Source organism: Pseudomonas syringae KCTC 12500 (assembly GCF_000507185.2).
Classification (GTDB): Bacteria; Pseudomonadota; Gammaproteobacteria; order Pseudomonadales; family Pseudomonadaceae; genus Aquipseudomonas; species Aquipseudomonas syringae.
The window spans coordinates 5694823-5751622 of the sequence record NZ_AYTM02000002.1 but is presented as its reverse complement, the minus strand read 5'-3'; the positions used below and the strand labels follow the sequence as shown (position 1 = coordinate 5751622).

53 protein-coding genes and 3 pseudogenes (2 of these 56 running past the window's edge) are annotated in these 56800 nt (G+C 59.8%); 39 read left to right on the top strand and 17 right to left on the bottom strand.

What is annotated here, in order from left to right; all coding sequences use genetic code 11:
* Positions 1-541: the 5' portion of a transcriptional regulator FtrA gene (gene ftrA, locus V476_RS25010; protein ID WP_003314848.1), read on the bottom strand. Its footprint begins 413 nt before the window's first position; only the first 541 of its 954 coding nucleotides appear in the window; it begins with the start codon at positions 539-541; its stop codon lies off the left edge, out of view.
* A 142-nt stretch (positions 542-683) separates the two neighbouring features.
* Between ftrA and V476_RS25005 the strand changes: the two genes are divergently transcribed.
* From V476_RS25005 to treS, 4 genes are all read left to right on the top strand, one after another.
* On the top strand, positions 684-1289 hold the full coding sequence (locus V476_RS25005) for a DJ-1/PfpI family protein (protein WP_003314850.1): 606 nt from the start codon (positions 684-686) through the stop codon (positions 1287-1289).
* A 229-nt stretch (positions 1290-1518) separates the two neighbouring features.
* A complete protein-coding gene (locus V476_RS25000) occupies positions 1519-1818 on the top strand; it encodes a helix-turn-helix domain-containing protein (protein ID WP_003319346.1) in 300 nt (99 codons plus the stop codon).
* A complete protein-coding gene (locus V476_RS24995; protein WP_235810970.1) occupies positions 1815-2384 on the top strand; it encodes a substrate-binding domain-containing protein in 570 nt (189 codons plus the stop codon). The genes V476_RS25000 and V476_RS24995 overlap by 4 nt, the downstream gene beginning before the upstream one ends.
* A gap of 164 nt (positions 2385-2548) precedes the next feature.
* Complete coding sequence (treS, locus tag V476_RS24990) at positions 2549-4612, top strand: maltose alpha-D-glucosyltransferase (protein WP_024960976.1); 2064 nt, start codon at positions 2549-2551, stop codon at positions 4610-4612.
* A gap of 50 nt (positions 4613-4662) precedes the next feature.
* Here treS and V476_RS24985 read toward each other — a convergent pair whose 3' ends face one another.
* A complete protein-coding gene (locus V476_RS24985) occupies positions 4663-6426 on the bottom strand; it encodes a sigma-54-dependent Fis family transcriptional regulator (RefSeq protein WP_024960975.1) in 1764 nt (587 codons plus the stop codon).
* A 279-nt stretch (positions 6427-6705) separates the two neighbouring features.
* Between V476_RS24985 and V476_RS24980 the strand changes: the two genes are divergently transcribed.
* From V476_RS24980 to V476_RS24970, 3 genes are all read left to right on the top strand, one after another.
* On the top strand, positions 6706-8187 hold the full coding sequence (locus V476_RS24980; protein ID WP_024960974.1) for a benzaldehyde dehydrogenase: 1482 nt from the start codon (positions 6706-6708) through the stop codon (positions 8185-8187).
* Positions 8188-8273: 86 nt separating this feature from the next.
* A complete protein-coding gene (locus V476_RS24975) occupies positions 8274-9041 on the top strand; it encodes a coniferyl-alcohol dehydrogenase (RefSeq protein ID WP_003426464.1) in 768 nt (255 codons plus the stop codon).
* Between the two features lie 84 nt (positions 9042-9125).
* Positions 9126-10073 carry a SphA family protein gene (locus tag V476_RS24970; RefSeq protein ID WP_003314856.1) on the top strand — a complete coding sequence of 316 codons (948 nt, stop codon included), beginning with the start codon at positions 9126-9128 and terminating at the stop codon, positions 10071-10073.
* 655 nt (positions 10074-10728) lie between these two features.
* On the opposite strand, the gene mhpT is transcribed toward V476_RS24970, so the two are convergent.
* Positions 10729-11949 carry a 3-(3-hydroxy-phenyl)propionate transporter MhpT gene (gene mhpT, locus V476_RS24965; RefSeq protein ID WP_024960973.1) on the bottom strand — a complete coding sequence of 407 codons (1221 nt, stop codon included), beginning with the start codon at positions 11947-11949 and terminating at the stop codon, positions 10729-10731.
* A 328-nt stretch (positions 11950-12277) separates the two neighbouring features.
* Here mhpT and V476_RS24960 point away from each other — a divergent pair, with 328 nt between their 5' ends.
* Positions 12278-13600 carry an OprD family porin gene (locus V476_RS24960; RefSeq protein ID WP_004417619.1) on the top strand — a complete coding sequence of 441 codons (1323 nt, stop codon included), beginning with the start codon at positions 12278-12280 and terminating at the stop codon, positions 13598-13600.
* 30 nt (positions 13601-13630) lie between these two features.
* Here the strand turns inward: V476_RS24960 and V476_RS24955 are convergent, their stop codons facing one another.
* The gene (locus V476_RS24955; protein ID WP_003314860.1) at positions 13631-14119 is read right to left on the bottom strand and encodes a MarR family winged helix-turn-helix transcriptional regulator; all 489 of its coding nucleotides are present in this window, start codon (positions 14117-14119) and stop codon (positions 13631-13633) included.
* Between the two features lie 212 nt (positions 14120-14331).
* Between V476_RS24955 and V476_RS24950 the strand changes: the two genes are divergently transcribed.
* From V476_RS24950 to V476_RS24930, 5 genes are all read left to right on the top strand, one after another.
* Positions 14332-15162 (top strand): p-hydroxycinnamoyl CoA hydratase/lyase, encoded by an 831-nt coding sequence (locus tag V476_RS24950; protein ID WP_003401024.1) that lies wholly within the window; start codon positions 14332-14334, stop codon positions 15160-15162.
* Positions 15163-15228: 66 nt separating this feature from the next.
* Positions 15229-16677: an aldehyde dehydrogenase gene (locus V476_RS24945; protein WP_024960972.1), complete on the top strand. Its 1449-nt coding sequence runs from the start codon at positions 15229-15231 to the stop codon at positions 16675-16677.
* 169 nt (positions 16678-16846) lie between these two features.
* The gene (locus tag V476_RS24940) at positions 16847-18733 is read left to right on the top strand and encodes a feruloyl-CoA synthase (protein WP_024960971.1); all 1887 of its coding nucleotides are present in this window, start codon (positions 16847-16849) and stop codon (positions 18731-18733) included.
* Complete coding sequence (locus V476_RS24935; protein WP_024960970.1) at positions 18730-19980, top strand: thiolase family protein; 1251 nt, start codon at positions 18730-18732, stop codon at positions 19978-19980. The genes V476_RS24940 and V476_RS24935 overlap by 4 nt, the downstream gene beginning before the upstream one ends.
* Positions 19981-20112: 132 nt before the next feature.
* Positions 20113-20454, top strand: a complete 342-nt coding sequence (locus tag V476_RS24930; protein WP_003394154.1) for a hypothetical protein — start codon at positions 20113-20115, stop codon at positions 20452-20454.
* Positions 20455-20473: 19 nt separating this feature from the next.
* Here the strand turns inward: V476_RS24930 and V476_RS24925 are convergent, their stop codons facing one another.
* Positions 20474-20878, bottom strand: a complete 405-nt coding sequence (locus tag V476_RS24925; RefSeq protein ID WP_003394156.1) for a RidA family protein — start codon at positions 20876-20878, stop codon at positions 20474-20476.
* 157 nt (positions 20879-21035) lie between these two features.
* On the opposite strand from V476_RS24925, the gene V476_RS24920 reads away from it, so the two are divergent.
* A complete protein-coding gene (locus V476_RS24920; RefSeq protein WP_024960969.1) occupies positions 21036-21971 on the top strand; it encodes a LysR family transcriptional regulator in 936 nt (311 codons plus the stop codon).
* Between the two features lie 12 nt (positions 21972-21983).
* Here the strand turns inward: V476_RS24920 and V476_RS24915 are convergent, their stop codons facing one another.
* A complete protein-coding gene (locus tag V476_RS24915; protein ID WP_024960968.1) occupies positions 21984-22901 on the bottom strand; it encodes a LysR family transcriptional regulator in 918 nt (305 codons plus the stop codon).
* 155 nt (positions 22902-23056) lie between these two features.
* Between V476_RS24915 and V476_RS24910 the strand changes: the two genes are divergently transcribed.
* The 3 genes from V476_RS24910 (at position 23057) to V476_RS24900 (ending at position 25743) form a co-directional block, all read left to right on the top strand.
* A complete protein-coding gene (locus V476_RS24910; RefSeq protein WP_003426487.1) occupies positions 23057-23812 on the top strand; it encodes a 5-oxoprolinase subunit PxpA in 756 nt (251 codons plus the stop codon).
* 87 nt (positions 23813-23899) lie between these two features.
* Positions 23900-24772, top strand: coding sequence for a 5-oxoprolinase subunit B family protein (locus V476_RS24905; RefSeq protein ID WP_003344902.1), 873 nt, complete (start codon positions 23900-23902; stop codon positions 24770-24772).
* The gene (locus V476_RS24900) at positions 24769-25743 is read left to right on the top strand and encodes a 5-oxoprolinase subunit C family protein (RefSeq protein ID WP_016568240.1); all 975 of its coding nucleotides are present in this window, start codon (positions 24769-24771) and stop codon (positions 25741-25743) included. Before V476_RS24905 ends, V476_RS24900 begins: the two co-directional genes overlap by 4 nt.
* A 5-nt stretch (positions 25744-25748) precedes the next feature.
* Here the strand turns inward: V476_RS24900 and V476_RS24895 are convergent, their stop codons facing one another.
* Positions 25749-26330 carry a TetR/AcrR family transcriptional regulator gene (locus V476_RS24895; RefSeq protein ID WP_024960967.1) on the bottom strand — a complete coding sequence of 194 codons (582 nt, stop codon included), beginning with the start codon at positions 26328-26330 and terminating at the stop codon, positions 25749-25751.
* Positions 26331-26608: 278 nt separating this feature from the next.
* Between V476_RS24895 and V476_RS24890 the strand changes: the two genes are divergently transcribed.
* Together V476_RS24890 and V476_RS24885 are read left to right on the top strand one after the other, a co-directional pair.
* Entirely contained in the window at positions 26609-27793 is a 1185-nt protein-coding gene (locus tag V476_RS24890) for an L-dopachrome tautomerase-related protein (protein WP_024960966.1), read from the top strand.
* Positions 27794-27819: 26 nt separating this feature from the next.
* A complete protein-coding gene (locus V476_RS24885) occupies positions 27820-28128 on the top strand; it encodes a putative quinol monooxygenase (RefSeq protein WP_024960965.1) in 309 nt (102 codons plus the stop codon).
* Between the two features lie 51 nt (positions 28129-28179).
* Here V476_RS24885 and V476_RS24880 read toward each other — a convergent pair whose 3' ends face one another.
* The 3 genes from V476_RS24880 to V476_RS24870 are packed head-to-tail and all read right to left on the bottom strand — an operon-like array spanning position 28180 to position 32380.
* Positions 28180-29511 carry an OprD family porin gene (locus V476_RS24880; protein WP_024960964.1) on the bottom strand — a complete coding sequence of 444 codons (1332 nt, stop codon included), beginning with the start codon at positions 29509-29511 and terminating at the stop codon, positions 28180-28182.
* A 57-nt stretch (positions 29512-29568) separates the two neighbouring features.
* The gene (locus V476_RS24875; RefSeq protein WP_024960963.1) at positions 29569-31161 is read right to left on the bottom strand and encodes an MFS transporter; all 1593 of its coding nucleotides are present in this window, start codon (positions 31159-31161) and stop codon (positions 29569-29571) included.
* 10 nt (positions 31162-31171) lie between these two features.
* On the bottom strand, positions 31172-32380 hold the full coding sequence (locus V476_RS24870; RefSeq protein WP_024960962.1) for an aspartate transaminase: 1209 nt from the start codon (positions 32378-32380) through the stop codon (positions 31172-31174).
* A 275-nt stretch (positions 32381-32655) separates the two neighbouring features.
* On the opposite strand from V476_RS24870, the gene nac reads away from it, so the two are divergent.
* The 15 genes and pseudogenes from nac (at position 32656) to V476_RS24795 (ending at position 43715) form a co-directional block, all read left to right on the top strand.
* A complete protein-coding gene (nac, locus tag V476_RS24865; RefSeq protein WP_024960961.1) occupies positions 32656-33567 on the top strand; it encodes a nitrogen assimilation transcriptional regulator NAC in 912 nt (303 codons plus the stop codon).
* Between the two features lie 115 nt (positions 33568-33682).
* Positions 33683-34129 carry an acetyl-CoA carboxylase biotin carboxyl carrier protein gene (locus V476_RS24860; protein ID WP_024960960.1) on the top strand — a complete coding sequence of 149 codons (447 nt, stop codon included), beginning with the start codon at positions 33683-33685 and terminating at the stop codon, positions 34127-34129.
* Positions 34130-34184: 55 nt separating this feature from the next.
* The gene (gene accC, locus V476_RS24855) at positions 34185-35537 is read left to right on the top strand and encodes an acetyl-CoA carboxylase biotin carboxylase subunit (RefSeq protein WP_024960959.1); all 1353 of its coding nucleotides are present in this window, start codon (positions 34185-34187) and stop codon (positions 35535-35537) included.
* The gene (pxpB, locus tag V476_RS24850) at positions 35534-36205 is read left to right on the top strand and encodes a 5-oxoprolinase subunit PxpB (protein WP_024960958.1); all 672 of its coding nucleotides are present in this window, start codon (positions 35534-35536) and stop codon (positions 36203-36205) included. The genes accC and pxpB overlap by 4 nt, the downstream gene beginning before the upstream one ends.
* Entirely contained in the window at positions 36202-37173 is a 972-nt protein-coding gene (locus V476_RS24845; protein WP_024960957.1) for a 5-oxoprolinase subunit C family protein, read from the top strand. Before pxpB ends, V476_RS24845 begins: the two co-directional genes overlap by 4 nt.
* Positions 37173-37595: an acetyl-CoA carboxylase biotin carboxyl carrier protein gene (locus tag V476_RS24840; RefSeq protein WP_024960956.1), complete on the top strand. Its 423-nt coding sequence runs from the start codon at positions 37173-37175 to the stop codon at positions 37593-37595. Before V476_RS24845 ends, V476_RS24840 begins: the two co-directional genes overlap by 1 nt.
* Positions 37585-38355 (top strand): LamB/YcsF family protein, encoded by a 771-nt coding sequence (locus V476_RS24835; protein WP_024960955.1) that lies wholly within the window; start codon positions 37585-37587, stop codon positions 38353-38355. Before V476_RS24840 ends, V476_RS24835 begins: the two co-directional genes overlap by 11 nt.
* Positions 38356-38481: 126 nt before the next feature.
* Entirely contained in the window at positions 38482-39234 is a 753-nt protein-coding gene (locus V476_RS24830) for an SDR family oxidoreductase (protein ID WP_003370854.1), read from the top strand.
* A 117-nt stretch (positions 39235-39351) separates the two neighbouring features.
* Entirely contained in the window at positions 39352-40053 is a 702-nt protein-coding gene (locus V476_RS24825) for an amino acid ABC transporter permease (RefSeq protein WP_024960954.1), read from the top strand.
* 6 nt (positions 40054-40059) lie between these two features.
* Positions 40060-40800, top strand: a complete 741-nt coding sequence (locus tag V476_RS24820) for an amino acid ABC transporter permease (RefSeq protein ID WP_024960953.1) — start codon at positions 40060-40062, stop codon at positions 40798-40800.
* Positions 40801-40819: 19 nt separating this feature from the next.
* Positions 40820-41548, top strand: a complete 729-nt coding sequence (locus V476_RS24815) for an amino acid ABC transporter ATP-binding protein (protein ID WP_024960952.1) — start codon at positions 40820-40822, stop codon at positions 41546-41548.
* Positions 41549-41600: 52 nt separating this feature from the next.
* Positions 41601-42422: an ABC transporter substrate-binding protein gene (locus V476_RS24810; protein WP_024960951.1), complete on the top strand. Its 822-nt coding sequence runs from the start codon at positions 41601-41603 to the stop codon at positions 42420-42422.
* A 127-nt stretch (positions 42423-42549) separates the two neighbouring features.
* Positions 42550-42765 carry a transposase gene (locus tag V476_RS24805; RefSeq protein ID WP_010404756.1) on the top strand — a complete coding sequence of 72 codons (216 nt, stop codon included), beginning with the start codon at positions 42550-42552 and terminating at the stop codon, positions 42763-42765.
* A pseudogene (locus V476_RS24800) lies at positions 42729-43046 on the top strand (IS66 family transposase); the annotation flags it as partial. The gene V476_RS24805 and the pseudogene V476_RS24800, both read left to right, overlap by 37 nt.
* 51 nt (positions 43047-43097) lie before the next feature.
* Complete coding sequence (locus V476_RS24795; RefSeq protein WP_010404748.1) at positions 43098-43715, top strand: hypothetical protein; 618 nt, start codon at positions 43098-43100, stop codon at positions 43713-43715.
* Positions 43716-44077: 362 nt separating this feature from the next.
* On the opposite strand, the pseudogene V476_RS27765 reads toward V476_RS24795, so the two are convergent.
* The 3 genes and pseudogenes from V476_RS27765 to V476_RS24785 all read right to left on the bottom strand — a co-directional run.
* Positions 44078-44568, bottom strand: a pseudogene (locus tag V476_RS27765) (Tn3 family transposase); the annotation flags it as partial.
* Between the two features lie 67 nt (positions 44569-44635).
* On the bottom strand, positions 44636-45667 hold the full coding sequence (locus tag V476_RS24790; protein WP_024960950.1) for a hypothetical protein: 1032 nt from the start codon (positions 45665-45667) through the stop codon (positions 44636-44638).
* A 3-nt stretch (positions 45668-45670) separates the two neighbouring features.
* The gene (locus tag V476_RS24785; RefSeq protein ID WP_024683474.1) at positions 45671-46666 is read right to left on the bottom strand and encodes a hypothetical protein; all 996 of its coding nucleotides are present in this window, start codon (positions 46664-46666) and stop codon (positions 45671-45673) included.
* A gap of 493 nt (positions 46667-47159) precedes the next feature.
* Between V476_RS24785 and V476_RS24780 the strand changes: the two are divergent.
* Positions 47160-47804: pseudogene (locus tag V476_RS24780) on the top strand (MlaD/PqiB family protein); the annotation flags it as partial.
* 16 nt (positions 47805-47820) lie between these two features.
* Here the strand turns inward: V476_RS24780 and V476_RS24775 are convergent.
* On the bottom strand, positions 47821-49095 hold the full coding sequence (locus V476_RS24775) for a glucarate dehydratase family protein (RefSeq protein WP_024960948.1): 1275 nt from the start codon (positions 49093-49095) through the stop codon (positions 47821-47823).
* A gap of 18 nt (positions 49096-49113) precedes the next feature.
* Complete coding sequence (locus V476_RS24770) at positions 49114-50457, bottom strand: MFS transporter (RefSeq protein ID WP_024960947.1); 1344 nt, start codon at positions 50455-50457, stop codon at positions 49114-49116.
* Between the two features lie 140 nt (positions 50458-50597).
* Between V476_RS24770 and V476_RS24765 the strand changes: the two genes are divergently transcribed.
* The gene (locus tag V476_RS24765; RefSeq protein WP_024960946.1) at positions 50598-51497 is read left to right on the top strand and encodes a LysR family transcriptional regulator; all 900 of its coding nucleotides are present in this window, start codon (positions 50598-50600) and stop codon (positions 51495-51497) included.
* Positions 51498-51635: 138 nt separating this feature from the next.
* Positions 51636-52319, top strand: a complete 684-nt coding sequence (locus V476_RS24760) for a hypothetical protein (RefSeq protein WP_024960945.1) — start codon at positions 51636-51638, stop codon at positions 52317-52319.
* Between the two features lie 52 nt (positions 52320-52371).
* On the opposite strand, the gene V476_RS24755 is transcribed toward V476_RS24760, so the two are convergent.
* Entirely contained in the window at positions 52372-53364 is a 993-nt protein-coding gene (locus V476_RS24755; RefSeq protein WP_024960944.1) for a nucleoside hydrolase, read from the bottom strand.
* Between the two features lie 250 nt (positions 53365-53614).
* On the opposite strand from V476_RS24755, the gene V476_RS24750 reads away from it, so the two are divergent.
* Both V476_RS24750 and V476_RS24745 read left to right on the top strand, forming a co-directional pair.
* Positions 53615-55585, top strand: coding sequence for a putative bifunctional diguanylate cyclase/phosphodiesterase (locus V476_RS24750; protein WP_024960943.1), 1971 nt, complete (start codon positions 53615-53617; stop codon positions 55583-55585).
* Positions 55586-55660: 75 nt separating this feature from the next.
* Positions 55661-56371 carry a GntR family transcriptional regulator gene (locus V476_RS24745; protein WP_003426510.1) on the top strand — a complete coding sequence of 237 codons (711 nt, stop codon included), beginning with the start codon at positions 55661-55663 and terminating at the stop codon, positions 56369-56371.
* On the opposite strand, the gene V476_RS24740 is transcribed toward V476_RS24745, so the two are convergent.
* Positions 56372-56800 carry the 3' end of a PDR/VanB family oxidoreductase gene (locus V476_RS24740; RefSeq protein WP_016568232.1) on the bottom strand. The gene runs 522 nt beyond the window's last position, so only the last 429 of its 951 coding nucleotides appear in the window; the start codon falls outside the window, past its right edge — the gene reads right to left on this strand; its stop codon occupies positions 56372-56374.

Sequence of the window (56800 nt, the reverse complement as noted above, 5' to 3'; positions counted from 1 at the left end):
CGACGCGCGAGCCGTGATCGTTGCGCACCAGGTGCAGCATCATGTCCAGCCCTGCGGCCGAGCCTGCTGCGGTCACGATGCTGCCCTGATCCACATACAGTTCGTTGGGCTGAATGGTCAGGCCCGGGTACATGGTGGCCAGCAGGTCGGTATAGCGCCAGTGGGTCGTTACCTTGTGCCCGTCGAGCAGACCTGCCGCCGCCAGAACGAAGGCCCCGGTACAGATCGAGCAGATTCGCGCGCCGCGTGCGTGAGCCGCCTGGAGCTGTTCGATGAGCCGTTGCGGGACCTCGGATTCCACCCCGCGCCAGCCCGGCACGATGATCGTGTCGGCGTTTTCCAGCAGCACCTCGCCGGGTGTCGGCACGATGGTGATGCCCCCGGCAGCGGTGATCGGGCCGTCGTCGACCGGGAAGGTCGCGAACTCGTACCAGCTGACGCCCAACTCTGGTCTTTTCAGCGCAAAGACTTCAACCGTGCAGCCAAATTCGAAGGTGCACAGCTGGTTGTAGATGAGTGCGACAACGAGATGATTTTTCATGGCGCGATGTTACCGGATATTGGCATTTCAGCCAGTAGTTTGGCGTGATGCTACTGAGTAATCTGCTCTGTGTCACCGCTGAAACCCGCTTAACCCTCAATATGATGCAAGTGGTCTGCCATGCAGGCCCTGGAGCCAACTCGTGCCACTCAATATCGGTATCTACGTTTATGACGACGTCGAGGTTCTCGACTTCGCTGGCCCCTATGAAGTGTTCACCACCGCAACCCGCATGCACGCCCGCAATAGCCGTGATGACCGGCAGTTGTTCAACGTGTTCACCATCGGCCGCAGCACGGCGCCGGTGCGTGCCCGCGCCGGGCTCAAGGTCGATCCGGATTTCTCGATCAACGACCATCCGCCCGTCGACTGCCTGATCGTCCCGGGTGGCGTGGTGACCGCCGAACTGGAAAAACCCGACGTGATCCACTGGATCAGTGATCAATCGGAGCCTGGCCGCGTGGTCGCTGCCGTGTGCACCGGCGCCTTCCTGCTGGCCAGGACCGGCAAGCTGGCCGGCAAGCAGGTGACCACGCACTGGGAAGACATCGACGACCTCAAGGAAATGTTCCCGTCGGTGGACGTGCTCAGCACGCTGCGCTGGGTCGATGAAGGCTCGTTCGTGACCTCGGCAGGCATTTCTGCCGGCATCGACATGAGCCTGCACCTGGTCGAGCGCCTGCACAGCCGTGAACTGGCCGAACGCACCGCGCTGCAGATGGATTTCGACTGGACCGAGAACGACTGAGTCATCCAGTCGCGCTGCGGATACCCCTGAAGAGGCTATGTGCGCGAAATGTGCATAGCCAGCGCTTCAACGCTATAGCCAGCGTCCGCCTTACCCCCGCTTGAGACACTCATTCGAACGACCGATAACCCGGCCAACTCGGTGTTTCGGCGGGGGTTTCCTGTATTCCCGAGCCTTTGGCTCAGCGGCAGGACCGCACCCACCTTTGCAAAACCAGAGTGCAGGACACATGAAAACCCACTTCTTCAAAGTCGTTCAAACCGTTGCACAGCACGGTTCGTTCTCCGAGGCCGCCGCCATTCTGGGCTGCAGCCAGTCGAACATCAGCTATGCGATCAAGGAAGTCGAAGATTTTTTCGAAAAACGCCTGTTCATTCGCAGCCGCACAGGTTGCACGCTCACCCCTGAAGGCAAGGTCATCAGCCAGACCCTGGGAAATATCATGGCCACGCTCGAACAACTAAAAAAAATGGGGTCAGTGGCAGCGTCACCATTCATTACCACTCGCACATCCGCGAAACCGGCCTGAGCGCCTCGCTGGACTTTCTCGCCCATCATTACCCCGATATCCACCTGAATGTGCTGCACCGCAGCGAACAGAATCCGTCGCTGGACGCATTGATAAAGGGCGTGGCCGATATTCTCATCCTGCCGGGTACTGTGCTGGACGAGCATTACCTCGAACACCATTGCTGGTCGGACCACTACGTACTGGTGGCGGCGCGAAGCAAGCAGGGCAAGGCGCAATGTTTCGCCGAGCTTGCGCAGGTGTCGCGCTATGTTGCCTGGCGGCATCCGGGCGTGGAACGCCTGCACCAGCAACTGGCATCGGCACAGGTACGGCTCAGCCATCGCGGCGAACTCAGTTGCCTGGACACGCTGCTGGACCTGGTTGCCAAGCGCCATTGCATCTCGATTGTGCCCAGCGCGCTGTTGAGCGGGCGGCTTCGCGAGCTGGAATCGATCCCGTTGCCGCTGACCGTGAGGCGTCAGATCAGCGTCGTGGCGCGGCCTGCTTCATTGCTGTCCAACGCCGCCAATGCCGTGGTTCAGGCACTGAAAAAACCACCTGCTTCAAACACTCAGTCTCATTGAGGAATATGTCGTAAAACGCTGTCAGAGTGCCCTCAACGAGCGTTTGACTACGATATGAATGCAACGAATCGGGCCGGCAAGGCTCATATCCGTAAGCAATACATTCAGGATGCCCCGCACGCGGGGCGTCTCAGGTCGCCGATTCGAGAGGAAGACTGAACGCTATGACGATACCGGACAAGCAGTACGTGGACTGGCTGGTCGAGCAATCGATGCTGAACGCCGCAAGACAGCGCGCCAAGACCTATTCGGGGCAGGGCAGGCTCTGGCAGCGTCCTTTCGCCCTTGCACGTCCCAGAGACGCCTCCGCTATCGCCTCGGTCTGGTTTACCGCCTACCCGGCCTCCATCGTCACCCGCGAAGGCGGCTCGGTGCTCGAAGCGCTGGGGGATGAGACCCTCTGGCATGCACTGTCGGAAATCGGCATTCAGGGCATTCACAACGGGCCGCTGAAGCTTTCCGGCGGCTTGCAGGGCCGCGAGCGCACGCCAAGTATCGATGGCAACTTCGACCGCATCAGTTTCGGCATCGACCCGGACCTGGGTACCGAGGCGCAGTTGTTGAGCCTGACGCGCATTGCCGCAGCGCACAACGCGGTGATCATCGACGACATCATCCCGTCGCACACCGGCAAGGGCGCTGACTTCCGCCTGGCCGAGATGGCGTACGAGGATTACCCCGGTCTGTTCCACATGGTCGAGATCCGTGAGGAAGACTGGCAACTGTTGCCTGAAGTGCCTGCGGGCCGCGATGCTGTCAACCTGATGCCCGATGTGGTGGATCAGCTGCGCGACAAGCATTACATCGTCGGCCAGTTGCAGCGGGTAATTTTCTTCGAGCCTGGGGTCAAGGAAACCGACTGGAGCGCCACTGACGTGGTACAGGGCGTTGATGGCAAGGCCCGCCGTTGGGTTTACCTGCATTATTTCAAGGACGGCCAGCCCTCCCTGAACTGGCTGGACCCCAGCTTTGCCGCGCAGCAGATGATCATCGGCGACGCGCTGCACGCCATCGATGTCATGGGCGCCCGCGTATTGCGTCTGGACGCCAACGGCTTCCTTGGTGTCGAGCGTCGCGCCGAGGGTACCGCCTGGTCGGAAAGCCATCCGCTGTCGATCACCGGCAACCAGCTTTTGGCCGGTGCGATCCGCAAGGCGGGCGGCTTCAGCTTCCAGGAGCTGAACCTGACCATCGATGACATTGCCTCCATGGGGCAGGGTGGCGCGGATCTGTCCTACGACTTCATTACCCGGCCGGCCTATCAGCACGCGCTGCTGACCGGCACCACCGAGTTCCTGCGCCTGATGCTGCGTCAGGTACATGCCTATGGCATCGATCCGGCGTCGTTGATCCATGCCTTGCAGAACCACGATGAACTGACCCTGGAACTGGTGCACTTCTGGACGCTGCACGCCCACGATACTTTCCATTACCAGGGCCAGACGTTCCCGGGCAACATCCTGCGCGAGCACATCCGTGAGGAGATGTACGAAAAGCTGTCCGGCGAACATGCGCCGTACAACCGCAAGTTCGTCACCAACGGCGTCTCTTGCACCACGGCGAGCATCATCACTGCAGCGCTGGGCATTCGTGACCTGAACACCATCACCGATGCCGACATTCAGCAGATCCAGCACATTCACCTGCTGCTGGTGATGTACAACGCCATGCAGCCGGGCGTGTTTGCTCTGTCGGGTTGGGACCTTGTGGGTGCCCTGACACTGCCGGCCGAGCAGGTCGACCATCTGATGCAGGATGGCGACACACGCTGGGTTCACCGCGGCGCCTACGATCTGGTCGATCTGGACCCGGAAGCCGAGTTTTCTGCGGGTGACATGCCGCGTCCCAAGACGCTGTACGGCAGCCTGGTCACTCAGCTCCAGCGTCCCGATTCGTTTGCCTCGCAGCTCAAGAAAATTCTCGCTGTGCGCCGCGCTTATGACATCGCCGCAAGCCGTCAGATTCTGATTCCGGATGTCGAGCATCCAGGGCTGCTGGTCATGGTCCATGAATTGCCGGCCGGCAAGGGCACACAGATCACTGCGCTCAATTTCAGCGCGGAGACCATCGTCGAAACGCTGCAACTGCCCGGTATCGCGCCGGGTCCGGTGGTCGACATCATCAACGAGCGTGTTGAAGGCGATCTGACCGAGCAGGGCGAGTTCACTATCACCCTGGACGCCTACGAAGGGCTGGCCCTACGCGTGGTCAGCGCCTTGCCACTGTAAGGTGTAACGCGCAGCGGGATCGGCTGCGCGTTACCGCTGAGTCAGGCTGCTCAGGGCTGATGCTTTTTCAGGCGATAGGCAAACTGGGCGCGGCTCAGGCCCAGCAAGCGCGAGGCTGCCGCCAGGTTGCCTTCGCTCTTGTCCAGCGCCTCCTGGATCAGGCGCTGTTCGAGGCCGTCGATGGAGAACGCCTGATCCGGCTGATTCAGGGAGTCCAGCAGCGAGGCAGCAGGTGCCTGCTGTCCGGCAGGAGCCGATGCCTGACGCAGTGCTCCATGGTGATTCAGCGAGTAGGCGTCCCGCGGTAACGATTCGTTGCGGAAAATATGCACCAGGTCGATGGCCTGGCCTTCGTCGCTGGCGATCAGGCCGCGCTCGATCAGGTTCTGCAATTCACGTACATTCCCGGCAAAGTCATAACCCAGCAGGGTTTTCAGCGCGCGCATGGTCAATCCGGCCGGCGTCCTGCCGTACTCCTGACAGAAGCGCTTGAGAAAGAAATTGATCAGCAGTGGAATGTCATCGCGGCGCTCGCGCAATGGCGGCAGGGCGATCGGGTAGACGTTGAGGCGATAGAACAGGTCTTCACGGAAATCGCCAGCGGCCACCGCCTTGCGCAGATCGACGTTGGTCGCCGCCACCACTCGAACGTTGACCTTGATGCCGTGTACACCCCCGACGCGCTCGATTTCCCGTTCCTGCAAGGCGCGCAGCAGCTTGCTTTGCCCGGCAAGGCTTAGCGAGGTGATCTCATCGAGAAACAGCGTGCCACCGTTGGCGCGCTCGAAACGCCCGGGTCTGGAGTGCGTGGCCCCGGTATAAGCCCCTCGTTCCACCCCGAACAACTCGGCCTCGATAAGGTTGTCCGGGATGGCTGCGCAGTTGAGCGCCACGAACGGGCCTTCGCGGTTGCGGCTGAGCTGGTGCAACTGGCGGGCGAACATTTCCTTGCCGACTCCGGACTCACCGCTGATCAATACGGTTGCCGGGGTCATCGCCACTCGTTGCAACGCCTGGCTGGCCGCATTGAAGGCAGCACTTGCGCCTACCAGTGGCTGGTCAGTGGCGGTCGGCGGGCTTGCCTCATAGCTCGCTGCTGGCGTCGGGGCGCTGTGCACTGGAGCAGGTGAGTTGACCGCTCTCAGGTAGCTCAGGTCGCGTTCGACATCGCCCCATTGTTCCGAGGTTTTGCCGACCACACGGCAGCTCGCATGCCCCATGCCCCGGCATTCGACTTCGCGGAAAACCACCATCTGTCCGAACAGGCCGCTGACAAATCCGGTGGCGTAGCCGATTTCGGTCCAGCACACCGGGTCCTGGCCGATACCATAGGCTGCGACATGCTCGTCGGCTTCGCACGAGTGATGCCAGAGAAACTCCCCCTCGTAGAACCCTGACTCGGCGTCGAATTTGAAGTGCAACGGTTCGACCTTGGTCATGCCTTCCAGGGTATGCAAGTGCGTACCGGCCCGAAACGCCGAAGAGGCGTCAGCCTGTGGCCAGCGTTCGCGAATCAGTCGGGCGTCACGCGCGCCAGACAGATACCCGGCACGGGTGAACATCCCGCGTGCCTGCTCCTGGCCCAACCGCTCGATGATCTCGCGGCGCAGGGTGCCGAACGATGAGGTGTGCAGCAGCAACATGCGCTGGTCGTTGAGCCAGATGCGCCCATCGTCAGGCGAAAAGAACAGGCAACTGGTCAATTCCTCGGCGGTTGGCGAGCCGCCTGCGTGCGTTTGACTGCTGTCGCCGCGAGGCGAGAAATGCTCGGTGGGAACGCTGTGATCGGGCAGCTCGCAGTGAGGGTTGTTCATGGGTGTACCTCGGCCGGGCGATGGTCGAAATGATCAAATCGGGGCTTGATTAATAAACATAACTTCATCAAATGAACAAGCGCCTCCGCGTAGAGTTTCCACTGAGGGGGCTCGACGCTTCAGCGCGATCGTCGCAAACCCTTGTCCCAAAGCGGTCGAGTGATGACATGATGGTCGGATTACAATCCCGGCACAGGCTTTGCTCTGACGTATGTACGGCGCATGCTTCCCACTACAAAAGGGGCAGGCGATTACAACCATAAAAGCCGGAGTCTTAATATGTCAGCGTCTGATGGCACCCCCCTGTTGCAACGCGCGATTGAAGCCGAATGCGTTTTCAATGGCGACTGGATTCCTTCCTCGTCTCCTTCATTGCCCGTCATCGAGCCCGCGACAGGCGAGCTGTTGATGAACACAGCCATGGCTGATGCAGCAGACATCGCCGTGGCCTGCCGAGAAGCCGCGCTGGCTCAACCTGCCTGGGCGGCGCTGGGGCCGCGTGAAAAGGCCGACATATTTCTTCTGGCCGCCGATCATGCGGTCTGTGCGTTCGATGAACTGGCCCTGTATCTCGCCCGCGAGACCGGCGGCAGCTTGCAAAAGGGCCAGCACGAAGTGAACGAGACCATCGTGTTGTTGCGTCAGGCTGCGGGGATGCTGTCGCAGGCCCATGGTCATGGCCTGATACTGCCGAGTCAGGCAGGTCGTCTGTCCTATGCGCGGCGTGTTGCGCACGGTGTGGTGGGGGTGATATCGCCGTTCAATTTTCCTTTGGTACTGTCCCTGCGCTCGGTCGCTCCGGCGCTGGCTGCCGGCAATGCCGTGGTGCTCAAGCCCGATCCACAGACGCCGATCAGCGGCGGTTTCCTGATCGCCCGGCTGTTCGAGGAAGCCGGCCTGCCCAAGGGGCTGTTGCACGTTCTGCCGGGTTCGGCCGATGCTGGCGAAGCGCTGTGCCGCGACACTAACGTACAGATGATCACCTTTACCGGCTCGACCGGGGCCGGACGCAAGGTTGCCGAGGCTGCGGGTCGCAACCTGAAGAAAGTGTCGCTGGAGCTGGGCGGCAAGAATCCACTGGTGATTCTTGAAGACGCCGACCTTGATCTGGCCGCCAGCAATGCGGCGTTTGGTGCCTGGCTGCACCAGGGGCAGATTTGCATGGCCACCGGGCTGATTCTGGTGCATGAGTCCATTGTCGCCGACCTGACCCGCAAGCTGGCGGACAAGGCGCGGGCGCTGACGGTGGGTAACGCGGCACGCGGTGAGGCTGCTCTGGGGCCGCTGATCAACAAACGGCAATTGCAGCACGTGCATCAGGTGGTCAGTGACAGCCTGCAGGCCGGCGCGCGACTGGAAACCGGTGGCGAGTATGAAGGCCTGTTCTATCGACCGACTGTGCTCAGCGGCGTGAAACCCGGCATGCGCGCATTCGACGAAGAGATTTTTGGCCCGGTAGCGGTTGTGGTCAGTTTTTCCACGGACGAGGAAGCCATCGAGCTGGCCAATCGTTCCGAGTATGGCCTGGCGGCTGCGGTGATTTCCCCTGACATCGGCCGCGCGACGGCGCTTGGCGACCGACTCAGGTGCGGCATGCTGCACATCAATGATCAGACGGTGGCCGATGAGTGCGTCAACTCGTTCGGCGGGCGCGGTGCGTCGGGCAACGGCAGCAGCGCTGGCAGCCCCTCGGACTGGGATGAATACAGCCAATGGCAGTGGGTGACAGTTAAGAACCAGGCGCCGGCCTATCCATTCTGAGTCTGACTGATATTCCATGCTTCACTGCAACAAGTGATTTGATTCAATGGCAAAACGTGATCCAACAACAATAAGAGCGCGTGACTATGAACCTGAATAACAAAACACTGATCGTCACTGGCGTGTCATCCGGCATCGGCGCTGAGCTGGCACGTGTGGCGCGCTTCCAGGGTGCCCGAGTGATCGGCATCGATCGTCATGAACCGCAACTGACCGTGGACAGTTTCTTCCAGGCGGATCTCGCCGACCCAGGCAGTATCGACGCGTTGATCGAGCGTTTGCCCAAGCAGATCGACGGCCTGTGTAATATCGCCGGTGTACCCGGCACCGCCCCCGTTCAGGCGGTCGCCCAGGTCAATTACCTCGGGCTGCGTCACCTGACCCAACGCGTGTTGCCGCGCATCGTGTCGGGCGGCAGTATCGTCAACGTGGCGTCGATACTCGGTTCGCAGTGGCCGGAAAGGCTGGAGTTGCACAAGGCGCTGGCTGCCACCGAAAGCTACGGCGAAGGGCAGGAGTGGCTGGCGGCCAATCCGGTCGCCCATGAAACCTGCTACCAGTATTTCAAGGAAGCGCTGATCGTCTGGAGCTTCAAGCAGTCGCAGGAATGGTTTCGCGATCATTCGGTACGCGTCAACTGCGTCGCACCGGGGCCGGTGTTCACGCCGATTCTGGGCGATTTTGTCAGCATGGTTGGCCAGGAGCGGGTCGCCCGTGATGGCCTGCACATGAAGCGTCCTGCGCTGGCCGATGAGGTGGCCGAGGTGATTGCGTTTCTGTGTTCCGACGCGTCGCGCTGGATCAACGGTGTCAACTTGCCGGTGGATGGAGGGTTGGCCGCTTCCTACGTGTAATGGCTGCACGTGTTGCAACCCCGGCGACGCGTTCGTGGCGTCGGGGCTCTTGAAAACAACAACAATAAGTACAGGAATCACAAGATGCCCAAGTCAGTCTTGCGTACCGTTGCGACCGTATCATTCATCGCCTTGTCATCGACTGCATACGCCTATGACTTGCCCGGCCTCAATCTGGGCAACACCAGCTTCTACGACGGATCCCCGGCGCCTGCAGGCCCGGGCTGGTATCTGGAGGAGTATCTGAACTATGCCAAGGCCAATCGCTTCAATGACGTGAATGGCGACAAACTGCAACTTCCCAAACAGGATGTGGATGTCCTGGCGGTGACGACGCAGATCATCTACGTCGGTCAGCCAATGGCCAATGGTGCCATGCCGGGTATTACCGCAATCAATACGTCGCTGGCGCATGTCGACGTGGATGACGGTCTGGGCAACACCGCCCTGAGTTCGCGCGCCGGTTTCGGCGATTTGGTCATCGGCCCGTTTCTGCAGCTGCCGACGATCACCCGTGCCGATGGCAGCCCGCTGCTGACTCAGCGTATCGAGGCGGACATTGCGATTCCGGTCGGCGCCTACGATCGCAATCGCTCGATCAACCCCGGCAGCAATTTCTGGTCGTTCAACCCGTACTACGCCGCGACTTACTGGTTCTCGCCGAAATGGTCGGCCAGCGGGCGTTTCATGTATTTGTGGAACGGCAAGAATGATGACCCGCAAGCCGGGTTCGGCAATGTTTCCGACACGCAGGCAGGGCAGGCCCTGCACGCCAACCTGACGTTGCAGTACGCGGTTAACGAACAACTTTCGCTGGGGCTCAACGGTTACTGGCTCAAGCAGTTCACGGATACCCAGGTGGACGGCCATGATGTGAGTGGTCGCAAGGAAAAGGTCTGGGCCATTGGCCCCGGCTTCCTATATGCCTTCAACAAGGAGAACGTGCTGACGGTCAATAGCTACTTCGAACAGGGCGCGGAAAACCGCACCGAAGGCAACAAGGTGGTGCTGAATTTTCTGCACAAGCTGTAAGGCATGAGATTGTTTTGACTATCGTTCCAACGCTCCGCGTTGGAATGCAGTTCGTGACGCTCTGCGTCACACAAGGGTTCTGCGATGTCAGGTGGATTGAGGTTCGGCTCAGGTCACCTTTTCGCCCCTCGGCGAGTTACTTTGATGGGGCCAAAGTAACCAAAGCCCCTCGCTCCTGTTTCCGGCCCGACTTCGTCGGGTTCCTTCGCCCTGACACTGATCCGGGGGTCGCCGCAACGGGCCATCCATGGCCCAGGCTGTGTAAAAACTACTGCGCTTGGCAATACTGCGTTAAAAACAGGCGAAAAATGCTCATTTAGAACACCTAGACTCCGCTTTTTCGCCTGTTTTTGCCTTGTCTTGCCTTCGCTCGTGACGTTTTTACACACCCTGGGCCCGGTGCGGCTAGCCTGGCGTCCTGCCAGGCTACCCCCGGATCAGCGCCAGGACTCAGCCGTCACTAACGTCGCACTCTGCGTCGACAGTACCATCGCGATCAAAAAAGCAGCCTGAGATCTAAAACAAATCTCGCTTAACCCCCAGAACGATGTGACACGGATTGCTCATTGTTATACATAAATCCGCTCTTGATTCTGGCCGGAGGCCGTGGGAGTGGACCGGGCGACGCTTCGCTTGTTGGCGAAGAGGGCCTTGATCAGCTCGACTCTGCAGCCTTGAGCTCACGCTTCTCGATGGCGACTGATCTGGACAGCACGGTGATCGCCGCCAGTGCCGCAATCACCAGGCCTGGCGAGGTGGCCAGCAGTACGCCGGCGGTTCCGGCGCCAGCGCCCAGCAGTTGCCCGGCCGCCAGGGGGCCGGCGACCGAACCGAGACGGCCGATGGCCACTGCAGCTCCCACACCGGTGGCGCGTACCGAGGTCGGGTAGGAGGGTGGGGCCAGCGCATACAGCACCAACTGCGCGGCAATGACAAATACCCCGGCTGCAAACCCGGCAATGGCCATCGGTACGATACCGACCGACAGACCCACGCCTGCCAGCGCCGCGAGCAAACCGGCATAAACAAACAGCACCACCTTGATACCATTGCAGCGATCGAGCAACAGCCCGCCCAACAGCGATCCCAGTGCGCCGCCGATGTTGAACAACATCTGCACCATGCCCGCCTGCGGCTTGCTGAAACCCTGACCGATCAGCAGTGAAGGCAGCCAGTTGAGCAGCATGTACATCACGGTCAGGGTAAAGAAGTAACCGAGCCACAAGGCCAGCGTCGTGCGCGCCCGGCCTTCGCCGAACAACGCAGTGGCGCTTGAATGCCGAACGCTGCCAGCGCTGGTCTGCTGTCTGAAAGCGCTGGACTCGGGCAGCAACAGGATCATCAGCGGAACCACCAGCAGCGGCACCAGACCACCGATGATGAACGTGGTCTGCCAGTGCTCGCTGGTGAACATGGCCACGACCGCCGCCAGGGCACCACCCAATGGCACTCCTGCGTACATGACGCTGATGGCCAGCCCGCGGTGACGTTCGCTGACGGCTTCGGCGCACAAGGCAATCAGGTTGGGCAGCGCTGCCCCAAGACCCAGGCCGGTCATGAAGCGCACCAGCAGCAGGCCGGAAAAGCTCTCGACATACGCAGTGCTCAGCGAAAAGACCCCGAACAGCAGTACTGCGCTCACCAGGATCTTCTTGCGGCCGATGCGATCGGCAATCCACCCGCCAAAGAACGCGCCAGGCAGCAGCCCAATGATCCCTGCGCTGAACACCCAGCCCATCATTTTCGGATCAAGTGCGAAGGTCTGACGCAACCCGGCGGCCGCCGTTCCGGCAGCTTGCAGGTCGAAACCTTCGATGAGCGCAACGATAAAACACAAGACAATGGTCAGCGTCGATCGACGTAACGGACTGTTCATGGCAAGCCTCATTGTTGTTTTTGTTGTGGAGAAAAGCCTGTTCCCTAGCGCCAATCGAGGCGTTGTGACAGGTAGTTATCAAGGTAACAAAAATAACTAAAAATTGAATCTGGTCGAAATACTCGTAAAAAACGGATCTTAGTCTTTTAAAAACATTGAGTTAGAAGATGAATGTCGAGCGACTGATAAAGTAGTTAATAATATTAATGTTCGATTATCGATCACTTTGGATTGACGTGGCCGCAGAATCTTTCAATTCTCTGCTCACGGACCTGCAATCAAGCGCCGGACCGACTCCAAAAACAACAACAATAAGTGGACACCGAACATGTCGAAGCTCGCTCATGATGCAGCAAGCGCTGTGTCAGCTCCCTTTTTTCGTGGAAAACGTTGTGGCCTCGCGCTGGGCCTGCTGGGTATCAGTGCCATTCCCGACCCTGCACAGGCGCAGGGCTTTCTGGATGACAGCCATGGCACCCTGACGCTGCGCAACTATTATATGGACCGCGATTACAAGGATGATGGCGCCAAGACAGCAACTCGGGAGTGGGCGCAGGGCTTCATCATGAACGCGGAATCCGGCTTTACCCAAGGGCCGGTGGGGTTCGGCCTGGACGCCCGGGCGCTGGTCGGCGTGAAGCTGGATTCTTCGCCAGACCGCAGCGGCACCGAGCTGTTGCCGGTATCTGCCAGTGATGGCCGTGCGGCCGACGAGTATTCGCGGCTGGCCCTGACCGGCAAGCTGAAATTCCATGAAACCACGGTCAAGACCGGTGATGTGTCGATTTTCCTGCCGTTCGCTTTCGCCAGTCCCTCGCGACTGTTACCGCAGACCTTTCGTGGCACCACGCTGACTTCCAGGGACATCGATGACCTGACCCTCAACGCGGGCTACATCGACCGGGTCAACAAGCGTGACTCCAGCAACTACCAGGCCATCAGCATCGCTTCACCGAACCGCCGTTTCAATGGGGCGGCAACGTCGTCGCACATGGCTTATGCCGGTGGCGATTATCAGGTCGACAAGGACCTGAGCCTGCGCGCGTATCATGCCGAAGTAGACGATCTCTATACCCAGAACACCCTGGCCCTGCTGCACAAGCTGGCGATTGGCGACGGCGTGCTGAGCACCGATCTGCGCAGCTTTTTCAGCCGCGATACCGGCAGCGCGAAAGCTGGCGAAGTCGACAACCAGAACCTGTCCGCGCTGTTTGGCTACAAGTGGGGAGGGCACAGCGTCAGCCTTGGCTACATGCATTCCAGTGGCGACACGGCGACGCCTTATGTCTCGGGCACCGAACTGATGGGATTGAGCGAGATGACCATGAGCTCGGACTTCCTCAACGCCAAAGAGCGCACCTGGCAAGCCATCTACGACTATGACTTCACCGCCGTCGGGCTGGTCGGGTTGCGCAGCCGCCTGCGTTATGTGCGCGGCGACAACATTGAGCTGGCCGCTTTCAATGCCGATGATCGCAAGGAGCGTGAGTTTCAGATGGAGCTGGGCTACGTTGTGCAAAGCGGTCCGCTAAAGAACGTCGGGCTGCTGGCGCGCAAGTCGATCTATCGCAACGACTTCCCGGCAGGTGCAGCGTTTCGGGACGAGAACCAGACACGCTTTATCGTGCAATACAGCTTGCCGCTCTGGTAGCGACCCCCGCCTTGACGGCAGGGAAGCCGTTTAGGATTGATACACTTTTTTCAGCAACCTGAGCAGGTCCTGACGTTCCTTTTGATCCAGCGCTGCGGTGGATTCGAGGTCGCTGTCTACGGCGATCTGTTTCAGCTCGCGCAGCAGTGTTTCGCCGCTTTTGCTGAGAAAGATGCCGTACGAGCGTTTGTCCGGCTTGCAACGTACCCGGACGGCCAGCGCGCGTTCTTCGAGCTTGTTGAGTAATGGAACGACCTGAGGCGGTTCGATCGCCAGTGCTTTGGCCAGGTCTGCCTGCATGAGCCCCGGGTTCTGCTCGATGATCGCCAGGGCCGAGAACTGCGCCGGGCGCAGGTCGTGTGTGGAAAGACGTCCGATCAGGTTCTGGAACAGCTTGAGCTGCGCACGGCGCATGGCATAACCGATCAGATCATCCAGCGCAGAATCCGTTGGTAAAGGTGCCTCGGCAGCCTGTACGGGAGCCTGGCAAACGTCGGCGATGTCAGATGGCTTGGCCATTGAAAATGCGGTCCTTATGGTTTGATGGGTCAATCAGCCGATCAGTTTGCCGAGGTTGGCGAATGATAGCTATGGGGTGTTACTTCACTGTGACCCACGGGTTCGGACGGAGTGCCGAGATTTTGATTAATGTGAATAACAGTTAATTGACATAACTATATTTGCGGTTTAGCTTTGAGTCATCTTCAAGCCAAGAACAAGAGAGCATCGCCATGAGCAAATATGAAGGCCGCTGGTCAACCATCAAGGTCGAGATCGAGCAAGGTATCGCATGGGTCATCCTCAATCGGCCGGAAAAACGCAACGCGATGAGCCCGACCTTGAACCGCGAAATGATCGATGTGCTGGAAACCCTCGAGCAGGATCCCGATGCGGGCGTTCTGGTGCTGACTGGTGCGGGCGAGGCGTGGACCGCTGGCATGGACCTCAAGGAGTACTTCCGCGAGGTAGATGCCGGACCGGAAATTCTTCAGGAAAAAATCCGTCGGGAAGCCTCCCAGTGGCAGTGGAAGATGCTGCGCATGTACGCCAAGCCGACCATCGCCATGGTCAACGGCTGGTGCTTCGGTGGTGGTTTCAGTCCGCTGGTGGCCTGTGATCTGGCGATCTGCGCTGATGAAGCGACCTTCGGCCTTTCGGAAATCAACTGGGGTATTCCGCCCGGCAACCTGGTGAGCAAGGCCATGGCGGACACCGTGGGCCACCGCCAGTCGCTTTACTACATCATGACCGGCAAAACCTTCAACGGTCAGAAGGCCGCTGAAATGGGCCTCGTCAATGAAAGCGTGCCGCTGGCGCAACTGCGTCAGGTGACCATCGATCTGGCCAACAATCTGCTGGAAAAAAATCCGGTGGTACTGCGCGCCGCCAAGCACGGCTTCAAACGCTGCCGCGAACTGACCTGGGAGCAGAACGAAGACTACCTGTACGCCAAACTCGACCAGTCACGTCTGCTGGACAAGGAAGGCGGGCGCGAGCAGGGCATGAAGCAGTTCCTTGATGACAAGAGCATCAAGCCTGGTCTGGAAGCTTACAAACGCTAGTCGGGTATCCAGAAGTTTTAAAACCGAGTCTGTAGTTCCTGATAAAGATAATAAAGAGGAATCACCATGCTGGACGTGCCCCTGCTGATCGGCGGCCAGTCGTGCCCCGCGAGTGACGGACGTACATTTGAACGCTGCAACCCGGTGACTGGCGAGGTGGTTTCGCGGGTGGCCGCGGCGACTCTGGAAGATGCCGATGCGGCGGTCGCAGCCGCTCAGGCTGCGTTCCCCGGCTGGGCGGCGATGGTGCCCGGCGAGCGTCGGGCGCGTCTGCTCGAAGCTGCCGCGCAGTTGCAGGCCCGCAGCGGCGAATTCATCGCTGCGGCCGGCGAAACCGGAGCAATGGCCAACTGGTACGGCTTCAACGTACAGCTGGCCGCCAACATGCTGCGCGAAGCGGCATCCATGACGACGCAGATTACCGGCGATGTCATCCCCTCCAATGTTCCCGGCAATTTTGCCATGGCGCTGCGCCAGCCCTGCGGTGTGGTCCTCGGTATCGCGCCGTGGAATGCGCCGGTGATTCTTGCCGCGCGAGCTATCGCCATGCCACTCGCCTGCGGCAATACCGTGGTGCTCAAGGCTTCGGAGCTCAGCCCAGCCGTGCATCGGCTGATCGGCCAGGTGCTGCAGGATGCCGGGCTGGGTGACGGTGTGGTGAACGTGATCAGCAACGCGCCGGCCGATGCGCCGGCGATTGTCGAGCGCCTGATTGCCAACCCGGCAGTACGGCGGGTCAATTTCACCGGTTCCACTCATGTAGGCCGCATCGTCGGTGAACTGTCGGCGCGGTATCTGAAACCGGCACTGCTGGAACTGGGTGGCAAGGCACCGTTTCTGGTGCTCGACGACGCCGATCTCGACGCGGCAGTAGAGGCCGCCGCCTTTGGCGCTTATTTCAATCAGGGCCAGATCTGCATGTCCACCGAGCGGCTGATCGTGGATTACAAGGTCGCCGACGCCTTCGTTGCCAAGCTGACGACCAAGATCAAAACCTTGCGCGCCGGCAATCCGGATGACAGTGAATCGGTCCTCGGGTCGCTGGTCGACGTGGGTGCCGGGACGCGCATCAAAGGCTTGATCGATGACGCCGTGGCGCTTGGCGCAACGCTGGTGATTGGCGGGCAGTTGCAGGAAAGCATTCTGCAACCGACGCTGCTCGACGGTGTGACAGATGCCATGCGCCTGTACCGCGAGGAGTCCTTCGGCCCGGTGGCCGTGGTGCTGCGCGGCGACGGTGACGAAGCGCTATTGCGACTGGCCAACGATTCGGAGTTCGGTCTCTCGGCGGCGATTTTCAGTCGTGATACCAGCCGGGCCCTGGCGCTGGCGCAACGGGTCGAGTCCGGGATCTGCCATATCAACGGCCCCACCGTTCACGACGAGGCGCAAATGCCCTTCGGCGGGGTGAAGTCCAGTGGCTATGGCAGTTTCGGCGGCAAGGCCTCGATCGAGCACTTTACCCAGTTGCGCTGGGTGACGTTGCAAAACGGGCTACGGCACTATCCCATTTGAACCACCCGATCTGAAACCTTCCAGGCCGGCGGTAACGCTCTTTTACACAAGACCGTGTCGCCGGTGACTCAGGCACAACAATAACAAGGCTGCAGCCTGGTGCTGCAACGCTTGGTCCGAACCGCTGCGTAGCGTTTGGCGCCTGCGTACCTTGATGGAGAGAACGCACGTGAGTTCCGATATCAGATCATCAACGCTGCAAAGTGAAGATAATACACCGCGCTACCGTCAGGTCTCGATCGGCCACCCGCCCATCGAGGTGCGGGAAGAGCAGGGCGTTCTGCACATGCGTTCCCTGGAGCCCCTGGCACGATTGCCCGACCGGCTGCTTGACCGGCTGGTGCACTGGGCTCAGTTGCGTCCGCAACAAACCTTTATTGCCGCCCGCGACAGCCGTGGCGGCTGGCGCAAGGTCAGTTATGCCGAGATGCTGACGGATGTGCGCGCTATCGCGCAGAGCCTGCTGGCGTACGACCTTTCCGCCGATCGGCCGCTGGCGTTGCTGTCAGGTAACGACATCGAGCACTTGCAGCTTGCTCTGGGTGCCATGTACGCCGGCATTCCATACTGCCCGGTATCACCGGCGTATTCGGTCATGTCTCAGGATTTCGCCAAGTTACGACACGTCTGCGACGTATTGCGGCCAGGATTGGTATTTGTCAGTGATGCCGCGCCGTTCCAGCGTGCTATCGATGCGATCATTCCTACGGACACGCCCGTCATCACTGTACGCGGACAGCTCAATGGCAGGCCTCATCTGAGCTTCTCCAGCCTGCTCGAAGAGCCGGGTGGCAGCGAGGCCGATGCCGCTTTCCTGGCCAGCGGCCCCAACACCATCGCCAAGTTTTTGTTCACCTCGGGCTCGACCAAACTGCCCAAGGCGGTGGTGACTACCCAACGCATGCTGTGTGCCAATCAACAGATGCTGCTGCAGACGTTCCCGGTGTTCGGCGAAGAACCGCCCGTGCTGGTCGACTGGCTGCCCTGGAATCACACCTTCGGCGGCAGTCACAACATCGGTATCGTGCTGTACAACGGTGGCACGTTCTATCTGGACAACGGCAAGCCCACCGCACAAGGCTTCGCCGAGACTTTACGCAACCTCAAGGAAATTTCGCCTACCGCCTACCTGACTGTGCCCAAGGGTTGGGAGGAGCTGGTCAACGCGCTGGAGCAGGACGCCGAGCTGCGCGAGCGATTCTTCTCACGCATCAAGCTGTTCTTCTTCGCCGCTGCCGGCCTTTCGCAAAGCATCTGGGATCGTCTTGACCGGGTGGCCGAGCAGCATTGCGGCGAGCGGATTCGCATGATGGCCGGGCTGGGCATGACCGAGGCTGCGCCGTCCTGCACCTTTACTACCGGGCCATTGTCGATGGCCGGGTACATCGGCCTGCCCGCACCGGGATGCGAAGTGTGTCTGGTGCCGGTGGATGGCAAGCTCGAAGGGCGGTTTCGTGGTCCGCACATCATGCCGGGCTACTGGCGCTCGCCGCAGCAGACGGCCGAAGTGTTCGACGAGAACGGCTTCTATTGCTCCGGCGATGCAATCAAGCTTGCCGATCCTGCGGCACCCGAACTGGGCCTGATGTTCGACGGGCGTCTGGCCGAGGATTTCAAGCTGTCGTCGGGCGTGTTCGTCAGCGTCGGACCGATGCGCAACCGCGCGGTGCTGGAAGGCTCGCCGTATGTGCAGGATGTGGTCATCACTGCGCCTGACCGCGAATGCCTCGGGGCGCTGGTGTTTCCCAGAGTGCACGAGTGTCGGCAACTGGCCGGGCTGGATGCACAGGCCACGGATGCACAGGTACTGGCCAGTGCGCCGGTACGCGAATGGTTCGCCGACTGGCTGGCGCGCCTGAATCAGGGCGCGAACGGCAACGCCAGCCGGCTGGAGTGGATCGTGCTGCTTGATCAGCCCGCTTCCATTGATCGCGGCGAAATCACCGATAAGGGGTCGATCAACCAGCGTGCCGTCCTGCAGTGGCGCGCAGACAAGGTCGAAGCGCTGTACCGTGATCAGGATCCGAACAAGCTCAGTGCAGCGCCTAAGGCATGAGTGGCGGCGGGCAGTATTCGGCATTCAGTGACGTGGCCATCTTCGATGCCGTGCGCACGCCCTGGGTGGATCTGGGCGGCGCTCTGGCGGCTGTCTCGCCCATCGACCTGGGTATCAAGGTCGGCCGCGAGGTGTTGGCACGGGCCGCCATCGAGCCGGATCAGGTTGACAGCGTACTGGCCGGTTCGATGGCGCAGGCCAGTTTCGATGCGTACCTGCTGCCCCGGCATATCGGCCTGTACAGCGGCGTCGCGCAGAGCGTTCCGGCACTGGGTGTGCAGCGCATCTGCGCCACCGGTTTCGAATTGTTGCGCCAGGCCGCCTTGCATGTGGGCGAAGGCGGGCAGATGGCGCTGTGCGTCGCCGCCGAGTCCATGTCGCGCAACCCGATCGCGGCCTATACCCACCGCAATGGCTTCTCGCTCGGCGCCGCTGTGCAGTTCAAGGATTTTCTCTGGGAAGCGCTGTATGACCCTGCACCGGCGATGGACATGATCGCCACGGCAGACCACCTCGCCAAACGGCATGGGTTGAGCCGTGAAGCAGTGGACCGCTATGCCTTGCTCAGCCATGAGCGGGCGCTGCAGTCGCAGGTTTCCGGCAAATGGACCGAGGAAGTTGTCCCGGTCAGCAGCGAGCGCTTTGCGCTGGAAGGCTATCAGCCGCGCGGCATCGAGTTGCCGCGAGGGGTTGAAGTGGTGACGCAGGACAGCCATCCGCGTGCGACCCATCTGGCAGCGCTGTCGCGTCTGCGCGCCATTCACGCTAACGGGGTGCAGACCGCAGGCAATAGCTGTGCGGTGGTCGATGGCGCTGCGGCGGCCCTGGTGGGGAGTGCTGCGCAATCGACGAGTCCGGTGTTGGCGCATCTGCTGGCTAGCGCGGTGACGGGTGTCGCGCCAGAGTTCATGGGTATTGGCCCCGCACCTGCGATCCGCTTGCTGTTGCAGCGCAGCGGGCTGGCACTGAGCGATATCGGTCGACTGGAAATCAATGAAGCGCAGGCCGCTCAGGTTCTGGCAGTGGCACAAACGCTGGAGCTGGACCACGAGCGGCTCAACTGCCTGGGTGGATCACTGGGCCTGGGCCATCCATTGGCCGCCACCGGGCTGCGTCTGGTCATGACCCTGGCCCGGCAACTGCGCGACACGGGCCTGCGCTACGGTATCGCTGCAGCCTGCGTCGGCGGCGGGCAGGGCATGGCGCTGCTGATCGAGAATCCCCACTATGCGTCCGAGCGTGTCTAGCCAGGAACATACCCGCAAATGCGACATTTTCCTGCTTTAAACGCTACGCCTCACGCAGGTCATCCTTTAGCGCTTGACCGAATCGTAGCGAACAGTGAATCTCGCACCTCTCGACCCCACGGAACCCCGTCTATGCGTGCCCTCGCTGAGCTTTCTTTCGATTTCGTCTGGCATTTGATGTTCACGGATGACAAGCAGCTCGACCAGGATCTGGCGGTGCGCTCGCTGGAAAATCTTTCCGATTACTTTTCGTTGATGTCCGACGAAGAGAAAAGGGCGTTCATCGCGGTGGCTCACGAACGCAAGGCGCGCCTTTTGGCTGTGCCCGATGCCGACGGCTACTCGCCGATACGTCTGGCCACCGAAGAGCAGGCGCAGTTTCTCGATCATGTGGTGTCCGGGCAGTTCTTCCAGCAGTTCGAGGGGCCCCTGGCGGCGGATGCAAGCGACCGCGTGGTGCCGATTCGCCGCTGAGCGGACCCACGCCGCCCGGTTATTGCTCGACGGCTTCCGGCAGCCTGGCGATGACCTTGATCTCGAAATCAAAGCCATACAGCCAGGTTACACCGACGCCGGTCAGGGTCGGATGCGGCGCGTCGCCCCAGAACTCTGGGATCACCTTCCATATCCGCTCGAACCTTGCCTCGGGATCGACAATGAACACCGTCACGTCGACCACATCGTCGAACGTGCAGCCGGCCGCCAGCAGGATGGCATTCAAGTTGTTGAACGCCAGGCGCACCTGTTTCTCCAGATCCGGCTCGGGTGAGCCGTCTTCGCGACTGCCGACTTGCCCGGACACGAACAGAAAACCATTGGAGCGTAGGGCGGGCGAATAGCGATTGCGCTCGTAAAGCGCCTGCCGGCCAGCCGGGAAAACGACGTCACGTTGGGTCATGGGTGTCTCCATCAACACTTGGGTACGAAAGCTGAAATCAGCGTTGAAGCCAGACTAGGCACTTGCGTCTGTGCGATAAACCAGCAACCGTACTCAGCACTGTTTGGGAAACCCAAACAATCGACAGGCTGCTGAGGCATGACAGGCGGGGGCGAGGATGGATCGTTTCGACGCAATGCAAGCGTTTGCCCGCGTGGTGGAAACCGGCAGTTTCACCAAGGCCGCGGCTACGCTGCACATGAGCAAGACCAGCGTGACGCAACTGGTGCAGCAACTGGAGGCCCGTTTGCGGGTCAAGCTTCTCAATCGCACCACGCGCCGGGTCAACGTGACTGCCGACGGTGCGGTGTTTTACGAGCGCGTGGTCAGGCTGCTGGCCGACATGGATGACGCCGAGACCAGCCTGTCCAGTGGCGCGTCGCTGCCCAGAGGACGATTGCGCGTGGACGTGCCCAGCCCGCTGGCCAGCATGCTGCTGATGCCCGCCTTGCCAGGCTTTCATGCGCGTTATCCGGACATTCAGATCGATATGGGCGTCAGCGACCGGATGGTCGATCTGATTGGCGAGAACGTCGACTGCGTGGTGCGGGGTGGCGAGATAGCCGATCAGTCGCTGATGGCGCGGCAGGTGGGCGACCTGCAACTGGGCGTTTACGCCGCGCCGGACTACCTGCAGCGAATGGGCACGCCTGTTCATCCGCAAGAGCTCGAAGACTCGGCCCATCGCATCGTCGGCTATCTGTGGGCGCGCACCGGCAAGGCGCTGCCCTATGCCATGCAACGCAACGGGGAAAAGGTCCATGTGCAGGGGCGTTATACGCTGGCAGTGGATGATGGCAATGCCTACGTTGCCGCAGGTTTGGCCGGAATGGGCATTCTCTGGCTGCCGGACTATATGGCCAAGCCGTATCGGGAGCGCGGAGCCCTTGTCCCGTTGTTCGAAGACTGGCAGCTGGACAGCATGCCGATGTATGTGGCCTTCCCGCCGAACCGTCACATCAGCATCAAGGTCCGCGTGTTTATCGACTGGATCACCGAGCTGATGGCCGAGCATGCACCTGTCACTCGGCCACCGGCACGCCCTGCGCAATAGCGCGCCGCGGGTTCAACGCCGTGCCGACAGTTGCTGAGGGGCCAGAAATGCGTCATGAAAATAGTTGCGGAAGGCCTGCATGGCCGGGCTCAATTCACGTTCGCGGTGCCAGGCCAGGCCGACGCTCATTGGCGTTACTGTGTCGGTGACGGTGATCGTTTCGATACGCTTGCCTTCCAGCGACCAGGGGCGATACACCAGATCGGAAAGGATCGCCACGCCGCTGCCGTTGGCGACCATGCTGCGTACTGCTTCCACCGAACTGGTGCGGATTCTGACATTAGGCTGTTGCCCGGCCAGTTCCCAGTAGCGCATGGCGCTTTGTTCGGCTTCGTCGACGGTCAACAGAATGTAGGGCTCCTGCGCGACGTCGGCGAGGCTGACAGAGGCACGTTGGCACAGTGGGTGATGGCTGGACAGCCACAGGCGGCGCTCGGAGTTGAACAACGTTTCCGAGATGATATCCGGGTGAGTGATGTTTGCCGTCAGCACCACCGCCATGTCGAAGCGACCTTGCAGCAGGCCTTGTTCGATGGCTTGTCGTTCCTGCTCATGCACCTCGATGGCGACGTCCGGGTGCCAGTGTTCCAGGCGCTGCAGATGATGCGGCAGGAAGTAGCCGATGACCGTGTAGCTGGCGGCCAGGCGCAATACGCCGCTGGCGCGGATATCGGGCAGCGGGCTGTTCAGCGCATCATCGACGCTGCGCAGGATAACGTAAGCCCTGTTGAGAAAGTGGCGGCCTGCTTCAGTCAGGCTCATGCCCTGCGCCGAGCGCTGAAACAACAGGGTGCCGAGCATGCTCTCCAGCTCCTTTATCGCCGTGGTGACCGCCGATTGGGAAATATTCAGGTGAATGGCCGCCTGCGAAATCTGCCCGATCTCGGCAGTTGCCACGAAATAACGGACCTGGCGCAGGGTCAGGGACATAAGCACTCCAGACAGAGTTTGTACCGAGCGGGGTATCTGTTTTTCAGAAGATAGCGTATCTGTTAATAGATCTACCCAAGGGGTGCGACTGAATTTAACGTGCTTTGCATGAAGCCGGATAGCCCTTTGTCCGGACAGCCACAGGAGCAACAGCCATGCAGGTGGATTTCAACTCGGACATGGGTGAAAGCTTTGGCGCGTGGACTATTGGTGACGGCGTCGATACTGAATTGATGACCTTTATCAGCTCCGCCAATGTTGCGACCGGTTTTCACGCGGGTGACCCTGGCACCATGCGCCGCACGATCGAGCAGGCGAAACGCCTGGGCGTTGCCATCGGCGCACACCCGGGGTTTCGCGATCTGGTCGGCTTTGGCCGCCGGCATATCAACTCGACGCCCCAGGAGCTGGTCGACGACATGCTCTACCAACTGGGTGCCCTGCGTGAACTGGCGCGGGTGCAGGGCGTGGCCTTGCAGCATTTCAAACCACACGGCGCCTTGTACATGCACCTGGCCAGGGACGAAGCCGCAGCACGCCTGCTGGTGGAAAACCTGCAGCGCCTGGAGCCTGATTTGCTGCTTTACTGCATGCCCGGTTCGGTTATCTGCAAGATCGCCGAGGAACTGGGCCAGCCGGTGATCCGCGAGTTCTACGCTGATCGGGATTACGACCTTAGCGGCTCCATCGTCTTCACCCGTCACGTACGTGCCCTGGACCCGACCGAAGTCGCAGCCCGCGTGGTGCGCGCGTGCCTGCAAGGTCTGGTGCGTACTGTCGAGGGTGAGGACCTGAGCATCGAATTCGATTCGATCTGCCTGCACAGCGACACGCCGGGCGCGCTGGACCTTGCAGAAGCGACACGTCTGGCGCTCGACGCAGCGGGCATCAAGGTGCGTGCACCGCGTTGAGTCCAAGGTATCGTGTGCACAGACGCACGAGCCGTGTTACTGATTTTTTGCCTGCCGTTCTACAACGATTTCAAGAAAGGAACAGACATGGCTGATCCGATTCGCTACAGCTTTGGCGCTGATGAACATTTGTTCGCCGAGGTCAGTGACAGTATGTCGCTGGAAGCATTTTTCAAGGGACTGGCGGTGACCCGTGCGGTCGAGCGTCTGGCGCTGGATGGTGTGCTGGACGTTTGCCTGGCCAACGCGTCATTCCAGATTCGTTTTGACCCGGACCGTATCGCACCACACGTCTTACTCGAAGCGGTAAGGGCGGCCGAGGCCGGTGCGGTCGCAGAACGTACCCTGCAGACCCGGATCATCGAAATCCCGGTGCTGTACAACGATCCGTGGACCCACGAAACCCTGATGCGCTTTCGTGACCGCCATCAAGACCCCGGTTCCACCGACCTGGAATACGCTGCACGCATCAATAACCTGGCGGATGTCGATGCCTTCATCGCCGCGCACAGCGGTGCACCGTGGTTCGTTTCGATGGTCGGTTTTGTCGCCGGTCTGCCGTTCATGTTCCAGATGGTGGAGCGCGAGCGTCAGCTGCAAGTGCCCAAATACCTGCGTCCGCGCACCGATACGCCCAAGCACACACTCGGTCACGGCGGCTGCTTCGGCTGCATCTATTCGGTACGCGGAGCGGGCGGTTATCAGATGTTTGGCGTCACTCCCGCGCCGATCTATGACCCGCAGCAGAAGCTGGCCTACCTGAAAGAGCACATGGTGTTCTTCCGGCCGGGCGATATCGTCCAGTTCAAACCGCTTGACCGGCAAGCCTATGACGAGGCTGTCGCAGAGGTGGAAGCGGGGCGCTTCGACCTGCTCATCCGCCCGGTCGAGTTTTCACTGGATGCCTTTCTGGCCGATCCGGTGGGCTATCCCAAGTCGTTGCAGGAGGTGCTGGCATGATCAAGGTGCTCAAACCCGGTCTGGCCACCTCGGTTCAGGACCTCGGCCGCGAGGGCTATTACCACTTGGGCATTCCGCCCTCCGGTGCGCTCGATCAGTATGCCCTCAGCGCCGCCAATCAGTTGGTCGGCAATCCACCCGGCGCTGCGGCGCTTGAATGCACACTGCTGGGGCCGGAGCTGGAGTTCCAGTGCGATACATTGGCTGCAGTCTGCGGCGCGCACATGGCGGCGCGTCTCGACGGCGTGGAAATGCACCACGACACCGCCTTTGCGGTGAAGGCCGGGCAAGTGCTGCGTTTCGACTTCCCCAAGGACGGTGCGCGTACCTATCTGGCCGTCGCCGGCGGTATTGATGTACCGCTGGTACTGGGTAGCCGTTCGACGTACACGCTGGGTGCGCTTGGCGGTTTTCAGGGTCGCCGACTGGCCGCTGATGACCAGCTGCCGATAGGCACACCCAGCGGCAAGGGACGCGCCGGGGCCAGTCTGCCGATGGCCTTGCGCCAATCGCTGGGCGGGGAAGTGTATCTGCGGGTCGTGCCGGGCCTGTATTACGAGCGCCTGACCGAATTTGCCGCCACCAGTTTTTTCTCCGAACCCTGGAGCGTAGGGTCGGAAGCCGACCGCATCGGTTACCGCTTCAAGGGGGGCAGGGCGCTGACCTTCCAGCCCAGAGAGCAGCCCTTCGGCGCCGGTTCCGATCCGTCCAATATCGTCGACAGCTGCTACCCGATCGGCTCGATTCAGGTGCCTGCCGGGCTGGAACCGATTGTGTTGCACCGTGATGCCGTGTCGGGCGGGGGCTATGCGATGATCGGCACGGTGATCAGCGCCGACCTGGACCTGATCGGTCAGATGCAACCCAATCAGACCGCCCGATTCGTGGCCGTCACGCTGGAGGAAGCGCTGGTGGCGCGCAAGTCCTACAAGAAGAAGCTGGCGTGCCTGAGCAAACTGTTTCCTTCCTGAGACGGTCAGTCGGTCTGTCCGGACTCCAGTTGTGCCCGCATCTTCGCGCGGCACACTTCGAGTATTTCGTCCGCCAGCGGCGAGTCATTCGGGCAACTGCGTGACAGCAGCAGCGCCCCCAGCGCATGGGCAAAGCGGTCGATGGTGTTTGCCCGCGCCTGTTTCCATTCTTCGTCGCCGGGCGCTGCCTGAGCGGGAGCAAGCGCTGCAAGCAGGCTTTCGATGCCGTCGGCGAAGGTCGCTTTGACCTCGTCCGACTGGCGCGCTGCATCTCCGCTCAGCGCGGCCATAGGGCAGCCCGTGCCAAGGTTGTCGCGGTGCTCTCGGGACAGGTAGTAATCGATGAACTGCGCTGGATCGATGCCGGTCGAGTTGGCCACCGTCTGCGAGAAGGCACAGGCCGCCGATTCGGCCATCAAGTCGGATTTGGAACCGAAATGCTTGTAGAACCCGCCGTGGGTAAAGCCCGCCGCCGCCATCAGGTCGGCCACCCCTACACCGTCATAGCCATGCTCGCGAAACTGGACGGACGCCGTCTCGACGATGTGTGCCCGGTTGGCCTGGGCCTGCGCCTTGGTGACTCTCATGCAGGTTGCCTCTTTGCCTGTCTGGTGGTGGCCATCTCGGCCTGGAAGAGGGTGAATATAGCATTGATGCTGACCGTCATCAAAACCGCTGATCGTCAGGATGCTGGCTGCAAGTGGTGGCTGACGATTAATACGGATCTTCGCCTCCGCGTTGAAAGTGTTAGCGTATTCCCCGCGTTTTTCTTTGTAACAAGAAAGCTCAGACTAGTCGTCAACCTGTTTATGGCACACAAAGCCCCCAATGCTGATGGGCAGTTAGCCCCTCAGGAGAGAGCACTATGCATCGAACGAAAATTTCCGCCGCAATTGCCATGATTTCCGCAGCCACACTCGCCACTTCGCTGGCCTACGGCGCGACCGCCATTCCATTGCCTGCCAGTGCGCCTGCTGACAAACCGATTGGCAAGCTCGAGCAGGTTCATGCCTTTTATGACGCGATGCCCACCGGTGTGACAGTCACTGAAACCGGGCGAATTTTCGTCAATTTTCCGCGCTGGGGTGACAAGGTGCCGTTTACCGTGGGCGAGATTCGTGACGGCAAAGTGGTTGCCTACCCCGATCTGGCGGTCAACAAGGAGAACCCCAAAGACCCTGGCGACGGGCTGATCAGCGTGCAAAGTGTGGTTGCCGATGGCAAGGGGCGTGTCTGGCTTCTGGACACGGCCGCGCCGGGCTTTGCGTCTCCGCGTCGAGGCGGCGCCAAGCTGGTTGCGGTGGACCTGGCCACTAACCGAATCGTCAAGCGCCTGGTGTTTCCGGATAACGTCATATTGCCCGGCACCTATGTCAACGACATGCGCTTTGACTTTCGCAAGGAAGCGGAGGGGACGGTCTATGTAACGGACTCATCCTTGAGCGGGCCGGGTGCGATCATTGTCATGGACATTGCCAGCGGTCACGCCGTGCGGCGCTTGAACGGGGCGCAGTCAACATCTGTCGATCCGGCTTTCGTACCCGTCGTCGAGGGCGTGGCGGTGCTGGGCGATGGCCCGAACGGAACGCGCAAACCGGTCGGCGTCGCCTCGGACGGCATTGCGTTGTCGGCGGACGGCAAGACACTGTATTTCTCGCCGTTGTCCAGCCGTCATCTGTATGCCGTGGCCACCGAGCTGTTGAACGACAGCAAGGTCAGTGAGCAGCAGTTGGCAGCGGCGGTGCAGGACCTTGGTGAAAAAGGTGCTTCGGATGGCCTGGAAGCCGATGCCAAAGGCGCGGTATACGCAGGCGACTACGAGCATAATTCGATTCGCAAACGCCTGCCGGATGGTACCTGGCAAACAGTGGCACACGATCCGCGCATGCTGTGGCCTGACACCCTGTCGATCGGCCCGGATGGCTACCTGTACTTCATCGTCAACCAATTGCACCGCCAGGCCAACTTCAACGCCGGCCACGACAAGCGCGAAAAACCCTACAGCCTGCTGCGTTTAAAAATAGACGCTGCGCCCGCACCTACCCACTGATCGAATCGAATACCGGAGCATCGATAATGAACGTATCTGCAAAGCCATTGGCCTTGATGGCGGTCCTGAAAGCCAGTGCCGGCAAAGAGTCGGCCCTGAAAACCGCAGTGTCGGCACTTGTGGAACCGACCCGGGCGGAGCCAGGCAATATCGAGTACACACTGTTCGAAGCGCGTGATGAGCGCGGCACGTTCTACATGCGTGAATGCTTCAAGGATCAGGCAGCACTGGAAGTCCATGTCGCCACGCCGCACTACCAGCAGTTCGCGGCAGTCAGCGGTGAGTTGCTGGCAGAGCCGCCGCAGCTGATATTTCTCGATCAGGTATCGAGCTGAGTGTTCTGAAGGGCCCGGTCAGTCCGGGCCCTATTGAGCACCGCCGATATCTCAGAAAATATTGATCGGGTAACTGACGATCACCCGGTGCTCATCGGAATCACGCTGGCTGGCGAATTCGGTGCGCAGTTGCGCGTGGCGTAGCGCGATGCTGAGGTTCTTTGCCGGGCCGGACTGCACCACATAACTCAGGGTGACGTTGCGCTCCCACTCCTTCTTGTCGCCGTCGGACGTCTGGATGTTCGAGCCGCTTTCATACATTGCCAGGAAGTTGAGACCCGGTACGCCCAGTCTGGCGAAGTCATAGCCGTAGCGAACCTGCCAGGTACGTTCTCCGGCGCGCTGGAATTTACCGATCATTGACTCGGTCATGAAGTAGGCAGTCGAGCCGTCACCCTGATTCAGCCAGACCGCATCGCTGTCACCGGTCACGGCCTGGCAACCCGCAGCGAAGGTGTGGCCATTGATCAGGTAGGTGAACTGGGCGCTGGAAAGGCGGCTGTCGACTTCACCCTTGGTGACGCCGTTGCCGTAATAACCCACTGTGTAGAACGCCGGGTCGTGACCGTTGGCGCCGTCCGAGCGGTTGTCGAAATGGCGCAGGTCGGTGCGCAGGGTGCCTGGGCCCAGTTGCATGTCGTATTTCAGGCCCAGAAAGTTCTGCTTGTAGAAGTTTTCCAGGTTGCCGTAGTAGTACTGCAAGGTCAGGTCTTTGGTCGGTTTGTAATCGACGCCTGCGTAGTAGAACTTGTTGACGAACTCGCCGGTCAGCGGGTTGTTTGCACCCGGAATCGACATACCCATCTGATTGGTCGAACCACGGCCCATGACATGTTCCAGCTGGCCTGCGGTGAAGGTGAAGTCCTTCAGGTCGCCAGACTGAATCTGCCCGCCACGAAAAGTCTGTTGCAACATACGGTCGGTGGACATCACCACCGGCAGCATCGGCACCAGCGTGCCGTATTTCAGTTCGGTTTTGGAGACGCGTGCCTTGAGCGTTGCCCCCAGGCTGCTGAACTCGTCGACCGCACGACCGTCGCTGTCTGTGGGGAAGATATTGCCGTTGAACGCCGTGCTTTGCGGGTTGTAGTGACGGCCTTTGCCCGAGTCCAGACGAATGCCCAACTGGCCGAGTGCATCGACACCGAAGCCCACCGTGCCTGGCGTATAGCCCGACTGGTAGTTGAGCATGAAGCCCTGGCCCCACTCCTGCGTGTAGTTCGGGTCGGCAGCGCCGCTGCGGTTATCTGCGTTACTGAAGAAGTTGCGCGCAAGAATACTGGCCTTGCTGTCCTCCAGAAAACCTTCGGCGTAGCTCTGCTGAGCGATCAGCAGACCACAAAAGCCCGCAACGAAAGGGGCGGCGCGATTGATACGCTCCATCGGATTCATCCTCATGCTGTAATTAAGTGTTTTTTGAGAGGCAGAGTCAGGCGGCAGTCAGGTTTCTTTTTGTTTTTCAGGCGCAGGTGTTACACATGAATCCGTTGCAGGCGTTGTTGCACCGGGCACTCGATGAAGCTCGACGCGAGGCAGACGATGCAGAACCAGCAGCGCGAGCACGCCCAGCCCGGCGCACGTCAGCAGCCCCGTGCCCACCGCCTGGGCGAGGGCGGTGCGGGCTATCAGCAGCGCCGCATCGACATTGGCAGGCGTGTGCTGCAGCAGAACCTGAGGGTCAGCCAAGCGCGGTAAGGCCGACGCCTGACCTGCTGCGTTCAGCGCACTTTGCAGGTTGGTGACATACAGCAGCTTGACCAGCACGCCCATGGCCGCCGTACCCAGCAAACCGCCGACCAGTCGCAAGGATTGCGTCAGTGCCGTGGCGATACCGAGAAATTGCCGTTCGGCGAGCGTCTGGGTGAATACGGTCAGGTTGAGCAGAATGAAACCCAGCCCCAGCCCCGCCAGCAGAATGAGCCCCAGCAAGGTGCTGAACCCGGCATGCAGCCCGACCAGTGCCAGGGCAATGCAGGCGACTGACAACGCAGCAAACCCGGCGACCGGCAGCCGGTTGGGGTTGGCCATGCGTGTGACGATCCGGCTGTTGACGATGGCGCCCAGCGTAATGCTCAGCGCCAGCGGGGTAAGCAGTAACCCTGCGTCTTTTGGCGAGTAGCCGTAGCTGCCCTGCAAGAGCAGCGGCAGATAAAAAAGAAGAGTGAACATGATGGCGCCGGCCAGCAGCGACATGATGAACAGCAGGCGGATGCTGCGGTTGGCGAATAGTCCGGCGGGCAGCAAGGCAAAGGCACAGCGGCGCTCCTGGAACCAGAGGCCGGCCATGGCCGCGAGGGTCACGGCGCCACAGGTCAGGCTGACGGACAGAGAACGCTGGCCCAGCCATTCGACGAACAATTGCAGGCTGCCCAGCGTCAGTACGATCAATAAAGCCCCGAGCCAGTCGAGCCGGATCGCACCGGCAGAATGGGCTCGATGCCCTTGCGGGCGATACCACGGCAGAAAGCGCCAGGCAAAAAACAAGGCAACCACGCCCAGGGGCAGGTTCAACCAAAAAACCGAACGCCAGCCAAACTCGCCGGACAGATAACCGCCCAATCCTGGGCCGATGGCATTGACCACGCTGAACATGGCACTCAGCAACACCTGCCAGCGCAGCCGCTGGCGGGTGTCGGGAAACAGTTCGGGCACACAGGCAAAGGCGGTACCGATCAACATGCCGCCGCCCACGCCTTGCAAGGCTCGCCCGATCACCAGCACCAACATGCTGTCTGCCAGTGCGCAGAGCAGCGAGGCCAGCGTAAAGATGATTGTTGCGGCCAGCACGAACGGTTTGCGCCCGTAAAAATCGCCCAGCCGGCCAAAGATCGGGATGGTCACGATAGAGGCCAGCAGATAGCCGGTGGCGACCCAGGCGTACAGCTCGAAACCGTTGAGCTCGGCGACGATGCTTGGCAGTGCGTTGCCGATGACCGTCTGATCCAGCGCGGAAAGGCCCAGCACCAGTGATATGCCAAACATCGCCAACAACGCCTGTTTGAAGGTCAGGGCTGGATGGCTCGGCGTCGTCATGCCGAGGTGCTCAGCGCAACGCAGCGACAGCAGTCGCCATGCGCGCGCAACCGTCTTCAAGGGTTTCCAGTGCTGTAGCCGTAGACATCCGGAAAAACGGTGCCAGGCCATAGGCGGTGCCTGCTACAACGGCCACGCCCTGACTTTCCAGCAGGTACAGCACCACGTCTGTATCGGCTTCCAGTACCGAACCTGACGGTGTGGTTTTGCCGATCAGTGCCCCGCAATTGACGTAGAGATAGAACGCGCCTTCCGGCTTGATGCAGCTCAGGCCGTCAATGGCGTTGATCAGCTCAAGGCAACGATCACGGCGCTGTTTGTAGACCTTGACGCTGTCGCTGACAAAAGACTGGTCGCCGTTGAGGGCAGCCACTGCGGCGGCCTGGCTCACCGAGCAGGCGTTGCTGGTTGACTGCGATTGCAGGGTCGCCATCGCCTTGATGATATCGTCGGGGCCTGCGGCGTAGCCGATGCGCCAGCCGGTCATGGCGTAGGTCTTCGACACGCCGTTGATGATCAGCACGCGTTCGCGCAGCGCTGGCTCCACTGTGAGCAAGTGACTGAGCGGAGTGTCGTCGTAGCGAATGTGCTCGTAGATGTCATCGGTCATGACCAGCACGTGCGGATAATCGAGCAGTACGTCGGCCAGCGCGCGCCATTCGGATGCGCTGTAGCTGGCACCGGTCGGGTTGCTCGGCGAGTTGAGCAGCAGCCATCGGGTGCGCGGCGTGATCGCATTGCGCAGTTGCGTGGCAGTCAGCTTGAACTGATTTTCTTCCGGGCATGCCAGGGGCACAGGACGACCGTCGCAGGCCAGGACCATGTCCGGGTATGACACCCAGTAAGGCGCGGGTATGAGCACCTCATCGTCGACACCCAATGTCGCCGCAAATGCATTGAAGATCGCGGCCTTGGCACCACTGGTGACCACGATCTGGCCGGGCGCATAAGCAAGGCCGTTTTCACGCTGCAGCTTGGCGGCGATTGCCTCGCGCAGCGCCGTGGTGCCCGCGTTGAGCGTGTAGCGGGTTTCACCGTTCTCGATGGCGGCACAGGCGGCCTGACGAATGTGCGCTGGCGTGTCGAAGTCCGGCTCGCCAACCACCAGATTGATGATCGACTTGCCTGCGCGCCGCAGTTCATTGGCCCGATCGGCAGCAGCGCTGCTTGGCGACGGTTTGATGCGGAGCACGCGGGCAGCGATGCGAGATGCGGTCACGTTGGCATTCCTCGTTGATGGCCTTGATGAGGAATACGCTACGAGCCAGCGAAGCGCTCGCCATAAGACGAGTTCGTTCTGGGTTGATAGGCAGCGCTTATGACCGCAGATGAACCAGCGTCGCACCAAAACCGGGCGGGCAATGGTTGCAGGGGGATCAGCGCCTGACAAACCCGATCAGCGGAGACTGACATAGCAATTGCTTATGTCTGGTTTTCTGGAGCTGGCCTGGGTCTTGCTGAAGCCTCCTGATCGCGACTCTGGAGTGCACGACCTTGAACCTTCGCCGTTTGAAATATTTCGTGAAAATTGTCGACATTGGCAGCCTGACCCAGGCCGCCGATGTGCTGCACATCGCACAACCTGCGCTGAGCCAGCAGTTGGTGACGCTGGAGGCCGAGCTGCAGCAACAGTTGTTGATCCGCACCAAGCGCGGCGTCACCCCGACCGAGGCGGGCAAGGTGCTGTACGGGCATGCTCAGGTGATCCTGCGCCAGTGCGAGCAGGCGCAGAGTGACGTCAACGCCAGCGGTCTGGCGTTATCGGGGCCTGTGTCGGTAGGGCTGGCACCCGGCACTGCCGCTTCGACGCTGTCGCTGCCGTTGCTCAAACGCGTACGCGAGCGTCATCCGGGCATTCTGCTGTACCTCAATGAGAACTTTGGCACCACCCTCAGCGAGTTGATCATGAACGGGCGCATGGACATGGCCGTTCTCTATGGCGGGCGAGAGGTGCATGGCCTGAGTTTCGTGCCGTTGATACGCGAGCAACTGTACCTGGTGAGTGCCGAAGAGGTGCTTCAGGGCCGCGAGGAAATTCCGCTCAGCGAGCTTGCCGATATCGACCTGCTGTTGCCACGCACCTACAACACTGTCCGGCGTCTGGTGGACGAGGCATTTGTGCGTATCGAACGCAGTGCCCGGGTGGTCGCAGAAGTCGAATCTTCGACGACGCTGGCCGCAGCAGTGGCCGATCGATTCGGCTCGACCATTCTTCCCGAGTCTGCTGCACGGGTGCTGGCAGACACGCATGCGGTCAACCTGAGCCGCATTGTCGAACCAGAAATCGAAGCACCTCTCGCGCTGTGCCTTTCCGGGCACTTGCCGCTGTCGGTGCCGGCCCAGGCGGTCAAGGCCATCCTTCTGGAGCTGGTCGCGGAAATGCGCGGCAACCGCCGTACGCAATGATCGCGACGTCATAAGGGGCGCTTATCACCCCACAGTCAAACCGTCTTGGCGGTCAAAAACCTGCCTCGTTACATTGCCCTCAGCCACATTTCATTTGCCAGGCAAGGGCTGTTGCATGAAACCGGAACGTATCAAAGCACTTATCGACCTGATGGCCGAATCGGACCTGAGCGAACTGAGCCTGTGTGAAGGCGACGCGCAGCTGCGTTTGCTGCGCGAGCCCGCTCAGGTCGCCAATCGCGCCAATCCGGCTGTTTCGACAGCGCAGACGATGCCCGCAGCGCGCCCTGTTTCTGCGGTTCAGGCAAGTACGACGGCCGCCGTGCAACAGACACAGGCCTGCGCTTCGCTGTACGGGGTGTTGCACCTGACACCGGCACCTGACCAGCCGCCTTTCGTCGAGATCGGCACGTCCGTCGAGGTGGGGCAGACCCTGGCCGTGGTCGAGGCCATGAAGATGTTTCATCCGGTGAAGGCCGAAGCGGCAGGGGTCGTGACTGCCATTCTGGTTGCCAATGGCGAAGAAGTTCAGGCCGGTCAGGCGCTGTTCAGTATTGCGTGATGGTCTTGAGCTGCCTTGCAGAGCGTCTTGCGGATTCACCGATCAGGGGTTTTTGATGTTCGATAAAGTGTTGATCGCCAATCGCGGCGAAATCGCCCTGCGCATACAGCGCGCCTGCAAGGGCCTGGGCCTGCGTACGGTCGCGGTGTATTCCGAAGCGGATCGCGATGCCGGTTATGTACAACAGGCAGACGAAGCGCTGTGCATCGGTCCTGCCGCAGCGGGGCAGAGTTATCTGAATCAGGCGGCCGTGCTCTATGCAGCGCAGCTGACCGGTGCTCAGGCGATCCATCCCGGCTATGGGTTTCTGTCTGAAAATGCCGCGTTCGCCGAACGCATCGAGCAGGCTGGCCTGACCTTCATCGGCCCCAGCGCTGCGTGCATTCGGGTGATGGGCGACAAGGTCGCAGCCAAGCGGGCGATGCGCGAGGCTGGCGTGCCGTGCGTACCCGGTCCGGACACCAGCATGCCCGCCGATGCGCAAAGCATCGTGCAAATCGCTCGCGACATCGGCTACCCGGTCATCGTCAAGGCCGCAGGCGGCGGCGGAGGGCGGGGTATGCGCGTGGTTCAGGAAGAGTCTCAGTTGCTCGATGCCATTGCGCTGACCCGCGAAGAAGCCCGGCACGCCTTCGGCAATCCCGAGTTGTATATCGAGAAGTTTCTGGGTCAGCCGCGCCATGTCGAGATTCAGGTGTTATGCGATGCCTACGGCAATGCCGTCTGGCTCGGCTCGCGGGATTGCTCGATGCAGCGCCGCCACCAGAAGGTCCTTGAGGAGGCGCCTGCACCCGGCATCGACGCAGCATTGATGGCCAAGGTGGGGGGGCGCTGCGCACAGGCCTGCCGCCAGATGGGCTATCAGGGCGTCGGCACGTTCGAATTCCTCTTCGAAAAGGATGAGTTCTATTTCATCGAGATGAACACCCGCCTGCAGGTCGAGCACCCGGTAACGGAAATGACCTCCGGCATCGACATTGTCCAGCAGCAGATCCGCATGGCGATGGGCGAGCGCCTGAGTTTCAGTCAGGCCGACGTACGCGTTTCGGGCCATTCGCTGGAGTGCCGGATCAACGCCGAGGACCCGCGCAGCTTCATGCCGACGCCGGGGTTGGTCACTCGCTGGCAGATCCCCGGTGGTTTCGGTGTGCGGGTCGATTCGCATGTCAGCCACGGCTACCGCGTTCCGCCTTATTACGATTCGATGGTGGCCAAGGTCATCACCCATGGCGCCAGTCGCGATGAGGCGTTGGCACGCATGCGTCTGGCACTGAGTGAAATGCACGTCGAGGGTATCTCTACCAACATCGCGCTGCATCGCGACATTCTGCAGGACCCGGTGTTCTGCAAGGGTGGCATGGACATTCATCACCTGGAGCGCTGGTTGCAGACAAGGAGCCACCCATGACCCTCGTGCAGGCGCCGAATGCGCCAAGAATCACCTTGCTGGGAACCACCGCGTTGCTGTTCGAAGCACCCGGCGAGCTCGACCTGGCACCGCAGCAACGGATATGGGCACTGGCCCGTCTGAGCAGGGACTGGCCGCAGGTACGCGAGGCGGTGCCGGGGATGAACAACCTGATGCTGACCTTCGCAGCGCCACCGCGGGACCTGGCCGGTCTGAAAAACCGTTTGCTGGAGACCTGGGAGCAGTGCCAGCCGCTGCCGTTGCAAGGCCGGATCATTGAATTGCCGGTGGTGTACGGCGGTGATGGCGGCCCGCACATGGCTGATGTCGTCGCCCACACCGGGCTTGATATCGAAACCATCGCCAATCTGCACTGCGAGCCGCTGTACCCGGTATACGCCTTGGGCAGCCATCCGGGTTATTGCTACCTGGGCGGCATGGACCAGCGCCTGGCGACGCCGCGGCGCAAGGTGCCGGTACTCGATATCGGTGCCGGGTCGGTCTCCATTGGTGGCGTTCAGACAGGTATTTCCGCCTCGGCCGGCCCCAGTGGCTGGAACACCATAGGACGCACGGAGATGGTGTTTTTTGATGCGGGTCAGCAGCCTCCGGCGCTATTGCAACCCGGCGATCAACTGCGCTTGCGCATCGAGAGGATCATCCGATGATCGAAGTTATCAGCGCTACCGCACTGGCGACCGTTCAGGATCTGGGACGGCACGGCAGCCTGGGTTACGGCGTCGGCACCTCTGGCGCGATGGACACGCTGTCACTGCGGCTCGGCAACCTGCTGCTGGGCAACGATGAAGACGCGGCGGGCATTGAAATTCCGCTGTTCCCGTTCGAAGTGCGATTTGTCGATGACTGCACCTTTGCGATCACCGGCGCCGCCTGCGCTGCGTCGCTCGATGGTGAGCGGCTGCCGGGTAATTGGGTTGCCCAGGCACGCAAGAATCAGGTGTTGCGGCTCAATTACCCGACGATGGGCAGCCGCGTATATCTGTGCCTGGCCGGTGGCGTCGATGTGCCGTTGGTACTGGGCTCGCGCAGTACGCAATTGCGTGGGGCTTTTGGGGGCTGGCAGGGCCGTGCGCTGCAGCAGGGCGATGTGATTCCTGCGGGCGCTGCCAATGAGCCGCGTGCCAGTGATTTCGGGGTGCAATCGTCGGTGGCAGCCTTGCCGTTGTTGCTTGACGGGCTGCCGGCCATCCGCGTGCTGCCGGCTGCCGAATTCGACTGTTTCAGCGCCGAGGCGCAAGCAACGTTTTTTGCCGGTGAGTGGAAAATCACCACGCAGAGCAACCGTTACGGCTACCGCATGGAGGGCACGCCCTTGCTTGCGAGCGAGGCGCTGGAAATCCGCTCTCATGGCATCGTGCCTGGCGTGATTCAGGTGCCCCACGGCGGACAGCCGATCGTGCAGATGCGTGATGCCCAGCCCAGTGGCGGTTATCCCAAGTTTGCCACGGTCATTGAAGCCGACCTGTGGCGCCTTGGACAGGCACCGATCGGCAGCAAGGTGCGTTTTGTGCAGTGCAGTTACGACGAGGCGGTCGAGGCGCTGGACACCAATCACGCTTTCATCGAAGACGCCCGGCGCGTGCTCGCGCTGCGCAGCCTGCAAGGACATCGCTGATGAACATCAAAGAGATTCGCCAGCTGGCAGCATGGATTCGGGACGCCGGGCTTACTGTACTGGAACTGAAACGCCCGGGTTTCGAGCTGTTGATCCGCCGTGGCGAGCCTGTGCAGGCCTGTGCTGCGCCTTCTGCGCCACAGGTTGCCGCTGAACAGTCTGCGCTGACTGCCCATGTGGTAACCGCCGATAACCCCGGCGTATTTGTGTCGAGTCATCCTGATGAACGCGACAGCTACGTGAAACCCGGCGATGCAGTGGCAGCAGGGCAGTTGCTTGGGCTGTTGCGTATCGGCCTGCTGTATCTGCCGGTGCGCAGTCATCAGGCAGGGCGCGTACTGCGCTTCCTGGCCGCCGAAAACGAGCGCGTTGGTTATGGACAGCCGCTGATTGAACTGGAGGAACATGACCATGCGCATTGATCTGAATGCTGATCTGGGTGAGGGCTTCGGCCCCTGGACCATGGGCGAGGACGAGGCGTTGATGTCATTGATCTCCTCGGCCAACGTTGCCTGCGGCTTTCATGCCGGAGACCCGTTGATCATGGACAGCACGGTGCGCCGCGCTAAGGCGCTGGGCATCGATCTCGGTGCGCATGTCGGCTTCCCTGATCTGCAGGGGTTCGGCCGCCGCAGGATGAACATCGAACTCAAGGAGTTGTGCGCCATCGTGGTGTATCAACTCGGCGCTCTGGCGGGCCTTGCAGCTGCTGCCGGTTACCGCGTCACGCACATGAGTTTTCACGGTGCGCTGGGCAATATGGCCGCGGCCGATGCCGAACTGGCCGGGCCTCTGGTAAGGGCCGTCGCAGCGTTTGACCCGCAATTGATCATCAGCTCATCCAGCAGCGCGGCCATCGAGAGCGCCGCCGAGGCGTGCAATCTGAGGGTGGCGACGACCTTTCTGGCTGACCGCGCCTATGACGAAAACTGTCTGCTGGTGCCGCGTGGCATTGCCGGTGCGGTGGTCAAGGACCCGGAGCAGGTCCGGGCCAGGGTTGCGCAACTGCTGCAGGACGGCACGGTCACGACCCTGAGCGGCAAGCGTGTGGCAGTCAACGCCCAGTCGATTCTGTTGCATGGCGACACGCCGGGGGCGGTGGAGCTGGCGCGCAGCATTCGCCGGAGTATCGAAGAGCAGGGCGGTGTCATCACCCCTGTTTCACAGTTGCTCGGGTCATAAGCGCAGCTTATCGCCACACAACCATTGTGTCTTGGTCGCTGCCCGTGACGCTCGTTAAAGTCCAGTACAAGGCGATCAGCATTAACAGTAAGCGGCTGATCGACGCTTATTCAAGGAAACCCTGACATGCCTTTTTCCGATTACAAAACCGCGCTGGTCACCGGCGCTTCTTCCGGCATTGGCGAGGCCGTCGTCGAGCGGCTGTGTGCCGAAGGTCTGCAGGTCCATGCGCTGGCGCGCAGTGCAGACAAGCTGGCGGCACTGGCGCAGCGCACCGGTTGTATCGCGCACGCTATCGACGTGACGGATCTGGCTGGCCTGACGGCCCTGTTTCAGGCCCATCATTTCGATGTCGTGGTCAACAATGCCGGCGTCGACCGGCCCGGCTCGCTGCTCAAGGCGGACGCTGAAGGGATCGATCTGCTGGTCGATGTGAACCTGCGCGCGGTATTGCAGATTGCCAGGCTCTCGTTGCCGGGGATGGTCGAGCGTGATTGCGGGCACATCATCAACATCAGCTCGATCGCTGCCGCGTACAACTTCGGTGGCAACTCGACGTACCACGCGACCAAGGCGGCGGTGAGCATGCTGTCCCGGCAGTTGCGCATCGATGCCTTCGGCAAGCGCGTGCGGGTTACCGAAATCTGTCCGGGGCGCGTGGCGACGGATATCTTCGCCCACGTGCATGGCGACTCCGAGGAAGTGCGCAAGCGTTTCATCGAGGGCTATGAGCTGCCTGTGGCCAAGGACATTGCCGATGCGATCGCCTATGTGATTGCCGCGCCCATCGCAGTCAACATCGGCCACATGGAGATCACCCCGACGCTGCAGGTACCCGGCGGGCTGTCGACGGCGCGCCCGCAGGACTATGAAGGCTGAGGCTGCGTCTTCGAGGGCTGTACCCATCACGAGAGCGGCACCAGCCGCCATGCCATACCCGCGCCAGCCCCACTGGCGCCTTGCTTCTGCCCTGGCTGAATGTCTATGGGAACAACCATGACGAGTAAATTCGATCTTTCAGCGATCCTGCAGGGCGAGTACGCCGAGCTGATCGTCAAGGGCATAGAAACGACCCTGCAACTGGCCTTGGTTGCCTGGTGTCTGGCCATGGCGGTGGCCCTGCTGCTGGTGTCGATTCGCCTGACTGGCAACAGGTACGCCGAACGCCTGGTGGCGGCCTACGTGTCCTACCACCGCAATGTGCCAACACTGGTGCAACTGATGCTCTGGTATTTCGGTATTCCGACGTTGCTGTCCGAAAGCACGCAGATCTGGCTGGCCAACTACAGCACCGAATATCTGTTCTCGGTCATCGCCCTGGGGCTTTGCCAGGCGGCGTACTTCAGTGAAGACATCCGCAGCGGGTTGCGCGCGATTCCGGCCGGGCAAGTCGAGGCGTCGCGTGCCCTGGGCCTGGGCTATGTGCGTTCGATGCGCTACGTCATCCTGCCGCAAGGGGTTCGCAACTGTTTGCCGTCGTTGATCAATCACACGGTCCTGCTGTTCAAGAACACCAGTCTGGTCATGGCCATCGGCGTGGTGGAGCTGACTTATGCCACCCGCGAGGTCGAGAACTATACCTTCCGCACCTTCGAAGCGTATCTGGTGGCAACCGTGGTCTACCTGGCCATTTCACTGATGCTGATGGGCCTGGGCGCGTTGCTGGCCCGGCAGTTCAGCAAAGCCATGGCGAGGTAGGCGGCGATGTTCGATGTCTTCACGATTGTTCGCGATAACTGGACCTTGCTGCTGGTCGGTCAATACCCCCATGGCCCGATGGGCGGCCTGATCTCGACACTGATGCTGGCGGCGCTGGCACTCTTGCTGGCCTTTCCCCTGGGGCTGCTGTTGTCGCTGGCGCGGGTTTCACCGTGGCGCTGGCTGCGCTACCCGGCGACGGTCTGGGTCTATGTGATGCGCGGAATTCCGCTGCTGATGGTGATTTTCTGGACCTACTTTCTGGTTCCGTTGCTGATCGGCCATAACATCACCGGCTTCACCACCATGCTCTGCACGCTGGTGGTCTATCAGAGCGCCTATCTGTGCGAAATCATCCGCGGCGCTATCCAGGCGCTGCCCACCGGTCAGTACGAAGCCTCACGCGCACTGGGCATGGGCTACCTGCGCACCACGATCTGGGTAATCCTGCCGCAGGCGCTGTACAACGCCTTGCCGAGCCTGATCAGCCAGTTCATTTCGATCATCAAGGAAACGTCGCTGGGCTACGTGATCAACGTCCAGGAAGTGACCTTTGCCGCCAATCAGATCAATAACCAGCTGCTGACCAAGCCGTTTCAGGTGTTCTTCATCCTGGCGATCACTTACTACGTGCTGTGCTACGGCCTGACCCGTCTCGCCGGGGTGGTGGAGCAGCGGATTGCCCGCAAACGTGAAGGCGATGTATCGCCTGTGCCCGTTGCCCGGTCTTTGACTACCGATAACTGAGGGTTGCCCAATGCATCCGATGATCATGTTTTCCAGGATCAATAAATGGTATGGCGAGTACCAGGCCCTGACCGATATCACCGCTGAGGTGCAGCGCGGCGAAGTGGTGGTGCTGTGCGGGCCTTCAGGCTCGGGCAAGTCGACGCTGATTCGCACCGTCAATCGTCTTGAGGACGTGCAGCAAGGCCAGATCCTGTTTGATGGCCGTGACGTGAACGGCACCGACGCCAACGTCAACCGGCTGCGCAGCCGCGTGGGTTTCGTGTTCCAGAGTTTCAATCTGTTTCCGCACCTGTCGGTGCTCGACAACATCATTCTGACCCCGACCAAGGTCCGTGGCCTGAAGAGCAGCGAAGCGCGCGCCCGCGCCATGGAGTTGCTGGATCGGGTAGGGCTGGCACACAAGGCCGGTGCCTATCCGGCGCAGTTGTCCGGTGGCCAGCAGCAGCGTGTAGCGATTGCCCGTGCGCTGGCCATGGAGCCGCCCGTCATGCTGTTTGACGAGCCCACCAGCGCACTCGACCCGGAAATGGTCGGCGAGGTGCTCAGTGTCATGAAAGGCCTGGCCAAAGAGGGCATGACCATGATGTGCGTCACCCACGAGATGAATTTTGCCCGGGAAGTGGCCGACACCATCTGGTTCATGGACGCGGGGCAGATCCTCGAAAAATCCAGCCCTGAGGTGTTCTTTCAGCAACCGAGCCATCCGCGTGCCCAGCGCTTCATTGCCGACCTGCGCAGCCACTGAGCGCAGGCACTGATTTCAGCGAATCACTCAATTCATTTCCAGGAGTCTCACCATGCGTATCAAGTCTGTACTGGCTGCACTGGCGTTGTCGCCGTTGGCTGTTTCAGCGGTCCATGCCGATCAGCTCAGCGATGTGATGAGCAAGAAAAGCCTGAGCTGTGGGGTGTACGCCGACGTTCCGCCGTTCTCGGCACCGGACCCTCAAACCCGCGAACTGGTGGGCATGGACGTCGATCTGTGCAAAGCCCTGGCCAAACACATGGGCGTGGAGCTGGAACTCAAGCCGCTGTCGGTCGAAGCACGTATCCCGGAAGTCAAAATGGGCCGCGTGGATGTGATTTTCGCCAACCTGGCTTACACCAAGAGCCGTGCCGAGCAGATCCAGTTCAGCGACCCTTACTACATCGCCAAGGAAACACTGGTAGTTCGTGCGGCGAATGCCGATCAACCGAAATCGTTCTTCAAGGGCAAACGCATCAGTTCGACCAAAGGCTCTACGTCCGAGCAGTCGATCCGCCTGGCTGACGCAACGCCAGTGACCTTCCAGGACACCGGCTCTGCCTACATGGCACTGCAACAGAACAAGGTGGTGGGCCTGGTGACCAACACCATGACTGCGATCAAGCTGGTCGGGCAGGCCAAGGCTGGCGGCGTGGAATTGGCAATCGCCAAGGAACCGATGGCGCTTGAGCCCATTGGTGCCGGCATGCGCCATTTTCTGGCGAAGGTCAACGAATCACTGCGCGAAATGGAAGCCGCAGGCGAGATCGACGCAATCTGGGCGCACTGGATCGGCCCGAACACCGAATACAAGATGGTTCGCGAAGACAAGGTGCAAAGCCTCAGCGAATTGAAGTTCGACCCGTTGCCTTGATCAATGGCATGAAGCCGACCAAAAGTATGCGTCCGGCCAAGTCATCTACCCAGCCCCGCGAGGCCAGGACATGGTGTGCACTTAAATTTAGGTGAACACCAGTTCTAGCCTTTTAAGCGGGTATTTCATGCAGCCACAACGCCGTTCCTACTCCAGGTCCTTCAAGGCCCAAGTCATTCAAGAGTGTGCCCAGCCCGGCGCTTCTATTGCCAGCATTGCGCTCAGCCATAGCCTCAACGCAAACCTCTTCCATAAATGGATTCGGGTACAAGCGCAGAAAAACACGGCGCCGCAACCTGCGTTTAACGGCGCCGAATACGGCAAGAAAAAGCCGTACCGGTGATGGACATGGTGCATGCTTGGATGATCGCCCAGCGCGATCTCGTGCTCGAAGGTTCGGCCATCAGTAGAGCACTCGATTACAGCCTGAAACGCTGGGCAGCGCTGTCGCGCTACCTCGACGACGGAGCCGTACCCATTGACAACAATTGGGCCGAGAATCAAATCCGTCTATGGGCTCTTGGACGTAAGAACTGGCTCTTTGCATGGTCGCTACGCAGCGGAAAAAGGGCGGCGGCGATCATGAGTTTGATCCAATCTGCGCGGCTCAAACCACGTAACCCCTGATGATTTGGGACTTGCAAGGATGGCGCAATTAACGGAGTAGTCATAACGATGATTTTGGTTGTTGAAGGAATCAGCGCCAGCGGGAAAACGACTTGGTGCGCTAAGCATGGAGGGCAACATGTCATTCCTGAAAACGGCCGTTTTGAAAACGAACCGGATCGGATAAAAGATCCAGTCGGAGCAGCAACTTTTTGGGCAGAGCGGAACGTGGATCGCTGGCAAAAAGCGTTGGCCATCGAAGACATTTCTTCGTGGGCTTTGTGTGACAGTGACCCTCTCAAGCTCCACTACATCTGGAGCCTTTGGCAGATCGGCGAGACGAGCGAACACAACTGGCGAATAGAGTTGGACGCCACAAGAGAAACAATCGCACAAGGACGTATTGGCTTTGCTGACTGTTACATTGTTGGCCGCATAGATCCTCAGCTCGCGCGAGAGCGAGCCAAAGCAGACACCACCCGCCGACGGAGTAGATTCGAGCTACACGTGCGTCTCCAACAAGCTCTGCTGACCTGGTACTCAGCTTTGGATGAAGTGCTTCCCGGCAGAGTGCGATTCGGGTTTCCTTCAGAAATGCCAACTTTGAAAAGCCTTGATGGAAGATATGCGGTGGTGGCCTTTGATCAAATGATCGCATCGCTCCCACTGCCTGCTCACACCTCTTAGCGAGACGGAGTTTATATAGCAGTTGGAAGCAGATCGATGTGAGGACGAAGTAAAGATGTGTTCGCCATCCGCTTACGATCAAAAGGTCGGCTTCATGCAAGACCACACGATGGATTCCCGCCGCAACGGCACCATCGCGCCTTGATCAGATCTTGATATTTCCTTGATGGTTTGTTGATAGCCGAGGTTCAGAGTTCGACCGACAGTATCAATCGTCGGCATGACCCCTTGTGGGTGTCTCAGAGGACAAAATGTCTGATCGCTCAGGTTCGGTTTCTGCATCGGCAGTCGGCGCTTCACTCTCCCGAAACAGACGTTTCGGCGTATCCCCGGTTTGGCTGGTTCCGCTGCTTGCTGCCGTTAATCGATGTGACCAAACGCAGAATCTCGTCCCGATGAGCGCGGACGTGCTTGATGCTCAGCGTGCCGCCGATCATTGGCTTCAGTCCCGGGTAGTGCTGGACACTTTACGGTACATACAGCTTGGTTTCGCCTAGGCCGCGGATGCTCGGAGTAAAGCGAAAGTCCAGCAGGTGCATCAAGGCGAAGACATGGTCAGTGAAGCTCGCCATGTCGGTTTAGTGCTTCTCGATCCGTAGATCTGACTCGTGATACAGCAAGCCATCAATCACGTAGGTCGAGTCATGCACACCGACCTTCACCACACGAGTGCTGAGTGGTGCGTATTAGTCGGAGATGTGGGTATAGAACAGCCGTCCCGGTTCGTTGCCTCACTTAGTGTTAATGTGCCTGTGCTCTGGCCCCGACCTTCTGCACGGAAGCGCCGGCCATCGGAGGATGAGGTGCTACCGTCTCCCCAGTTTGCGGCAAAGGCACAGTTGAACTGACTGTTACCCGCTGCAGGGCCGGTGAAACAATGCCTGACGCAGCGGGTGAACTCGCAGGAGAATAGGCTGCACCTATTCGACCTCCCGCAAGAAATTACCATTGATGTCAAAGTCCGCTACCCGGGTATTTTTAACAGTACCTCCAAAGGCGTTTTTACCTCTAAACGTGCAGTAGACCCGGATAAATTTTCCTTTATCTACGTAGCGGGTATCCACGTGGTCATAGCTGTCGGGATCATTCATAGCCTGTTTGATCAGCCTCTCAAATGTTCGGTGCGAACCATCCCATTGGCTGAACTGGCTTTCGATCTGTTTGGTGCGTGAAGAACGTGCCGCTGCGGCCTGTTGGTCCGCGTCGATTTTCGCCTGACGTGACGCTTCAGCTTTCTTGAAGCGTTCAAGATTTTGCTGGTAGGCCTTATTGGCGGGTTCAAGCTGAAGAAGTGAGGTGTAAAGTGAAATCGCTTTGGTGTAATCGGCGGCGTCCAAAGTTTTGAGATCTTTAAGCAGCCCCGCAATAGTGTCCTTACGCTCTTGCTCACGCTTAGCCAGAGCTATCTCATCAACGAGCGTCGCCAGCTTCTGCTGCAGTGCCAGGTACTCTGGATCCGTGATAACCGAGGCATATCTGGCGTTGATGGTGGTAGCTTTATTAACGTCTCTCGAGTTCAGCGCAGTAGCAATTTCTTGCAATATCGAAGATTTGTTGGTTACGTAGAACTGCCGGGTGCTCTCGATCTTTGCTTGAGCAGCTGCTGCGCTGGCTTCACGTTCAAGTTGATCCGTACGATCCTGTTCTGCTTTGGCTGCAGCGACGCGCTGATCCTCTGTATGCGAGGTGTGAATGTTCAGCACATACGTAGACGCAGCCAGCCCTATCAGGACGATCAGTACCCGTAAGTGGAGCGGATCCCCGACTTTGAGGGCGACCAGCAAGCGGTCGTAGGCTGGGGGGCTGATCAAAATGGCAAGACATATCAGCATCAAACCGGAGATCCAGCTTGCCGCAAAAACGTTCACTCCTAACGCAGTTACTACGGCTGTAACAATCCACCACCGTGGGCTTATTCCGTGCGGGAGCCCGCTGAACATAATAGATAACACCACTTACTCCTTATTATTCTGCGTAGCAATACCGCAGTTAAGCTCGTAGCCTTTCCCTGTTCCCCATGAGGTTCTATCTAGGTAAACGCTATAGCCGTGAAAAGGCTGCCTGAAAGGCTTGCCCTGAGCAATTTTCTGTTCAAGACCGGAAGCCGGATTCCCCGTGACGTTGGTAATCATCTGCGTGCAGAGGCTCGCCAAAAGCTTGGCGTCTTGGGCTCCATGTGAGGACGCATTGACGTTAAGCATCAATTTTACACGGGTGACTTCTCTTGCATTCCCTCTGCCATACAGAGCAATGTTGTTAGGCAGTGCCTGGTTTCCCAGTTCCTTGTAAGGTGTAGCGCAAGAGAAAATGCCATCGTAAAGCTCAACATAGCCGCTTTTGTTTGGCTGAAAACCGTCGATATCGGCAAGCGCGCTGCAGGCCGATAGAGGAGAAAAGGCTTCTCCGCTGGCTGCATTAGAAGGTGAGGTCCCTCCCATAAGTCCGACTGCTAATACAGCAACCGCCAAGCGGGTCAATACCTCTTTCTGCGGCTTGAATTTTGGAGTTCCGGATAAAAATGCAAACGGGTCCTCGGGCTCCTCAATCGAGGCGATAGCTTCGGTGAGGTTATAGGTAGCAGGCATGCTCTGATGCGCGACCAATGTGAGCACTAAGTTGACAGTCAACGTAGAGAAATCCTTGCTGGCACTCGGTGAAGCCTTCAAAGACCCTCTGATTCTGGGGCTCAGCTCAGAAACGACTCGATGCGAGATGAAAGTATGAAGCGCCTCTTGCCAAGCTTCGTCATTTTTAACCCCAAAGCCTTTGTCGATAACGAGGCTTGAGCTTTTTGATTTCAACTCGGGGAAATGCGCTTGCACTGCAGTGAACGTGGCACGTGCAAACTCGGCATACGCAGCATGACGAACATGCCTGTGATAGAGCCCTCGGTAAAACAGAAAGGAAAACCCAGCCCACGTAATACAGATGGCTACCATTAAAGCATTCATCAAACTTCCTCAATCCTTAGAAAAGCCTGACGGCTTATTGGCGGCAAGATGCCGTTATTCTACAAAAATCAATCAGGAGAGCCCGCAGAATTCGTAGAAAATCGTACGGTAAGCACTACTGACGGAAGACAGACTCCCGTGCCGCCTGGGCGGCGGGAATGCCGAGATAAGGCAAAAATTAGGACATTTTCTCTTTAAATCCATGCTTTAAAAATATTAAATCAACGCTAATTTGCGGGTCATGCGATGCTTGACTAGCCATGTATGTTGAAGCTTTGCCTTGCTTGAAGATGTGTTCAATGGCCTCGGTAGAAAGAATACCCTACCCGATATTGCCCTGTCAGTTGCCAACCAAAGAGCTTCATCGAAGCTACTCTCTGCCTGTGAAGCTATCCGGAGCGCCGCTAGTGGGCAAACATAACTCACATTGCACATGAAGCACTTGGTTAAGGTATGAAAAACCGCTCAAGATAGCGGTTTTTTGTCATTCTGTATTGTCGGGGCGGTGATTTACCCGGATCGCCTGGGGATGGCCAATGAAAAAATCGTAAAGACATTGGGCGTTACCGACGATGCACGTACGGCGCAGTTGATAGCCGACTTCGTCAAGCGGGGCCTGCGTGCACAGCCTCGCAGCGAGAGTCTGTTGACCGGACAACTGTATATTTCCTTGGGTTTTATCGCCAACGCTACGCCGGTACCGTTCGATGTCAGTGCGCAGCCGCTGATAATTCCGACCGTGCCGGGGGAGCTTGAAAAGATGCAGGAGCAGGTACAGCAGATCATCGACAAGGTCGGCAAAGTGCCGGTGCAGGAGATCGCCGGCAACCTGAATGGCAGCCTTGGCGAGGCGCAGAAGACTTTCAGGCTTTTCGACGCACAAGTGATCCCTGAACTGCACGGCGTTCTGCTGCAATCCCGAAGCACGATGGACATTGCCGGTGCAGCGCTTGCCGAGGACTCGCCTGTGCGTCAACAGATCGACCGGACAATGGATGAGGTTCAGCGCATGGCCCGTTCGGTACGGGTCCTCACCGATTACCTGAGCCGCAACCCCGAAGCCTTGATCCGTGGCCGCACCCGGCAGGATCCACCGGGCCTCTACCAGAGGCCCGCGCCTGTTCAGCAGACCGATTAAGCCGAGCCGGGCGGCTTCAATACCTCGGTTTGACCGCCTTCCAGTCCGGCTTGTACTTCTGCATCTGCTTCACATCATCGCGCTGCCGGATGCCACAACTGTGATACTGATCGTTGAGTTTGCCGAGCTGGTCGTAGTCCAGTTCCAGCCCCAGGCCAGGGGCGCGGGTGATGCTGACACAGCCATCGACAATCGGCAGTTTGCCGCCCTTGATGACTTCCTCGTCCGGTTCTTGCCACGGGTAGTGCGTGTCACAGGCGTAGTCCAGATTGGGCACCGACGCTGCGACGTGGGCCATGGCCATGAGGCTGATGCCCAGATGCGAGTTGGAGTGCATCGACACGCCCAGGCCAAAGGTGTCGCACATCTTCGCCAGCGCCTGAGTGTCGCGCAGGCCGCCCCAGTAATGGTGGTCGGCGAGCACGATCTGCACGCTGTCGAGGGCCACGCTGCGGCGGAACTCGTCGAAATCGGTCACCACCATGTTGGTCGCCAGCGGCAGGCCGGTGCGTTTGTGCAATTCGGACATGCCGTCGAGGCCCGGCGTCGGGTCTTCGTAATATTGCAGATCATCGCCCAACAGTTCGGCCATGCGAATCGAGGTCTCCAGCGACCAGTTGCCGTTGGGATCAATGCGCAGTGGATAACCGGGGAAGGCTTTTTTCAGCGCCTTGATGCACGACACCTCGTGTTCCGGCTGCAGCGCACCGGCCTTGAGCTTGATGCTTTTGAAGCCATAGGCTTCGATCATGCGCCGAGCCTGGGCGACAATCTGCTCTTCGCTGAGCGCTTCACCCCAGCTGTCGGGCGCGTAAGGGGCATCGGCATGCTGCGCGTATTTGAAGAACAGGTAAGCGCTGAAGGGTATCTGGTCACGAATGGCGCCGCCGAGCAGGTCCACCAGTGGCAGGTTCATGGAACGCGCCTGCAGGTCCAGAAACGCCACCTCGAACGCAGAATAAGCATTGCTGACTGCCTTGCTGGCGTGTGAGCCCGGCGCCAGTTCGGCACCGGCCAGGCTGGCAGGCTTATGCGCTGCCACGGTCGCCTGGACGATGCTGCGCAGCTGATTGAGGTTGAACGGGTCGAGCCCGATCAGTTGGTTCTGCACCTGTTGCTGAATCGCCAGTGCCGGGGCATCACCATAGCTTTCACCGAGGCCGATGTAGCCGTTGTCGCTTTCCACCTCGATGATCGAGCGCAGGGCAAAGGGTTCGTGAATACCACTGGCGTTGAGCAGCGGCGGGTCGCGAAAGGCGATAGGGGTCACGGTTACACGGATGATTTTCAAAGGGCGGTCTCCCGAAGGTCAGGGTTTGAGGCTGGAAGGGGTGCCAGTGACGGCAGGGCTGAGCGCTGCGGGCCGCTCAGCCCTGGACGGGCGGCCGCGGTCACCTCGTGGCGTAGTGCGGGCGAAGAAGATCACCACCGCAGCCAGCAGCGATGTCGCTGCCAGCCCATACAGACCGCCTTGAATCGAACCGGTGGTCTGCTCCAGAAAGCCGAACGTGGTGGGCGCAACGAAGCCGCCCAGGTTGCCGATGGAGTTGATCAGCGCAATGACCGCAGCGGCAATGCGTGCATCCAGATAGCCCTGAGGGATTGGCCAGAACAGCGCAGACGCGGCCTTGAAACCGATTGCCGCGAAGCAGATGGCGACAAAGGCGAACACCGGACCGCCCACGGTGGACATGAACATGCCGGCGGCGGCGATGACCAGGGTGACCGCTACCCAGGCCTGCTGGTGCTTGAAGCGTGCCGCCAGGGCTGCGAAGCCGTACATGGCCACGATGGAGATGATCCATGGGATCGAATTGAACAGCCCGACCTCGAGATCGCTGAAGCTGCCCATCTTGCGGATCATGCTCGGCAGCCAGAAGGTGGCGCCGTAGATGGTCAGGGCCACGGAAAAGTAGATGAAGCAGAACAGCAGGATCTGCCGGTCCGCCAACAGTCGGAATACTGATGGTCTGACGGTTTGTGAAGCTTCGCGCAGCCGTTGCTCTTCGGCGATGGCGGTGCTGAGCGCGGTTTTTTCTTCGTCACTGAGCCAGCGGGCTTCATGAGGATGTGATTGCAGCCAGAACCAGACGAAACCGCAGAGCACGATCGACGCGAAGCCTTCGATCAGGAACATCCATTGCCAGCCATGCAGGTTCAGGCCCTCGATGCCGAGCAGGGCGCCGGACACCGGTCCGGAAATCACCGACGCTATCGCCGAGCCGCTGAGAAACAGCGCCATGGCCTTGCCTCGGTCGCTGGAAGGCAGCCACTGGGTGAAGTAATAGATGATGCCAGGGAAGAAACCGGCCTCGGCGGCGCCCAGAATGAAACGCAGCACGTAGAAGCTGGTTTCCCCCTGAACGAACGCCATGGCCATGGCGGCCGCGCCCCAGGTGAACATGATGCGGGTCAGCCAGGCGCGGGCACCGTAGCGCTGCAAGAGCATGTTGGAGGGGACTTCGAACAGTGCGTAACCGACAAAGAACAATCCGGCACCCAGCCCGTAAGCTGCTGCGCCGATGCCCAGATCGGTTTCCAGATGGCTGCGTACGAAACCGATATTGACCCGGTCGATGTAATTGACGATGAACATCACCACGAACAGCGGCAGCACGTGGCGTTTCACCTTGGCGGCCGCACGGGCAAGCACCGTGGCGTCCGTAGTACCAGGGACGGTATTCAAGAGGCGACTCCCATTCATTGTTTTTTTGGGGGATGAGTCGATCATGGAGGTGTGTATTATTCCCGTCCAATCCAGTTAGTGACTTGATTGATACCGGGAGTGGATCAATGTTCGAGCTTTCCCAACTGCGTTGCTTCACCACGGTCGCCACGGAGCTGAATTTTCGCCGTGCCGCCGAACGGCTCAACATGACGCAGCCGCCGTTGAGTCGGCAGATTCAGATACTGGAGCACAATCTGGGCGTCGAGCTGTTCACTCGCAGTACCCGCAGTGTGGCCCTGACTGCAGCGGGCAGGGCTTTTTTCATCGAGGCGCAGACCCTGCTGGAGCGCGCGCAGCAGGCGGCCATTTCTGCGCGGCGCTTTGCTGAGGGTGACATTGGTTCGGTGACCATCAGTTTTGTCGGCAGCGCGGTGTATGAGTTTCTGCCCAGGGTGATCGCCGAGGCGCGCCTCAAGCAGCCGCAGGTGAAGATTTCCCTTACGGAAATGAACACCTATCAGCAGCACGAGGCACTCAGGGCGCGGCGCATTGACCTGGGCATCGTGCGAGCGCCGTTGTTTCAGCCGGGTTACGAGAGCGAATGCCTGGTACGCGAGCCGTTCGTGCTGGCCGTACCGAGCAATCATCGGTTGGCGCATGCCGATTCGGTGGCGGTGGCCGATCTGGATGGCGCGCCGTTCCTGATGTATTCGCACTCGGCGTATCCACCGTTCAACGAACTGCTGACCGGTATGTTTCGTTCCGCACAAGTTGCACCGGAGTATGTCCAATGGCTTGGATCGTCACTGACCATCCTGGCGCTGGTCAACGCCGGAATGGGGTTGGCATTAGTACCGCGTTGTGCGACCAATGTGGTGTTCAAGGACGTCGTGTTCCGTGACATTGACCTGGGCGAGGGCGTGCAGAGCGAATTGCACCTGGCCTGGCGTACCGACAATGACAATCCGGCGTGCCGGATGCTGCTTGAAGCCATACGTGCGGCCGTCAGGGCAGATGAAAATTGAAGCGAAAAACCTTGCAACGCAGTGGCATCAACTATCATTCATTCAGTCGATAGTCATCATCAAGCAAGGCAAGTTCTGTTTTTCCGGCAAAGGAGGAGGATGGCGCCATAGCCAGCTGCTCCAAAGGGAGACGACGCGATGAGAATCTTCAATCTGTTGACGTTTGCTGCCGTGTTCAGCACCAGCATTGTGTTCACTGCCCCCGTCAATGCTGCCGTCTCCCCGGTCTCCGAACAGTCCTGCCATTTCATGCCCGTCGTCGACAGCGCCGCGAGCCTGCAACACACCCAGTCAGTGGGTGTGCTGTACAGCGAAAACACCCTCAGCAACCTTCAGTATTTGAACAACTACCATTCGGTTGCACTCAGGAGCGGCAGCAATGGCGCACTCGATGCGCGTATCCGCAACGCATTCATCAACAGCTCGGACCCTCAACTTGCGACCGACTGGCTGGTGGGCTCATTGAAGAAAGAGTTCGCCTCGGTAACCGTTTACGACACTCTCGATGCGCTGATGCAGGCGCGGCCGGACGTGGTGGTCATGCTCGACACTTACAATCGTCTGGTGAGCAAGCGCAACAGTCAGGTCGAGGCGCGGTTCATGGCGCGCTTCTATGACAATGACCTGCAATACATCGGCAAGGCTGAAGGTGAGGTGGTTCGGGAAATGACCTCGGTCTGGGTGCAAGGCAAGGCCGCTCCAGAGATCGCCGCACAGATCGATCAGCAGCGTGATTTGCAGGTGAATGCCTTGAAACAGTTCGACGCCTCGCTCAAAGCCCTGGTCATGCAGGCCGACCGGGCGCAGTTGGCGACGAACTGATGGAGTGACTGCGCCAGGCTGAGAAGGCGCGGCGCAGCACTTCACCATGGTCTTAGCTGTTGATGATCTGGGCAAAGTTGTTTCTGAACGCGACCTGCGAGACACCCAGCACTGCCGCAATCATTCGTGAACCACTGCCTTGCACCTGTATCTGACCACAGTGGTTGTCCTGCGGCGTCAACTCGGTGTTGACCGACAGAAACTGCTCATCGACTTTCGTCGCTTCAATACCGCCCGCCATCAGCATGGTCGCCAGCGGATCAAAGATCGGCACGGGAAGCCCTTCAGCATACGTTCCGGATTTGTGTTCAAGTACTTGTTTGACCAGCGTGGCGACAGGGTCGGTGGCGGTGATCAGTTGCCAGTAGCTGGCGTCGAGGATGATCTGGTTGCAGACATCCAGCGGCACCAGGGTCAACGGCAGGTTTGACTGGAAAACGTTGTTGGCGGCGACCGGGTCCACGAACACATTCCATTCTGCATAGTGATTGCTGCTGTAGGCCACTCCCTGATCCCATGCCTTTTGCGCGTTGTTCAATGCGGCAACGTTGCCGTCGACGTAGACAGCGCCGGCCATGGCGACAATCTGCTCGATCATCTTGAAGTCGGCAGGCTGGCTGCTCAGCGTGAGCATCTTCGCGATGTTGGTAAAGCCCCCCAGCGACAGCACAGTGATGGGGTCCTGGCTGTTTTTCACTGTCTGGTACATGAACTCCCAGGCGGGCAGGCTCGACAGTTCCGGCAGCGTGGCAGGATTCAGTGTCCCGAGCAGCCCCATGATGTCGTTCATATCGTTTTTGAAGGGTTGCGGGAAGCGGTTGTCGTACTCAAGCGGCTGATCGGTGCCCTTTGCCACGACGCTGCCGAGTCGATTGCCAATGCCCAGCAAATGCTGCGCGATGACGACACCCCAACCGAGGTCCGTTTCGCCGCATCCGGTCACTGTAATGCCGAGGATGTCGATGTCCGGTCGTTTCATCAGGTAGGCGATCGACAGGACGTCATCCCAGCCCATGTCCGTATCAATAATGACTTTCCTGTTCATGGTAATGCTTCCTGCTCATTGGGGACGGTTAAAAAGAGGGTCTGTAAGCGACGCTGTCTTAGCCGAGTGTGCGCTCGAAAAGGCGATCACCGGGTTATTTCGATTAAACCGACGCACGGCTTGGTTTTTACCGTAAAGAATTAATCACATCCGCCGAGAGCCTGACAAGCGAACCGACAATTAGCTGTCCGTTCGTATGGTGAGCAGCAAGCCACGTGTGCTTTGACTGTGGTAACAGAGAAGCCTTGCGATGCTGAAAAAATTATCGGGTGCCTTGCGTGCCCTGATGTCTGTGCCTGCTGATAATCCCAGGTTGTTGCAGGCCCAATACGTTGCATTGTCCCGACAACTGCCGTTGATGTACTTCGTGCTGCTGGTCAATACCTGGGCATTGGCGTTCACCCATTGGCGAACCGCTCCGGTGTGGCTGACGCTGCTGGTCCCTGCGCTGCTGACGGTTATCTGTGGCGTCCGTGCACGCAAATGGTTGCGCACGGTAAACCGGCCGCCGCCGGCTCCGGCGATCATTCTGGCCACGTTGCGTGGTACGCACGGCCTGGCTGGCGTCATAGCGGCCGGGTTTGCCGCCTGGTCGCTGTCGCTTTACCCCTATGGCGATGCCTATTCCCAAGCGCATGTCGCGTTTTTCATGGGCATTACGGTGATTGTCTGCATCTTCTGCATGATGCACTTGCGGCCTGCAGCGCTGACCACCGCGCTGGTCGTCAACACCGCCTTCGTTATTTTCTTCGCTTCCACCTACAACATTACCTTTATCGCCACAGCGGTGAACATCGTGCTGGTGTCGATCGGCATGCTGATCATTCTTCATTACCAGTACCGCGATTTCACCAGCCTGGTGAATGTGCAGGTAAAGACCGAGCAACTGAGTAACGAGAACCTGTTGCTGGCCAATCAGGACAGCCTGACAGGCCTGCCCAATCGTCGACAGTTCTTTCAGACGCTGGATGCCGCGATGATTGAGGCAGTGGCGCAGCGCAGCGAGCTGGCAGTGGGCGTGTTGGACCTGGACGGGTTCAAGCCGGTCAATGACCTTTATGGTCATCGAATCGGCGACCGTCTGTTGATGCTGGTTGCTGAACGCCTGACCAGCGCCTCTAGTGACAAGGTGCATGTATCGCGACTGGGCGGTGACGAGTTCGCGCTGGTGATCAAGGGTGACATGGACAGCGACGCGTTGCTGGCGTTTGGCAAGCACCTGTGTGACCTCATGCACGAGAGTTTCGAGCTGTCGGACATGCCAATCCAGATTGGCGCAACACTGGGCCTGGCGACGTACCCGGCCACGGCGGATAACGCGACCCAGCTGTTCGAGTTTGCCGATTACGCGCTGTATCAGGGCAAGAACCATAACCCCGGCACCACCTGCCTGTTCTCCGCCAGCCATCGTGAGCAATTGCATGCTGACGGCGTTACCGAACAGGCCTTGCGGCGCGCCAATCTGGAAACCGAGTTCCACGTATTGTTTCAGCCGATCATTGAAAGCTGCACGCGCGAAACGGTCGCTTTCGAGGCTCTGGCGCGCTGGAACAGCCCGGAACTGGGATCAGTATCGCCGGCGCATTTCATTCCGATCGCCGAGCGCATCGGTATGATCAACAAGCTGACCGCGCCTTTGTTGACCCGCTCGCTGCACATGGCCCTGTCCTGGCCTGCGCCTGTCAGGCTGTCGTTCAATCTGTCCGCGCACGACTGTGCGTCTCTGGAAAGTGTCAGCCGAATTGTCGAGATCATCAAGAACAGCGGCTTCGATGCGTCGCGGCTCGATCTGGAGATCACCGAAACGGCGGTCATGCAGGATATTGCTCAGGTGCAGCAGGCCATTACCCAGTTCCGCAAGCTGGGTTGCGGTATCTCGCTGGATGACTTTGGGACCGGCTTCTCCAGCCTCAGTCAGTTGCACGCGCTGGCGCTGACCAAGCTGAAGATTGACCGCAGCTTTGTCACCGGGGTGCACAACAACCCGGCCAGCTACAAGATCGTCAAATCACTGGTTGCCTTGAGTCTGGACATGTCCCTGGGCTGCGTGATCGAAGGCGTGGAAACGCAGGATGAGTTGAATGCACTGACCACCCTGGGTTGTACGATGGTGCAGGGCTACTTCTACAGCCCGCCGATCAGTTTTGCAGAAACGCTGGCGTGGATTGAAATACCCGATGAAGAGCGCACCTTCGGTTACGCCATCTCGTGCCCCGTCTGATCGATTGCATGTGGGCCATTCACTCGGGCGTGCGTGGGGTAAGATGCCTTCTTTGATCTCCACGGAAGCCTTTTGATGAGCAAGCCCGGGCAGACCGTCCTTGTTGCGCTGCGCAAGATGATTGCATCAGGCGAGCTGGCTGCCGGCGAGCGCCTGATGGAGGTGCCGACCGCCGAGCTGTTCGGCGTTTCGCGCATGCCGGTGCGCATGGCGTTCCGCACGCTGGAGCAGGAGGGGCTGCTGGTGCCCTTTGGCGGGCGTGGTTTTCAGGTGCGCTCGATCAGCCCGATTGAAATCGCCGGCGCGGTGGATGTCCGCGGCGTCCTTGAGGGACTTGCGGCGCGGCAAATGGCTGAGCGCGGCGTGACCCAAGAGGCGCGCGACGAGCTTGAAGCCTGTCTGGTGCAGGGTGATGCGCTGTTCGAAAAAGGCCATGTCACTGAAGATGACCTGGAGGTCTATCACGACATGAACATGCGTCTGCATCGGGTGATCGTCGAGGGCAGCGGCAATCGTGCCATTGCCGACGCACTGTCGCGCAACGACCATCTGCCTTTTGCCTCGGTGACCGCGCTGGCCGTGGATCGCGACAACCTGATTCGCGAATACCGGCGGTTCAATTTCGCCCACATGCAGCATCACGCCGTGGTGGATGCGCTGGTCAACGGGCAGGGCGCTCGCGCCGAAGCGATCATGCGCGAGCATGCCAATGCCACCTTGCGCTACGCGGAAATCTTCGGCGCCGGGCAGAACGAGCGCATGAAGGTCATTCAGCGCCCGGACTGATCAGATATCGAGCACCAGCACGGGCGTCTTCGAACGTGAGCAGCAGGGCGTGAACTGATCGTTGAGCGCCTGCTCGTCTTCGGTCAGAAACAGGTCGCGATGATCCGGAATGCCTTTCAACACCCGCGTCAGGCAGGTGCCACAGACACCTTGCTCGCACGACAGCGGAATATCGATGCCATGGCTTTCGAGCACCTGAGCGACGGTTTTATTGGCCGGAATGGCAATGACCTGCCCGGTACTGGCGATCTCGATTGAAAAACTGCCGTCGTTGCTGGTGTCCACCGGCTCTGCGGAAAAGTACTCACGGTGCAGAGTGTCCTCGGACCAGCCAGCATTACGCGCGCTGTCGAGGATGTATTGCATGAAACCGCCTGGCCCGCATACGTACAGATGGGTATCTGGCTGTGGGTGGGCGAGTAGTGTGGC

What these genes read in the sequence shown, in the direction of transcription:
- V476_RS25000 (WP_003319346.1), top strand. Translation starts at nt 1,519, where the DNA reads ATGAAAACCCACTTCTTCAAAGTCGTTCAAACCGTTGCACAGCACGGT.
- treS (WP_024960976.1), top strand. Translation starts at nt 2,549, where the DNA reads ATGACGATACCGGACAAGCAGTACGTGGACTGGCTGGTCGAGCAATCG.
- V476_RS24985 (WP_024960975.1), bottom strand. Translation starts at nt 6,426, where the DNA reads ATGAACAACCCTCACTGCGAGCTGCCCGATCACAGCGTTCCCACCGAG.
- V476_RS24980 (WP_024960974.1), top strand. Translation starts at nt 6,706, where the DNA reads ATGTCAGCGTCTGATGGCACCCCCCTGTTGCAACGCGCGATTGAAGCC.
- V476_RS24975 (WP_003426464.1), top strand. Translation starts at nt 8,274, where the DNA reads ATGAACCTGAATAACAAAACACTGATCGTCACTGGCGTGTCATCCGGC.
- V476_RS24970 (WP_003314856.1), top strand. Translation starts at nt 9,126, where the DNA reads ATGCCCAAGTCAGTCTTGCGTACCGTTGCGACCGTATCATTCATCGCC.
- mhpT (WP_024960973.1), bottom strand. Translation starts at nt 11,949, where the DNA reads ATGAACAGTCCGTTACGTCGATCGACGCTGACCATTGTCTTGTGTTTT.
- V476_RS24960 (WP_004417619.1), top strand. Translation starts at nt 12,278, where the DNA reads ATGTCGAAGCTCGCTCATGATGCAGCAAGCGCTGTGTCAGCTCCCTTT.
- V476_RS24955 (WP_003314860.1), bottom strand. Translation starts at nt 14,119, where the DNA reads ATGGCCAAGCCATCTGACATCGCCGACGTTTGCCAGGCTCCCGTACAG.
- V476_RS24950 (WP_003401024.1), top strand. Translation starts at nt 14,332, where the DNA reads ATGAGCAAATATGAAGGCCGCTGGTCAACCATCAAGGTCGAGATCGAG.
- V476_RS24945 (WP_024960972.1), top strand. Translation starts at nt 15,229, where the DNA reads ATGCTGGACGTGCCCCTGCTGATCGGCGGCCAGTCGTGCCCCGCGAGT.
- V476_RS24935 (WP_024960970.1), top strand. Translation starts at nt 18,730, where the DNA reads ATGAGTGGCGGCGGGCAGTATTCGGCATTCAGTGACGTGGCCATCTTC.
- V476_RS24930 (WP_003394154.1), top strand. Translation starts at nt 20,113, where the DNA reads ATGCGTGCCCTCGCTGAGCTTTCTTTCGATTTCGTCTGGCATTTGATG.
- V476_RS24925 (WP_003394156.1), bottom strand. Translation starts at nt 20,878, where the DNA reads ATGACCCAACGTGACGTCGTTTTCCCGGCTGGCCGGCAGGCGCTTTAC.
- V476_RS24920 (WP_024960969.1), top strand. Translation starts at nt 21,036, where the DNA reads ATGGATCGTTTCGACGCAATGCAAGCGTTTGCCCGCGTGGTGGAAACC.
- V476_RS24915 (WP_024960968.1), bottom strand. Translation starts at nt 22,901, where the DNA reads ATGTCCCTGACCCTGCGCCAGGTCCGTTATTTCGTGGCAACTGCCGAG.
- V476_RS24910 (WP_003426487.1), top strand. Translation starts at nt 23,057, where the DNA reads ATGCAGGTGGATTTCAACTCGGACATGGGTGAAAGCTTTGGCGCGTGG.
- V476_RS24905 (WP_003344902.1), top strand. Translation starts at nt 23,900, where the DNA reads ATGGCTGATCCGATTCGCTACAGCTTTGGCGCTGATGAACATTTGTTC.
- V476_RS24900 (WP_016568240.1), top strand. Translation starts at nt 24,769, where the DNA reads ATGATCAAGGTGCTCAAACCCGGTCTGGCCACCTCGGTTCAGGACCTC.
- V476_RS24895 (WP_024960967.1), bottom strand. Translation starts at nt 26,330, where the DNA reads ATGAGAGTCACCAAGGCGCAGGCCCAGGCCAACCGGGCACACATCGTC.
- V476_RS24890 (WP_024960966.1), top strand. Translation starts at nt 26,609, where the DNA reads ATGCATCGAACGAAAATTTCCGCCGCAATTGCCATGATTTCCGCAGCC.
- V476_RS24885 (WP_024960965.1), top strand. Translation starts at nt 27,820, where the DNA reads ATGAACGTATCTGCAAAGCCATTGGCCTTGATGGCGGTCCTGAAAGCC.
- V476_RS24880 (WP_024960964.1), bottom strand. Translation starts at nt 29,511, where the DNA reads ATGGAGCGTATCAATCGCGCCGCCCCTTTCGTTGCGGGCTTTTGTGGT.
- V476_RS24875 (WP_024960963.1), bottom strand. Translation starts at nt 31,161, where the DNA reads ATGACGACGCCGAGCCATCCAGCCCTGACCTTCAAACAGGCGTTGTTG.
- V476_RS24860 (WP_024960960.1), top strand. Translation starts at nt 33,683, where the DNA reads ATGAAACCGGAACGTATCAAAGCACTTATCGACCTGATGGCCGAATCG.
- accC (WP_024960959.1), top strand. Translation starts at nt 34,185, where the DNA reads ATGTTCGATAAAGTGTTGATCGCCAATCGCGGCGAAATCGCCCTGCGC.
- pxpB (WP_024960958.1), top strand. Translation starts at nt 35,534, where the DNA reads ATGACCCTCGTGCAGGCGCCGAATGCGCCAAGAATCACCTTGCTGGGA.
- V476_RS24845 (WP_024960957.1), top strand. Translation starts at nt 36,202, where the DNA reads ATGATCGAAGTTATCAGCGCTACCGCACTGGCGACCGTTCAGGATCTG.
- V476_RS24840 (WP_024960956.1), top strand. Translation starts at nt 37,173, where the DNA reads ATGAACATCAAAGAGATTCGCCAGCTGGCAGCATGGATTCGGGACGCC.
- V476_RS24835 (WP_024960955.1), top strand. Translation starts at nt 37,585, where the DNA reads ATGCGCATTGATCTGAATGCTGATCTGGGTGAGGGCTTCGGCCCCTGG.
- V476_RS24830 (WP_003370854.1), top strand. Translation starts at nt 38,482, where the DNA reads ATGCCTTTTTCCGATTACAAAACCGCGCTGGTCACCGGCGCTTCTTCC.
- V476_RS24825 (WP_024960954.1), top strand. Translation starts at nt 39,352, where the DNA reads ATGACGAGTAAATTCGATCTTTCAGCGATCCTGCAGGGCGAGTACGCC.
- V476_RS24820 (WP_024960953.1), top strand. Translation starts at nt 40,060, where the DNA reads ATGTTCGATGTCTTCACGATTGTTCGCGATAACTGGACCTTGCTGCTG.
- V476_RS24815 (WP_024960952.1), top strand. Translation starts at nt 40,820, where the DNA reads ATGATCATGTTTTCCAGGATCAATAAATGGTATGGCGAGTACCAGGCC.
- V476_RS24810 (WP_024960951.1), top strand. Translation starts at nt 41,601, where the DNA reads ATGCGTATCAAGTCTGTACTGGCTGCACTGGCGTTGTCGCCGTTGGCT.
- V476_RS24805 (WP_010404756.1), top strand. Translation starts at nt 42,550, where the DNA reads ATGCAGCCACAACGCCGTTCCTACTCCAGGTCCTTCAAGGCCCAAGTC.
- V476_RS24795 (WP_010404748.1), top strand. Translation starts at nt 43,098, where the DNA reads ATGATTTTGGTTGTTGAAGGAATCAGCGCCAGCGGGAAAACGACTTGG.
- V476_RS24785 (WP_024683474.1), bottom strand. Translation starts at nt 46,666, where the DNA reads ATGAATGCTTTAATGGTAGCCATCTGTATTACGTGGGCTGGGTTTTCC.
- V476_RS24765 (WP_024960946.1), top strand. Translation starts at nt 50,598, where the DNA reads ATGTTCGAGCTTTCCCAACTGCGTTGCTTCACCACGGTCGCCACGGAG.
- V476_RS24760 (WP_024960945.1), top strand. Translation starts at nt 51,636, where the DNA reads ATGAGAATCTTCAATCTGTTGACGTTTGCTGCCGTGTTCAGCACCAGC.
- V476_RS24755 (WP_024960944.1), bottom strand. Translation starts at nt 53,364, where the DNA reads ATGAACAGGAAAGTCATTATTGATACGGACATGGGCTGGGATGACGTC.
- V476_RS24750 (WP_024960943.1), top strand. Translation starts at nt 53,615, where the DNA reads ATGCTGAAAAAATTATCGGGTGCCTTGCGTGCCCTGATGTCTGTGCCT.
- V476_RS24745 (WP_003426510.1), top strand. Translation starts at nt 55,661, where the DNA reads ATGAGCAAGCCCGGGCAGACCGTCCTTGTTGCGCTGCGCAAGATGATT.